This window comes from Nitrosococcus watsonii C-113, from assembly GCF_000143085.1.
In the GTDB taxonomy this organism is placed as follows: Bacteria; Pseudomonadota; Gammaproteobacteria; order Nitrosococcales; family Nitrosococcaceae; genus Nitrosococcus; species Nitrosococcus watsonii.
Window position 1 is genome coordinate 2,956,116 of sequence record NC_014315.1, and the last position, 57,671, is coordinate 3,013,786.

General features: G+C 51.0%; 49 protein-coding genes and 3 pseudogenes (2 of these 52 cut by a window edge). 31 read left to right on the forward strand and 21 right to left on the reverse strand.

The genetic code is table 11. The annotated features are described in order from the left end of the window. Positions 1 to 554, reverse strand: a pseudogene (locus NWAT_RS16370) (IS5 family transposase); it reaches 195 nt to the left of the window's first position. A gap of 331 nt (positions 555 to 885) precedes the next feature. On the opposite strand from NWAT_RS16370, the gene NWAT_RS13535 reads away from it, so the two are divergent. The 3 genes from NWAT_RS13535 to NWAT_RS13545 all read left to right on the forward strand — a co-directional run bounded on the left by NWAT_RS13535 (position 886) and on the right by NWAT_RS13545 (position 4,789). Further along, complete coding sequence (locus NWAT_RS13535) at positions 886 to 1,410, forward strand: cytochrome P460 family protein (RefSeq protein ID WP_013221609.1); 525 nt, start codon at positions 886 to 888, stop codon at positions 1,408 to 1,410. A 250-nt stretch (positions 1,411 to 1,660) separates the two neighbouring features. Then, positions 1,661 to 3,166 (forward strand): glycerol kinase GlpK, encoded by a 1,506-nt coding sequence (glpK, locus tag NWAT_RS13540; protein ID WP_013221610.1) that lies wholly within the window; start codon positions 1,661 to 1,663, stop codon positions 3,164 to 3,166. 18 nt (positions 3,167 to 3,184) lie between these two features. After that, positions 3,185 to 4,789 (forward strand): glycerol-3-phosphate dehydrogenase/oxidase, encoded by a 1,605-nt coding sequence (locus NWAT_RS13545; protein ID WP_013221611.1) that lies wholly within the window; start codon positions 3,185 to 3,187, stop codon positions 4,787 to 4,789. 205 nt (positions 4,790 to 4,994) lie between these two features. Here NWAT_RS13545 and NWAT_RS13550 read toward each other — a convergent pair whose 3' ends face one another. Then, complete coding sequence (locus tag NWAT_RS13550) at positions 4,995 to 5,504, reverse strand: hypothetical protein (RefSeq protein ID WP_013221612.1); 510 nt, start codon at positions 5,502 to 5,504, stop codon at positions 4,995 to 4,997. A gap of 249 nt (positions 5,505 to 5,753) precedes the next feature. Continuing rightward, positions 5,754 to 6,263, reverse strand: a complete 510-nt coding sequence (locus NWAT_RS13555; protein ID WP_013221613.1) for a hypothetical protein — start codon at positions 6,261 to 6,263, stop codon at positions 5,754 to 5,756. Between the two features lie 215 nt (positions 6,264 to 6,478). On the opposite strand from NWAT_RS13555, the gene NWAT_RS13560 reads away from it, so the two are divergent. Then, positions 6,479 to 7,324: a hypothetical protein gene (locus NWAT_RS13560; RefSeq protein ID WP_013221614.1), complete on the forward strand. Its 846-nt coding sequence runs from the start codon at positions 6,479 to 6,481 to the stop codon at positions 7,322 to 7,324. A gap of 39 nt (positions 7,325 to 7,363) precedes the next feature. Then, entirely contained in the window at positions 7,364 to 8,440 is a 1,077-nt protein-coding gene (gene metA, locus NWAT_RS13565; protein WP_013221615.1) for a homoserine O-succinyltransferase MetA, read from the forward strand. A gap of 8 nt (positions 8,441 to 8,448) precedes the next feature. Here the strand turns inward: metA and NWAT_RS13570 are convergent, their stop codons facing one another. Together NWAT_RS13570 and NWAT_RS13575 are read right to left on the reverse strand one after the other, a co-directional pair. Beyond that, positions 8,449 to 9,396 (reverse strand): MBL fold metallo-hydrolase, encoded by a 948-nt coding sequence (locus tag NWAT_RS13570; RefSeq protein ID WP_013221616.1) that lies wholly within the window; start codon positions 9,394 to 9,396, stop codon positions 8,449 to 8,451. Between the two features lie 65 nt (positions 9,397 to 9,461). Continuing rightward, positions 9,462 to 10,187, reverse strand: a complete 726-nt coding sequence (locus tag NWAT_RS13575; protein WP_013221617.1) for a tetratricopeptide repeat protein — start codon at positions 10,185 to 10,187, stop codon at positions 9,462 to 9,464. Between the two features lie 469 nt (positions 10,188 to 10,656). Between NWAT_RS13575 and NWAT_RS13580 the strand changes: the two genes are divergently transcribed. Continuing rightward, positions 10,657 to 10,899, forward strand: coding sequence for a hypothetical protein (locus NWAT_RS13580; RefSeq protein WP_041350777.1), 243 nt, complete (start codon positions 10,657 to 10,659; stop codon positions 10,897 to 10,899). Positions 10,900 to 11,158: 259 nt separating this feature from the next. Here the strand turns inward: NWAT_RS13580 and NWAT_RS13585 are convergent, their stop codons facing one another. The 3 genes from NWAT_RS13585 to NWAT_RS17150 form a co-directional block, all read right to left on the reverse strand. Next, positions 11,159 to 11,374: a hypothetical protein gene (locus tag NWAT_RS13585; protein WP_013221618.1), complete on the reverse strand. Its 216-nt coding sequence runs from the start codon at positions 11,372 to 11,374 to the stop codon at positions 11,159 to 11,161. Positions 11,375 to 11,506: 132 nt separating this feature from the next. Further along, the gene (locus NWAT_RS13590) at positions 11,507 to 13,696 is read right to left on the reverse strand and encodes a tRNA(Met) cytidine acetyltransferase TmcA (RefSeq protein ID WP_013221619.1); all 2,190 of its coding nucleotides are present in this window, start codon (positions 13,694 to 13,696) and stop codon (positions 11,507 to 11,509) included. 87 nt (positions 13,697 to 13,783) lie between these two features. Continuing rightward, positions 13,784 to 13,942 (reverse strand): hypothetical protein, encoded by a 159-nt coding sequence (locus NWAT_RS17150; RefSeq protein WP_013221620.1) that lies wholly within the window; start codon positions 13,940 to 13,942, stop codon positions 13,784 to 13,786. 101 nt (positions 13,943 to 14,043) lie between these two features. On the opposite strand from NWAT_RS17150, the gene NWAT_RS13595 reads away from it, so the two are divergent. The 3 genes from NWAT_RS13595 (at position 14,044) to NWAT_RS13605 (ending at position 20,139) form a co-directional block, all read left to right on the forward strand. After that, entirely contained in the window at positions 14,044 to 15,978 is a 1,935-nt protein-coding gene (locus NWAT_RS13595) for an aconitate hydratase (RefSeq protein WP_013221621.1), read from the forward strand. A 183-nt stretch (positions 15,979 to 16,161) separates the two neighbouring features. Then, positions 16,162 to 16,791: a hypothetical protein gene (locus NWAT_RS13600; RefSeq protein WP_013221622.1), complete on the forward strand. Its 630-nt coding sequence runs from the start codon at positions 16,162 to 16,164 to the stop codon at positions 16,789 to 16,791. A gap of 6 nt (positions 16,792 to 16,797) precedes the next feature. Next, entirely contained in the window at positions 16,798 to 20,139 is a 3,342-nt protein-coding gene (locus tag NWAT_RS13605) for an ATPase AAA (protein WP_013221623.1), read from the forward strand. A gap of 434 nt (positions 20,140 to 20,573) precedes the next feature. On the opposite strand, the gene NWAT_RS13610 is transcribed toward NWAT_RS13605, so the two are convergent. Together NWAT_RS13610 and NWAT_RS13615 are read right to left on the reverse strand one after the other, a co-directional pair. Next, positions 20,574 to 20,882, reverse strand: coding sequence for a TRL-like family protein (locus NWAT_RS13610; RefSeq protein ID WP_013221624.1), 309 nt, complete (start codon positions 20,880 to 20,882; stop codon positions 20,574 to 20,576). Between the two features lie 278 nt (positions 20,883 to 21,160). After that, the gene (locus tag NWAT_RS13615) at positions 21,161 to 22,531 is read right to left on the reverse strand and encodes an alanine/glycine:cation symporter family protein (protein WP_013221625.1); all 1,371 of its coding nucleotides are present in this window, start codon (positions 22,529 to 22,531) and stop codon (positions 21,161 to 21,163) included. A 51-nt stretch (positions 22,532 to 22,582) separates the two neighbouring features. Here NWAT_RS13615 and NWAT_RS13620 point away from each other — a divergent pair, with 51 nt between their 5' ends. Next, entirely contained in the window at positions 22,583 to 23,158 is a 576-nt protein-coding gene (locus NWAT_RS13620) for a gamma-glutamylcyclotransferase family protein (protein ID WP_232420144.1), read from the forward strand. Positions 23,159 to 23,379: 221 nt separating this feature from the next. Here the strand turns inward: NWAT_RS13620 and NWAT_RS13625 are convergent, their stop codons facing one another. Beyond that, positions 23,380 to 23,727, reverse strand: a complete 348-nt coding sequence (locus tag NWAT_RS13625; protein ID WP_013221627.1) for a hypothetical protein — start codon at positions 23,725 to 23,727, stop codon at positions 23,380 to 23,382. A 269-nt stretch (positions 23,728 to 23,996) separates the two neighbouring features. Between NWAT_RS13625 and NWAT_RS13630 the strand changes: the two are divergent. Both NWAT_RS13630 and NWAT_RS18130 read left to right on the forward strand, forming a co-directional pair. After that, positions 23,997 to 24,566 (forward strand): annotated as a pseudogene (locus NWAT_RS13630) (aminotransferase class I/II-fold pyridoxal phosphate-dependent enzyme); the annotation flags it as partial. Positions 24,567 to 24,574: 8 nt separating this feature from the next. Next, positions 24,575 to 24,724, forward strand: coding sequence for a hypothetical protein (locus tag NWAT_RS18130; protein ID WP_083781459.1), 150 nt, complete (start codon positions 24,575 to 24,577; stop codon positions 24,722 to 24,724). 36 nt (positions 24,725 to 24,760) lie between these two features. Here the strand turns inward: NWAT_RS18130 and NWAT_RS16820 are convergent, their stop codons facing one another. Next, positions 24,761 to 24,934 (reverse strand): hypothetical protein, encoded by a 174-nt coding sequence (locus tag NWAT_RS16820; protein WP_157679928.1) that lies wholly within the window; start codon positions 24,932 to 24,934, stop codon positions 24,761 to 24,763. Positions 24,935 to 25,469: 535 nt separating this feature from the next. Here NWAT_RS16820 and NWAT_RS13640 point away from each other — a divergent pair. Beyond that, positions 25,470 to 26,174: pseudogene (locus NWAT_RS13640) on the forward strand (PLP-dependent transferase); the annotation flags it as partial. A 108-nt stretch (positions 26,175 to 26,282) separates the two neighbouring features. Here NWAT_RS13640 and ypfJ read toward each other — a convergent pair. Then, positions 26,283 to 27,215: a KPN_02809 family neutral zinc metallopeptidase gene (ypfJ, locus tag NWAT_RS13645; protein ID WP_013221629.1), complete on the reverse strand. Its 933-nt coding sequence runs from the start codon at positions 27,213 to 27,215 to the stop codon at positions 26,283 to 26,285. A gap of 283 nt (positions 27,216 to 27,498) precedes the next feature. On the opposite strand from ypfJ, the gene NWAT_RS13650 reads away from it, so the two are divergent. Then, on the forward strand, positions 27,499 to 28,725 hold the full coding sequence (locus NWAT_RS13650; RefSeq protein ID WP_013221630.1) for an acetate/propionate family kinase: 1,227 nt from the start codon (positions 27,499 to 27,501) through the stop codon (positions 28,723 to 28,725). A gap of 39 nt (positions 28,726 to 28,764) precedes the next feature. Then, a complete protein-coding gene (locus NWAT_RS13655) occupies positions 28,765 to 31,182 on the forward strand; it encodes a phosphoketolase family protein (protein ID WP_013221631.1) in 2,418 nt (805 codons plus the stop codon). Between the two features lie 320 nt (positions 31,183 to 31,502). Here the strand turns inward: NWAT_RS13655 and NWAT_RS13660 are convergent, their stop codons facing one another. Together NWAT_RS13660 and NWAT_RS13665 are read right to left on the reverse strand one after the other, a co-directional pair. Beyond that, positions 31,503 to 32,618: a YcgL domain-containing protein gene (locus NWAT_RS13660; protein ID WP_013221632.1), complete on the reverse strand. Its 1,116-nt coding sequence runs from the start codon at positions 32,616 to 32,618 to the stop codon at positions 31,503 to 31,505. A gap of 13 nt (positions 32,619 to 32,631) precedes the next feature. Then, positions 32,632 to 33,516, reverse strand: coding sequence for a YihY/virulence factor BrkB family protein (locus NWAT_RS13665; RefSeq protein ID WP_013221633.1), 885 nt, complete (start codon positions 33,514 to 33,516; stop codon positions 32,632 to 32,634). A gap of 301 nt (positions 33,517 to 33,817) precedes the next feature. Between NWAT_RS13665 and NWAT_RS13670 the strand changes: the two genes are divergently transcribed. From NWAT_RS13670 to NWAT_RS13685, 4 genes are all read left to right on the forward strand, one after another. Then, positions 33,818 to 35,059 (forward strand): paraquat-inducible protein A, encoded by a 1,242-nt coding sequence (locus NWAT_RS13670; RefSeq protein WP_013221634.1) that lies wholly within the window; start codon positions 33,818 to 33,820, stop codon positions 35,057 to 35,059. Beyond that, a complete protein-coding gene (pqiB, locus tag NWAT_RS13675) occupies positions 35,056 to 36,708 on the forward strand; it encodes an intermembrane transport protein PqiB (protein ID WP_013221635.1) in 1,653 nt (550 codons plus the stop codon). The genes NWAT_RS13670 and pqiB overlap by 4 nt, the downstream gene beginning before the upstream one ends. Positions 36,709 to 36,743: 35 nt before the next feature. Further along, complete coding sequence (locus NWAT_RS13680) at positions 36,744 to 37,358, forward strand: PqiC family protein (RefSeq protein ID WP_232420276.1); 615 nt, start codon at positions 36,744 to 36,746, stop codon at positions 37,356 to 37,358. A gap of 114 nt (positions 37,359 to 37,472) precedes the next feature. Beyond that, the gene (locus NWAT_RS13685) at positions 37,473 to 37,904 is read left to right on the forward strand and encodes a hypothetical protein (RefSeq protein WP_013221637.1); all 432 of its coding nucleotides are present in this window, start codon (positions 37,473 to 37,475) and stop codon (positions 37,902 to 37,904) included. A gap of 211 nt (positions 37,905 to 38,115) precedes the next feature. Here the strand turns inward: NWAT_RS13685 and NWAT_RS13690 are convergent, their stop codons facing one another. Beyond that, a complete protein-coding gene (locus tag NWAT_RS13690) occupies positions 38,116 to 39,168 on the reverse strand; it encodes an FAD:protein FMN transferase (RefSeq protein ID WP_013221638.1) in 1,053 nt (350 codons plus the stop codon). Beyond that, positions 39,149 to 39,553 (reverse strand): peptide-methionine (R)-S-oxide reductase MsrB, encoded by a 405-nt coding sequence (gene msrB / locus NWAT_RS13695; protein ID WP_013221639.1) that lies wholly within the window; start codon positions 39,551 to 39,553, stop codon positions 39,149 to 39,151. The genes NWAT_RS13690 and msrB overlap by 20 nt, the downstream gene beginning before the upstream one ends. 514 nt (positions 39,554 to 40,067) lie before the next feature. Here msrB and NWAT_RS16825 point away from each other — a divergent pair. From NWAT_RS16825 to NWAT_RS13735, 9 genes are all read left to right on the forward strand, one after another. Continuing rightward, positions 40,068 to 40,421, forward strand: coding sequence for a hypothetical protein (locus NWAT_RS16825; protein WP_157679932.1), 354 nt, complete (start codon positions 40,068 to 40,070; stop codon positions 40,419 to 40,421). Positions 40,422 to 40,512: 91 nt separating this feature from the next. Beyond that, on the forward strand, positions 40,513 to 40,914 hold the full coding sequence (locus tag NWAT_RS13700; RefSeq protein WP_157679934.1) for a hypothetical protein: 402 nt from the start codon (positions 40,513 to 40,515) through the stop codon (positions 40,912 to 40,914). Between the two features lie 224 nt (positions 40,915 to 41,138). Continuing rightward, the gene (locus NWAT_RS13705; protein WP_013221640.1) at positions 41,139 to 42,764 is read left to right on the forward strand and encodes a DUF1214 domain-containing protein; all 1,626 of its coding nucleotides are present in this window, start codon (positions 41,139 to 41,141) and stop codon (positions 42,762 to 42,764) included. 66 nt (positions 42,765 to 42,830) lie between these two features. Continuing rightward, positions 42,831 to 44,480 carry an arylsulfatase gene (locus NWAT_RS13710; RefSeq protein ID WP_013221641.1) on the forward strand — a complete coding sequence of 550 codons (1,650 nt, stop codon included), beginning with the start codon at positions 42,831 to 42,833 and terminating at the stop codon, positions 44,478 to 44,480. Between the two features lie 98 nt (positions 44,481 to 44,578). Next, on the forward strand, positions 44,579 to 45,580 hold the full coding sequence (locus NWAT_RS13715) for an HAD family hydrolase (RefSeq protein ID WP_013221642.1): 1,002 nt from the start codon (positions 44,579 to 44,581) through the stop codon (positions 45,578 to 45,580). A gap of 90 nt (positions 45,581 to 45,670) precedes the next feature. Next, positions 45,671 to 47,953: a multiheme c-type cytochrome gene (locus tag NWAT_RS13720; protein WP_013221643.1), complete on the forward strand. Its 2,283-nt coding sequence runs from the start codon at positions 45,671 to 45,673 to the stop codon at positions 47,951 to 47,953. A gap of 56 nt (positions 47,954 to 48,009) precedes the next feature. Then, entirely contained in the window at positions 48,010 to 49,914 is a 1,905-nt protein-coding gene (locus NWAT_RS13725; protein WP_013221644.1) for an ATP-binding cassette domain-containing protein, read from the forward strand. A 114-nt stretch (positions 49,915 to 50,028) separates the two neighbouring features. Continuing rightward, entirely contained in the window at positions 50,029 to 50,475 is a 447-nt protein-coding gene (locus NWAT_RS13730; RefSeq protein ID WP_013221645.1) for an Hsp20/alpha crystallin family protein, read from the forward strand. 74 nt (positions 50,476 to 50,549) lie between these two features. Next, positions 50,550 to 51,050 (forward strand): Hsp20/alpha crystallin family protein, encoded by a 501-nt coding sequence (locus NWAT_RS13735; RefSeq protein ID WP_013221646.1) that lies wholly within the window; start codon positions 50,550 to 50,552, stop codon positions 51,048 to 51,050. 83 nt (positions 51,051 to 51,133) lie between these two features. Here the strand turns inward: NWAT_RS13735 and NWAT_RS16830 are convergent, their stop codons facing one another. Continuing rightward, positions 51,134 to 51,292 carry a LysM peptidoglycan-binding domain-containing protein gene (locus NWAT_RS16830; protein WP_157679938.1) on the reverse strand — a complete coding sequence of 53 codons (159 nt, stop codon included), beginning with the start codon at positions 51,290 to 51,292 and terminating at the stop codon, positions 51,134 to 51,136. A gap of 3 nt (positions 51,293 to 51,295) precedes the next feature. Here NWAT_RS16830 and NWAT_RS18135 point away from each other — a divergent pair, with 3 nt between their 5' ends. Together NWAT_RS18135 and NWAT_RS13740 are read left to right on the forward strand one after the other, a co-directional pair. Continuing rightward, positions 51,296 to 51,448, forward strand: a complete 153-nt coding sequence (locus tag NWAT_RS18135; protein WP_157679940.1) for a transposase — start codon at positions 51,296 to 51,298, stop codon at positions 51,446 to 51,448. Positions 51,449 to 52,288: 840 nt separating this feature from the next. Beyond that, complete coding sequence (locus NWAT_RS13740) at positions 52,289 to 53,224, forward strand: hypothetical protein (protein WP_013221647.1); 936 nt, start codon at positions 52,289 to 52,291, stop codon at positions 53,222 to 53,224. Positions 53,225 to 53,343: 119 nt separating this feature from the next. Here the strand turns inward: NWAT_RS13740 and NWAT_RS13745 are convergent, their stop codons facing one another. Beyond that, on the reverse strand, positions 53,344 to 55,275 hold the full coding sequence (locus NWAT_RS13745) for a DUF2334 domain-containing protein (RefSeq protein WP_013221648.1): 1,932 nt from the start codon (positions 55,273 to 55,275) through the stop codon (positions 53,344 to 53,346). 101 nt (positions 55,276 to 55,376) lie between these two features. After that, complete coding sequence (locus NWAT_RS13750) at positions 55,377 to 56,396, reverse strand: DUF4434 domain-containing protein (protein ID WP_013221649.1); 1,020 nt, start codon at positions 56,394 to 56,396, stop codon at positions 55,377 to 55,379. A gap of 758 nt (positions 56,397 to 57,154) precedes the next feature. Between NWAT_RS13750 and NWAT_RS16835 the strand changes: the two genes are divergently transcribed. Further along, positions 57,155 to 57,313, forward strand: a complete 159-nt coding sequence (locus NWAT_RS16835; protein WP_157679942.1) for a hypothetical protein — start codon at positions 57,155 to 57,157, stop codon at positions 57,311 to 57,313. A 221-nt stretch (positions 57,314 to 57,534) separates the two neighbouring features. Here NWAT_RS16835 and NWAT_RS17640 read toward each other — a convergent pair whose 3' ends face one another. Then, positions 57,535 to 57,671, reverse strand: partial view of a transposase gene (locus tag NWAT_RS17640; RefSeq protein WP_232420145.1) — the 3' end only. Its footprint extends 166 nt past the window's final position; the window shows 137 of its 303 coding nt (coding positions 167–303); its start codon lies beyond the right edge, outside the window; its stop codon occupies positions 57,535 to 57,537.

The following is a 57,671-nucleotide window of genomic DNA, read 5'->3' on the forward strand; positions in this document are numbered from 1 at the left end:
GACCGGCACCATCCCCTGCACTTTTGCCTGCTCGATAATGACCTCGCTATCCTATCCCCCATCGGCCAATCAATATCGTGCGCTTATTCCTGAGATGAGTTCGATAGCCTGCGTGCAATCGGCTGTGGTACCTCGTGTAATAACCACTCGGATCCACGGCCAGATGTAGTTTCGTGTTGAGCTCCTTTTTGTGCGGCTCATGTCCTGATTTCCCCCCTGGGCGCCTGCCCCATGAGGAGGCACCTTGAGGTAGGTGGCATCGAGCATCAGCCACTCAAAATCCGGATCATCGGCCAGCCTCTCCAGCAACGCCTTCCAGGTACCCGCATCACGCCAGCGGCAGAACCCCGGCGATGTGTGTTCTTCCAGTCCCCATCGTCAGGCGGTAGTTCGCCCCAGGGTGCACCCGTGCGTAAAATCCAAAAGACCGCATTGATAAATCTCCTGTTATCCTTGGCCCTGCCACCCCAAGCGCCCTTGCGCCCAGGCAGGTAAGGCTCCAGCAACGTCCAAACTTCACCTGAGATATCGTGGCAGCAATGGGCAGCAGTCATGGCTTATCCTTTTAGAAAGCCAAATCAATACCCCTAATTAATATCACAATTTATCTCGTGACGACTCTATCTAGTAAAATTCGCCAAGTGGGATTTATGATTGCCGACAAACAAGCAGGTGATTTTCAATTAGAGATTGAATCGATTAAAGCGTACTAATCGTGGATAATCCCTATCAAAAAATAGGGCAGAAATCCGCTTAATACGAATAAAAAATTGTATTTAAATATCTGGCACAATGGTATTTGGGTTTAACGGATAGCCATACTCTAAATAAGCTACTTTCTAAAAAACCCGATTAAGCGCAAAGTGCAACAAAAGGAGAAGAAATATGAAATATCGTTTGAAATTAGCTGCCATCATTTGTGTTTTATCTCCCCTTTACGTCTATGGGGGCGGGAATCCAGAATTCGTCAAATTTCCCGAAGGCTATGAGCAATCCTTTACTCGCTACGCCACCATAAACCGTGCGAACCAGAAACAGGTTGCCAAACTCTATGCCAATAAGACCGCCGTTTCCAGCTATCAGGGAGCGCAAACCGCAAAGCCGGGCTCCGTCATCGTCATGGAGGTATACAAACCCAAGACGGATGCCGAAGGTAAACCTATTCCTGGCAATAACGGCATCTTCAAAATCGATTCCCTCGCCGCGGTAGCCGTCATGGAGAAAGAGGATGATTGGGTGGATGAATATCCCCAGGAAAACCGGGCGGGTAATTGGGGGTTTGCACTCTATAACCCCGACGGCACTCCGAAGAGCAACGATTTACCATGTGCCCAGTGTCATACACCTCTGAAGGATCAAGATTATCTATTCACCTACGAGAAACTGCTTAACTACGTAAAGCAGCATTAAATACCAATGCTGAACTTTATTGCATAAAGCCCTAGATAGGAGAGGGGGAACCTGCGTAATTCCCCTTCTCTCTTTACCAGGTACTTTTTCTTTACCGGAAATTACTAGCACCAGACACCTCTTAATTATCCCCCAGAGCTTTCAACCCTCCTCCCTAGGAAGATGTCACGGCTGATGGCCTTTTAAGGGTATCTTCCCGGGAAGAAAAGGTATCTATTTCAGATAAGTAAGAGGGACTAAGAGGAGTGAAATGACAGCAAATTATATATTGTCCATTGATGCCGGCACTACCGGCATTACGGGTTTGATTTTTAACCGGGAAGGTCATATTCAGGGTCGGGCCTATTCAGAATTTACCCAGCATTACCCTCAGCCAGGATGGGTAGAACATGATCCCAACGAAATTTGGTCAATCACCCAAAAGGTAATTGCCACCGCCTTGCAGGAAGCTCATCTGGAAACACGCCATCTAGCGGCCATTGGCATTACAAACCAGCGGGAAACGGTGGTGATGTGGGAGCGAAGTACGGGAGAACCCGTAGCAAAAGCCATCGTCTGGCAAGATAGGCGTACCGCGCCGCTCTGCGAAGAACTCAAAGCGAGGGGTCTAGAAGAGACCTTTCGGCACAAAACAGGGCTTGTCATCGATCCCTATTTCTCCGGCACTAAAGTTAGATGGCTCCTCGACCGGGTAAAGGGACTTAGACAACAAGCAGAAGCCGGTAAAATCGCCTTTGGCACTCTTGATTCCTGGCTTGTCTGGAAGCTCACCGGGGGTAAAATTCATATTACCGATTACTCCAATGCCAGCCGGACACTGCTCTATAACATCCACGACCTGCAATGGGATGAGGAAATCTTGCACATACTCCATATCCCTCCCTCCCTCTTGCCTGAAGTTAAACCCTCTGCCCATATCTATGGAGAAACCACGCCCCGAGCCTTTCTCAGCACCGGCGGTATTCCTATTGCTGGAATCGCGGGAGATCAGCAAGCCGCTCTTTTCGGTCAGGCGTGCCACCAAAAAGGGCTAGCCAAAAATACCTATGGAACAGGCTCCTTCGTCCTGATGAATACAGGAAAGGAGCCTAACTTAAATCAGGAAAAGCTTCTGACCAGCATCGCCTGGGGGATCGGCAAAGAGCCTGTGGAATATGCCCTGGAAGGCGCTATTTTTATCACGGGAGCAGGCATTCAATGGTTGCGGGATGGCCTGGGGATCATTGATGATGCCACGGAAACAGAAGCCCTGGCCCGCTCCCTGAAATCCAACGAGGAAGTTTATTTTGTACCGGCCCTTGTGGGCTTGGGTGCTCCCCATTGGGACCCCTATGCCCGCGGCACCCTGCTGGGAATTACCCGTGGCACGACTAAAGCCCATCTGGTACGGGCCATGCTAGAAAGCATGGGCTACCAAACCCGGGATGTGGTCGAGGCCATGGAGCGGGATTCAGGCATTGCATTAAAAGTACTGCGCTGTGATGGGGGCGCCTCGATCAATTCCTTTTTGATGCAATTTCAGGCGGATATCCTCGGCGTGCCGGTAGAGGTACCGAAGATCACCGAAACCACTGCCTTGGGCGCAGCGTACTTGGCGGGACTGGCCACGGGTTTCTGGCGCAGCCGCAAGGAGTTGGCTTCCCAATGGCAACTTGCCCACCGCTATGAGCCAACCATGCCCGAATCTGAACACACCCGCTTATATCAGCAATGGCAAAGGGCCGTGGAGCGGGCTAAAGGTTGGAGCCAAGAATAAAGAGTAGCCTTGATACCCATGGAACTACGAGAACATCATCTAAAAAAACTATCCCAAACCACCTACGATGCCTTAATTATCGGCGGCGGAATTAATGGTGCAGTCTCCGCCGCTGCCCTCGCCGGCAGGGGGGCTAAAGTCGCCTTAATTGACAAGGGAGATTTTGCAGGCTTTACCAGCCAGCATTCTTCTAATCTCATTTGGGGTGGAATTAAATATTTAGAAACCTACGATTTCCGACTGGTATGGGAACTATGCCAGTCTCGAAATCAGTTAATGAAGTATTATCCTTCTACTGTTAAAGAAATTCGTTTCCTTACCACGATTCCTAAACACTTCCGCTATCCCCGTTTACTCCCGTGGCTAGGAGCCTGGCTTTATTGGTTCATGGGCAAGGGATTTACTCAACCACCCCGCCTCCTATCGCGGCAGGATATTAAAAAAGAAGAAAGCATTATCAACGGGGAAAATAGCCAGGGTGGATTTGAATATTCCGATGCTTACTTATATGACAACGATGCCCGCTTCGTCTTCAATTTCATCCGCTCCGCCGTAAATTGTGGCGGTATCGTGGCCAATTATGTGGAATCCCTCGGCGCTAAAAGAGACGCCAATAAGTGGAGAACTCGGGCTAGGGATCAAATTAGCGGTCAAGAATTCGACATCCAATCTAAAGCTCTGATCAACGCCACCGGACCCTTCGCGGATCAACATAATCGCCTGACTGGCCAAAAAACCCCTCACCAGCATGCCTTTTCCAAGGGAGTACACCTGATCGTCGATCAACTCACACCCCATCCTCGAGTGCTGGCTTTTTTTGCCAGTGACGGACGTTTGTTTTTTGCTATTCCCATGGGAGCAAGGACTTGTATCGGAACCACCGATACCCACGTAGAAGCGCCTACGACTACCGTCACAACAGAAGACCGCCAATTTATTCTGGATAATATCAATAGGCTACTCACCCTTAAAAAGCCCTTGCAAGCAGACAATATCATCGCCGAGCGCTGTGGAGTTAGGCCCCTTGTGGTTGAAACAGGTGACTCTGGAAAAAAGGATTGGCTGGAGCTTTCCCGAAAACATGAAATTGATGTTAATAGAGACACCGCCCATCTCAGCATCTTTGGAGGGAAGCTGACGGATTGCCTCAATGTGGGGGAGGAAGTTTGCGAGTTAGTGCAAACCCTAGGAATATCCCTCCCTCATCCTCAATACGCTTGTTTTGGCGAGCCGCCAGAAGCAGTAAAAAGAGCATTTTTGCAACAAGCCGAATCTATCGGCTTAGATAGCTATGCTTCACCAGATACGACAGAAAAACTGACCTGCCGCCTATGGCGAAGGTATGGCTCGGAAGCTATCCGCTTGTTAGCCACTATCCAAGCTGATCCCAAGCAGGCCGAAGTGCTCATTAAGGGAGCGGAATATCGTCGCTGTGAACTGCAACTAGCAGCGCAAAATGAAATGATTGTCAAACTAGACGATTTTCTGCGCCGGCGCTCCAAAATTGCATTGATGGTACGGCAGCAGGATCTTAAAAAATCAACGCAGCTGAAGGAAGCCTGTAAAATTCTGTTTGGCAAACAAGCCAAGGGAAAATTGGCTGAATATTTTCAGGAGAATTGAAGCGTGAGGTGGATGGATGGGATCTCTTGAAATCAAGAGCCTGCCTGCTTGAAGAAGGACCTCTTAAAGCTCACCCTTTCTCCCTCCCCCTGGTGTAAGCGATAAAGCCTTATCATCGCAGCTTTATCGCTTACACCCAAGGGTCGTTAATCACTCTTTCTCAGCAAGTACTCAAATTTGCAAATAATGCTTCCTTTAACTTTATTTAGGGAAATGCTGGGATAGTAGGCTCAGTCCCGCTAATTTCCGCTTCGGGGTAGTATTTTTTCACCAACTCATCAATCTCATCAACGCGATTCTTAGGAACATCCACCATCATCAACAGATCTCCCCGTTGGATGGCTTCTTCAAACTGCTCAATCTGGGAGTTGGGGGCATCCACGCCAATCATGGACGCAGCCCAGCCACCAATACCAGCCCCAGCAAGGGCGGTAGCCAAGATAGCCCCTCCCCCCAGCACTACGCCCGCTGGCGGAAAAGTAACCGCCGCTATTCCCGCTAAGGCGCCAGTAGCGCCTCCCACTGCAATTCCCCGTTCAAGGGATGGGATAAAATCGCTTCTTTGTGCCAATCCTGCCTCTGGCAGATCTCCCATGGGGGTTCCTTCCTTGGCCACGATATAGATATGCCGCGCTTCCACCCGAGCTAATAACAACCCCTTAACAATTTCTTCGGCACTTTTCACATCTGGTATTAAAAAATAAAGTCTTCTCATGTTCTTCTCCCCTCTTGCTATAGCCGCAATCAGTAGATGAAGTAATTCCTTCGCTTTAAAGAGTAAAAATCACTCTTAATTCCAAGCCTTATTTTCAGTTCCACCCAATCATCAACACTTTCTAAAACTCACTGAGTTTTACCTAATCGTAGGGAGGCTTTATATTTACCCTTGAAATTAGAGTATTAGTGGAGAAATACGTTCCCAACGCCGCACTTATCCCTTTCAGCAAAGTACAAAATATCTCCCCTAGGGAAACGGCGGAATAGTAGGCTCGGTTCCGCTAATGTCGGCTTCTGGATGGTATTTTTTCACCAGCTCATCAATCTCATCAACGCGATTCTTAGGAACATCCACCATCATCAGGAGTTCACCCCGTTGGATGGCTTCTTCAAACTGCTCAATCTGGGAGTTGGGGGCATCCACACCAATCATGGATGCAGCCCAGCCACCAATACCAGCCCCGGCAAGAGCGGTAGCCAAGATAGCCCCTCCCCCCAGCACTACGCCCGCTGGTGGAAAAGTAACCGCCGCTATTCCCGCCAAGGCGCCGGTAGCACCCCCTACCGCAATCCCTCGCTCAAGGGCGGGAATAAAATCGCCTTTTTGTGCCAGCCCAGCCTCTGGCAGATCTTCCATGGGAGTGCCTTCTTTCGCCACAATATTAATATGTCGCTCCTCTATCCGCGCCAATAATAACTCCTTGACAATGGCCTGAGCACTTTCAACGTCTGGTACCAGAAAATAAAGTCTTCTCATTTTTAATTTCCTCTCTATCTTGTCTTCGATACAAAAAATCCGACAACAGCCTCTTGGTAACCCGGCCCATTCATCGCTTGCCCTTGCTCGCTTCCTTCTACAGGAAACTTAGACTAATATCTGTTCTCTTTCCAATAGAAAGAGCTAGTTTTTATGTTAATGCCTTGTTTAGAGTACAATATCTAGGCTCAACCCATCACAAGCCCCAGTGCTCTATGAAACTTAGCGTTAAAGAATTTAAAGCCTGGAAAAACAGGCGCATTACCCTTCTAGGAATGTCCGGTGTAGGTAAAACGCGCCTAGCCTATATGCTACGTAAGCATCACTGGTTTCACTATTCTGGAGATTACCGGGTAGGCACCCGCTATTTGGATGAGGCCATCCTGGACAACATTAAGCAGAAGGTCATGGGAATTCCCTTTCTCAGGGATTTGCTCTATTCCGACTCCATCTACATTCGCAATAACATTAATGTCGATAATCTGAAACCCGTGTCCAGCTTCCTGGGTAAGCTCGGCAATCCTGAACAAGGAGGACTAGGCTTAACAGAATTCAAGCGCCGCCAGGAATTGCACCGACAAGCGGAAATTGCAGCCATGAAGGATGTGCCGGCATTTATTCGCAGGGCGCAAAAAATCTATGATTACTCCCATTTTGTCAACGATGCAGGCGGAAGTATTTCTGAGCTAGACGACCCAGGGGTGCTTCAAACCCTCGATCAGCACACGCTCATACTTTATATCAAGGCTACGGAGAGGGATGAATGGAAACTTATCCAGCGAGCAGAAGAAGAGCCAAAACCCCTCTATTATCGTGAATCTTTCCTAGACAAGCAACTTGCTATCTATAGGGAAAAACATAACTTACCCTATGTGGCTTTGATTGAACCGGATGAGTTCGTCCGATGGATATTCCCCCGTCTTTTTTACTCTCGGCTCCCCCGCTACCAAGCGATAGCTGATGAATATGGATACACAGTGTCCACCGATCAACTCGCCCAGGTTAAAGACGAATCGGGCTTTCTGGAATTACTAGAAACTGTAGTAGCAAAACAGCCTTAGATTTTTAATTATCACCTCACAACACGAAAACAATGATCCATGCCTTTAGTTGCTAATTCTGATTTACCCGCCTTTGAGCGGCTCAGGAAAGAGGGTGAAACCATCATTCCGAGGGATGTGGCACTGCACCAGGATATTCGCGAGATGCATATTGGTCTGCTTAATATGATGCCTGATGCTGCCCTGGCCGCAACCGAACGTCAGTTCTTTCGTCTCATTGGCGAAAGCAACCAGATTGCTCAATTTTACCTCCACCCCTTTACTCTGACGGAAATTCAGCGAAGCCTAGAAGCCAACCACTATGTGGAACGTTACTACCAAACCTTTGAGCAGATTCAGGCGGAGGGACTCGACGCCCTGATCATCACGGGTGCCAACATCACCCAACCCCAACTCTCGCTAGAGCCTTTCTGGGAACCACTCATTAAAGTCATTGGCTGGGCCTACGAAAACGTGACCTCTACCCTTTGTTCCTGTCTTGCCACCCATGCTGTGCTTGATTTCCGTTACGGCCAAAAACGGCGGCGATTATCCTCCAAGCGGTGGGGAGTATATTCCCATCGGGTAGTCGACCGCTCCCATCCCCTGGTACGGGGGGTGAATACTCGTTTTGATGTTCCCCACTCTCGTTTCAACGAAATCAGCCGCGACCAATTTGAAGCAGCAGGGCTTCATGTCCTGGCGGAAAGTGAAAAGGGCGGAGCCCACTTAGCCGTAAGCGAGGATCTGTTTCGGATCGTGTTCTGCCAAGGACACCCGGAATATGATAGTATCAGCCTGCTAAAAGAATATAAACGAGAAGTCCTGCGCTTTGCCGCTGGACAACGGGATCATTACCCTCCCTTTCCAGAGAATTATTTTTCCCCGAAAATCCAGGCTATATTAGAAGAGTACCAAGAACAGCTAATCATAGCTCAGGACAAGGATCTACCTCTCCCCCCATTACCAGAACATCTAATTGTCGACTACCTGGACAACACCTGGCACGATACTGCTGAAGCCATTATCAACAATTGGATGGGTAATGTTTATCAAATTACCCATAGTGACCGCAAGAAGCCCTTCATGGAAGATACCGATCCAAACGATCCCTTAGGATTGCGGCAGCCTGCTTAGGACAAAACTCAGCTTCCTTGCCGATCCAGCCAAACGGCCAGCCCCTGGGCATTTAGGTTGATATCCATTCCCAGTAGGGTGTCGCGACGGCGGTCATCCTGGGGAAATCCGTGGGCATCCAGGCGAGTCCATAGGTAAGCACGTAGCCTACGCTTAATGGCCTCTAACGGATCTTCCTCCCCTTTACAATCCTTCGCCAAAGCAACGAAAGCATCAAGATCCCGATGTAAATCTTTAGCTAGTCTCTGAAGATCGGTAACCTGACTGTAATGAGTCAAGTAAATCCCTTCTGGTTCATATCCCATGAGACGTTCAATAGAAGCATGGGCCGCGTCCGGGTCAAAATGAATGGGCGTAGTGGCGGGAAAAATAAACGCTCCCGCCAGCGTATCGAAATCCCGGTAGGAAATACCAAAGGTATCGCCAGCAAATATGCTCCGACTGTCCCGGTCAATAATACAGTAATGGTGCAAGGCATGCCCCGGGGTATGGATAAATTCCAAACGGCTTCCACCCAATTCTAGCCACGCTCCATCCTCCGGGGTAATAATGCGATCTGCCGGTATGGGAACCACCTCTCCATACAAACGCCTGAATATTTTGTCCCCATATACGGCTTTTGTTCCCGCAATGAGCTTCTGCGGATCGATAAGGTGGGGCGCCCCGCGTGGATGCACGACCACCTGTGCGCGGGGAAGCCGCCGCACTAACTCACCCGCGCCGCCAGCATGGTCCAAGTGAATATGAGTAAGCAATATGTAATCTATCTGTTGGGGGGTGATTTTCAGTGTTACCAGCGCGTCCATAAGCCGGGATACGGAAGGCGTGGGTCCAGTATCTATAAAGGCAGCCCGCCCCTGGTGAAGAACGAGATGGCTGGCATCCATTTTAGGACGCACAAAACCCGTATCAATGGCGGTAATGCCGCCAGGAAAGGAAATAATATTCTCTTTCACGGAGCTATTTCGGGAAGAGAAATAATGCCAAGCAAGAGATTATTCTCGCCAACATCCCACTATTGTTAATGCCCTGAGGCCAATTGCCATTCGTGGGTAAGCCTTATAGCCTCTGCCATTTGCGAGGTATTCATATCCTTAGCAAGGGTATCCCTGATTTTCGCTGCATTTTTATCTCCTTGTTTTGCCGCCACGTTAAACCAAAAGTAAGCTTGTACATAATCCTTTGCTATTCCCTGGCCTTCGCTATACATTACCCCCAGATTATTCTGCGCTTCCACAATTCCCTGATTAGCTGCTTCCCGGTACCATTTAAGCGCCTCCTCCCTGTCCTGGGGAATGTCATTCCCATTATCATAGATAAAACCCAAATTAAACTGGGCCTCGGCATCTCCCTCTGTCGCCGCTTTTTTAAACCAAGCAATAGCTTTTTCAATGTCTTGGGGTACCGACTTGCCTTGATAGTACATAATGCCCAGATTGAATTTGGCACTCACGTCAAGATGTTTACTAAACTTCTCAAACCATTTTTCAGCTGCTTCCGCATCCTTGGGTAAACCATAGCCATTGGCGTACATCAAACCCATATAGAACTGTGCATTTTCATCGCCTTGTTCAGCAAGGGGCATAAATTCCCTAAGCGCGAGTTCATAGTCTTGGTTCTTATAGGCTTCCCTTCCGGCATCCACATCTGCTTGGACGACTTGAAAGAAGCCCAAAAGCAATATCGCTCCTATGAAGAGCCATGGACCGGTTTTGACTTGGCAATAGATTCCAGGGGTTTTATCCATTAATGGTGACTCCGTGCATAACCGTAGAGGTCAATGATGATAATAGTTAGTAAAAATAACCAATGAGAGCATTAGTCGGTCATCGAGTTCCATCGAATTGCTAAAATTTTTCTCAAAGCCGCCAGCCCTATTCATGGAAATCCGTGGCGATAAGCTTGTTTCAACTCCAGCGTACAGTAATACCCTGCTACCCCATTAAATTCATCTTTAAGCTAGAGATCAAGCAAAAACAGACTAAAACCATACTACCAAGACCGGATTCGGCCCATGTTTACCTGCTGCTAGCAAGTTTGCTAAAAATTATCCGAAATAGGAGGGAATACCTATTATTAAGCGGAAATCCAAGGCAAGTATGAAAGAAAAAAGACTCTAGTATGGCTATCTTAAAGCGGGCCACAAAAGTACACCCATCGTATTTGATTCGGGACTTCCAACAGACAATGATGAGACAATTTATCTATTTAATCTTATGCGCGGAAAAATCCTAGAGTATCAGCGCCAGATTGTCGAGCCAAAATTGCAGGCATTAGACTCTAAACAGGCGACAATTACTCAGCAGCTTAAAGCGAGTTACCTCAAAGCCCGCCGTGATTTCAGGTCCAGGGGAAAGCGTATACTTTCCTTTCCTGCCCGTGATCTGCTAGGTGAAGAACAGGAAAGGAAAGAAGCGCCAGCAGAATTTACCGATCTTGTAGAAATTGAGAGGGAATAATAGTTCATCAGCAACAAAAATTGTCTCGGAAAGAAGCTATAACTCCTATGGGCTTGTTGCTGCCAGTGGAACTCCGCCATGGCTGATTTTTGACTTGTTCTTACAGCACTTCATCCACCTGGAGAACTCGCTTCTCTCAGCAAAACTGAAGCGGTTCTTGATAGCCAGCATTTCCGTGGAATCGACCGCCCGCCAAGAAACTACCACTGACAATCCTATCTCCCACGGCTAAGGTTGAAACTAACGGTCCATCCTTCTATCAAGTATAACCCAGCATAAATGCGCCCAAATATACTGTACTTGCTATGGTCAGCGTACCCCCCATAAATATGATCCAAGGAACTCGAGTACGAACCCCTAAGAAGCAGATTCCAATCCCCACCACAAGCGCATACACGGCCATGCCTACGATTACCCCTTCATCACCCGTCGGGGCACCTATATCTCCGGTTATAGCATCTTCGCGATAGCGCATGGAAAGCTCCTCCAAATTATTTAAAAAAGAGAAAACATGATATTGATATACATCTTTACGCATCCTAACCAATGGGAGTATCCAATTCAATAATATTATGCCATCTGATCATAATTTGCGGTAAGAAAGCAGCTAACACCCCCCTAACCGTTCAGCCTCACGACGTACAGTCTCATTGCCAAAGTGCAGCACTAGGGGGCGCAGGGCCCGGCGCAAGGCTTCAATCACCTGGGCTCGGCCTGAAAGCTCTAGGACTGCGGCCGCTTCTCCCCAACTCCTTTTCTGGAGTACTTTGACAATTAACGCATTCCTCTCCTCCTCCCCCAAAAGCCTTTCGCTCTCAGGGACCGCAAGTGCCCCGCAAACCAACTTCCAAATAGGCGCAATACACACCTCATACACACGCCAGCCAAAGGCAAAAGCCAGCACATCACACCAGTCCTGGCGATCCAAGGGTAGTGAACTGGTCCGGCCCCCGCAGCGCAGAAAGCAAGCCGCAAGGCGGGGTTCTAGCTCCCGGAGGGGATCTGAAAGCTGGTGGGGCAGATGCGCCTGGAAGCGATGATGGGCTACTTTCACTAACGCCTGACCCGAATTTAACAACGGATAAAGAACAAGAACGGAGTGGGCGCCACTGGTAGCACCCCGTTTTACACTGAGGCGTACTGGCAGAAAATCCAGCCGTTCCCAAAAACGCAGTAACTCCTCGGTAACGCCAAAACTACTTCCTAAATAATCGAGCTCTTTAGTTTTTAACTCCTTAATAAGCGCCCCCACCAGCTGGCTCCCTAAGCCTTGGCTTTGTACAGCGGGATGGACGGCAATACGCATTATCCGGGCACACCGCAACCTGGGCGCTTGCACTAATCCCATGTGGGCCGCCAAGGATTCCGGAAGCAAATGCCCATGGGGGCGGATACGCCCTTCCCATACCCCTCTTGCTGTTTCCTCATCAAATCCTCCCTCCAAAGCCAGCAGGGCCGTGGCCACTACATGTCCCCGATAGCGCATTGCGTACACCAGCAGATTAGGGCCATCAAGCAAATGGCGAAGGTCGTAAGGCCGGGTCTGATAATGGGCTAGCACCAGTAAACCGAAAAGTTGGGAAAGGGTAGCCTCATCCTTCACCAGGACTTCCCGGTCCAGTTGTTCCACCAAAGTATTTTCAGGACGCGCCAGCGCAACCGCCGCAGCAGGCGCGGCCTTGGCATTTAGCAGCAGCGCTTGAAAGACGAAATGCTCCAGGGGATCGCCGCTTCCCCAACGGATAGGAGTCTCTAACCGCAATGCCCTCCATCCGCGGGTCCGTTCGTCCAACACCTTATGGAAGCGAAGGGCAAATCCCCGCCCGGTCCCTTCATAACCATGCATAGTGGTGGCAAACGCAATACGCGGGTAATGCTGGAGCAACTGTTCCAGCAAGGGAGCGGAAAGAGCAGCCGCCTCATCCACCAACAATAGGTCCGCAGGCTGGGGAGCGCGAATAAGCGCATCGGGGGCGGCAAATTCCAGACGCGCCCCATGGAGAGTCAGCACCGTTCTGGAAACACTGGCTTGGGGCAATAGGCGTTGGGCATGCTGGAACAAGGACGTCACCGTATCCAGCCGCGGCCCTGTTACGATGATACGCTTGATTCCCCGCCGCAACAACCGCGCTGCTCCAATTCCCAAGGCCGCTGACTTGCCTCGGCCACGGTCCGAGGTTAACACCACGGGCCGCCGCCGCTGTCCCGTCATCACTTTTACGATAGCCTCCACTGCTCGGCGCTGATCCGCCGTGCGACATTCCCCATCCCCTCCTTTATCAGCCATGGATTTATCGTTAATTCCGGTATTAGCTGAAGTAACTTGCTGGACTTTAGGGAACGCTTTTGCTTGCTCTACAAGCACCATCCCTTCCGCTTTGCGGATGAGCCGTACCAGTCGTTCAATAAAACGGCCGGTAACATCGGTCATTCGATAGGGAAACGTCACAATACGGGCATGCTCGGGATCAGGAAAAGCGGGCCATGCCGCCAGGGGCGGAGTGAGCAAAAATAGGAGCCCGCCGCCCCGGATAGCGCCGGTGATAATGCCAAAGGCATCCAAATCAAAACCGCTGTGAGCATTAAATACGAGGGCATCCACTTCTTGCCCCAGAAACTGATGCGCTTTAGCTGCCTCCAACTTCCATGCGTTTTCAGGGGCAGAAGCAGAAATCCACGGAACCCGCTCCAACAAAGCACCTTCCAAACTTGCTTGGGCGGCTTGCAGGCACCAATTTTGATCTCCCGAAAACACTAAAGCCCGCCGCTGGTAACTCGCCTTAGCCGCAGCTACCAAAGCGGCGGTTATTTTTCTGAAATTATCCAAAATTTAAAAAGAGAAATAAGCCAGTATACGGCTAGTAACCAAATGGGATTAGAAGCCTTACAGCTGAGACGCCTGGGTCACCAAATAAATTACAAACACCACTACGACGAGCAGAATACCCCAGGTTAAGGACACAATAAACCGGCTCATTGGCTCTAATAATCGATCTGAGAGGGACTTTTTCTGCTTTTTATTTTCTTTCTTGGATTGAGCCATCTCGCTGGGTGATTCTCCTATGCCGTCGCCAAAACGTGTTTCTATGTCTTCTTATGCTAAGCTTTTTAAGAAGTCAAATAAAATTGAATAGGCTCACAAGCATGGCTCAAAACGTCACCCAAAAACTGATTACAGATCACCTAATTTCCGGTGAGATGGAAGCCGGTACGGAAATCGCTTTGCGTATCGATCAAACCTTAACTCAGGATGCCACTGGCACTCTCGTGATGCTGGAATTCGAGGCCATGGGAATTCCCCAGGTCAAAACCGAATGCTCTGTTCAATACGTTGACCATAACCTTATTCAGGAAGACTTTAAAAATCCGGATGACCATCTGTTCCTACGCAGCGCCTGCAAAAAATTCGGCCTCTGGTACAGTCGCCCAGGCAATGGGGTCAGCCATCCCGTGCATATGGAGCGCTTTGGCATTCCAGGCAAAACCTTGTTAGGCTCGGATAGCCATACGCCCGCTGCGGGCTCGCTAGGAATGCTGGCCATAGGCGCTGGCGGGTTGGAAGTAGCCATGGCCATGGCGGGCGAGCCACTTTACACTAAAATGCCCAAAGTGTGGGGTGTCAAACTGACAGGCCAACTTCCCCCTTGGGTGAGTGCCAAGGACGTTATTTTAGAGATGCTGCGCCGGCACGACGTGAATGGAGGCGTAGGCAAAATTATTGAATACTATGGACCGGGCCTGGCGAATCTGACCGCCATGGACCGACACGTTATCGCCAATATGGGGGCTGAACTGGGCGCGACGACCACCGTCTTTCCCGCCGATGGCGCAGTAAAAGCGTTTCTTGAGACTCAACAGCGGGGAGATGCCTGGAGAGAACTGCTGGCGGATCAGGACGCCAAATACGATGAGTATGAAGAAATCAACCTATCCGAACTGGAACCCCTCATTGCCCTTCCCAGCAGTCCGGGCAAGGTAGTGCCTGTACGGGAAGTGGCTGGCCGGGAAATTTACCAGACTTATATCGGCTCATCCGCTAATCCTGGCCTGCGGGACTTCGCCATAGGCGCATTGATCGTCGATGGCAAGCAAGTCCATGATCGGGTGTCCTTCGATATTAACCCTACCTCGCGGCAAATCCTGGAAAACTTGATCTCTCTAGGACTACTGGAAAAGCTCATCCGGGCCGGGGCGCGCCTGCATCAAGCCGGCTGCAATGGCTGTATTGGCATGGGGCAAGCGCCGGCCACCGGGCGCATCAGCCTGCGCACCGTCCCCCGAAATTTCCCAGGGCGCTCGGGCACCAAGGAAGACCAAGTCTATCTATGCAGCCCGGAGACGGCCGCAGCTTCGGCCTTAACCGGGAAAATTGCCGATCCGCGCACCCTAGACATGGACTATCCCCACTTCCAGGAACCGAAATCCATTCTCATCAACACCAGCATGCTTTCTCCCCCGGCTAAAAAGGAAGAAGAGATCGCACTGGAGAAAGGGCCTAACATCAAGCCTCTGCCCCCTTTCGAGCCGCTCCCCGATAATTTTGAGGGACCGGTGCTGTTAAAGGTGGGCGACGATATTTCCACGGATGGAATTATGCCCGCTGGGGCCAGGGTGCTGCCTTACCGCAGTAATATCCCGGAGATCAGCAAATTCGTCTTTGAGCCTATCGACGAAACTTACTACCAGCGAGCCATGGACCACCAACAACAAGGCTCCTTGATAGTAGGAGGAGAGAATTACGGTCAAGGATCAAGTCGGGAACATGCTGCCCTGGCCCCACGCTACCTGGGCCTAAAGGCGGTCCTTGCCAAAAGTTTTGCCCGGATTCACTGGCAGAATTTGGTCAACTTCGGTATCTTGCCCTTAACCTTTGTCAAGCTGGATGACTGGGAACGCATTGAGCAGGACGAGGTGCTCTACCTTGCCGATGTTCGCAACGCCATCCAAAAGGGAAAGAAACTCACGGTCCACAATAAAACCAAACAAGAGGATTACGAACTGGAACACTCGCTCAGTCCCCGGCAGGTGGAGATGATCCTAGAAGGCAGCCTTATTAATGTGATCCGCAAAAAGCAGTGAAGCAATCTTCAAAATGCTTTCCCCTAGAGCCTTCACGAATGGTACCCATGATTAAGTGACCTTACGCTAATACCCGCATAGCTTCGAAGATATACAAGAGGAATTCGCTTTGCTCGAAATAGCGCGCTCCCAGCAGAGGCGCTATACCTCCCTGTACGCCTTCCAAGGTCTAGGAAAAATTCCATGAACTTTCAACCCAGCCCTTTACAGGCACTAATCTTATGGCGGCTACTGACGAGCGAAGGGCAAGCCTACCTGGCCGATATCCGTCCCAAACCCAAGCGGCGCGATCGGAAAGCTCTGCTAGAGGCGAAATTTATCGAAGAACAATGGCGGCGCAAACCCCAAGGCAGCCGGGCGATCCATGTCCAACTTACCGATAGGGCCTGGGCTTGGGCCGGAGAGCATATGGATGCTAGAATCTCCCATCGCTCCCCGGCGGCAGGCCCTATCCTCCAGAGCTTGCTTGCCCGCTTGCAACCCGTCTTGAAAAGTCGGCACATCACCCTGGCGGAAATTTTTAGCTCAGCTCAACTAGCTCCCCCGGGTGAAAATTTGGAGCAACAGCTACGGCAAGCCTATTTTCATCTCTCCGGCCGCCAAGGGAACAGCCGGGTTCGGCTTGCCCAACTGCGGCGGCAGCTAGAAGCGATTCCTCGCTCTAGGCTGGATGAATTATTGCTGACATTACAGCGGGAAGGAAAACTAATACTGTCTCCCCTTGATGATTCCCGGGAAATTTCACCGGATGACCAAAAAGCAGCCCTAAGTGTCGCTGGATTTAAGCGGCATCTTGTGTACATGCAAAAGTAACCAACCATGGACGAATATAGAGTACTGAAAACCGTTAATTTTGACTGGACCATGCAATTACAAAGCGTGTGGCGCAACTCGCCGCTACACGTACCGGGACTCCATGAAAACGTGCGGGCTGAGCTTATGGAAACCTTGAAAGAAAGGATGGGAAACCAGGATCAAAATCCCCTCGGACAAATCATTACTGGCCCAGCAGGCGCTGGAAAAACTCATCTCCTTAGCGCTATGCGCCAGGAAGTTGCCGCCCTCCCAGCCTGGTTTGTATTGGTGGATATGACCGATATCAAGGATTTCTGGGAAACAGTGCTACTGGGTTATCTCAACTCCCTGCAACAGGCGGCTTTAGGCAAACAACCCCAGTTCCGCAGTCTTCTGAAACATCTCCTGAATCCAGATAGTAAGCCTCAAAATTCTTTTTCCACCTTTTATCGAACTCCGTCTCAGCCGAAAAAATCCCTGCTCCAATGGCTGATAGCGCCATTAGCAGGCAAAAAAACCCGGTGCCAGGAAGCTGCGCCTGCTACGCCCCGGCAAATAGCGGAATATGGGGACAAGGAACTCGTCCAAGTCATCAGGCAGACTATCAACCGCCTGAGCACGCAGTATCCGGAGGAGATTCGAGCCCATCAAGATGCTCTCCGCGCCTTGATATTGCTCAATTCCAACGATCTCGAGCGCGCCAACGTGGGTTACAGTTGGCTCCAAGGCATGCCTATTGATGAGACCGATCGGCATCTGTTTGGCTTTTTATGGCCCCAGCGGCAACCTTCTGAAATCGTAAAGTCCTTGTCTTGGCTAATGAGCCGCTATGCCCCTACCTTGCTGGCTTTTGATCAACTAGATGCCATTATGAGCCAATACCATATCACTGCCAGCGCTGGCGAGGGGGAGCAGATAACCGGGGAGCAGCGCGCTTCCCAAGCCATCATCGAAGGCGTTGCGGACGGCTTTATGGCTGTCCGGGATACGGTCTATCGCACCGCTACCGTTTTAGCCTGCCTGGAAGCAAGTTGGGAAATATTGCGAAAGGGAAGTCTGAGTTCGGCAACCGATCGGTTTGCTTCCCCTCAACCCTTGCCACCCATCAATAACGCCACGCTCGCAGAGGAGATCATCACCCTTCGCCTCGCTCATGCTTACCGTACCCATGGGTTTACGCCCCCCTATCCTAGCTGGCCTTTCCAACCAGAATTCTTTACTAGCGCGGCCACGCTCCTACCCCGGGAATTGTTAAAACGGTGCGAGGAACATCGGCTTCAATGTTTAAGCAAGGGCAAGGGCAAGGTCATGGAGCTAGCCTGCATCGAAGCGCCACCGGAATCCACCGAGACCTTAGCTACCGCCCGCCCAGACCCAGACCCAGACCCAGACCTCGAGCTTGACCAGTCTTACCAGGAATTCTGCCGCCAGGCCCCCATACAGGCACTGTTATCCGAGGAAGCAGAAGATGAAGTACTGGGAGCGCTGATACCCACTCTGTGCCGCTGCCTCCTGCGGGAAGCCCCACCGCCGGAAAACAGGCAGGGAGTGGTCGATACCGAATTCCCAGGCGACAAAAACTACCGCGCTCTTCATGCCCGGCTCCGGATCATCGACTCCAGCCAAGAGAATCGAGAGCAACATTACTGTTTTCGTGCTTTGCAAAAAACCCACGCTACCGCCTATCAAAACCGCCTTAATGGAGCCCTTACTGCTTCCGGGATTGATCCCAGGCTGCCTTTCAGAAGGCTTATCATCGTCCGCACCACCCCTCTGCCCTTGGGCAAGGTTACCCGGGAAATTACTGACAAATTTCTCCAGGCAAAGGGTAAATTCGCCGCGCCTAACGAACAAGATCTAAGAACCATGTGGGCGCTCCATAAACTTGAGCAACAAAACTTGCCTGGCTTTGAAGCATGGCTTCGCCAGCGCCGCCCCGCAACTCAACTCCAATGGCTCCAGGAAACAGAAATTACCGAATGCCTTGTTGCTGATGCATTCCCTCTGAAAAATAACCCGCCTTTAGACACCAAAGAGAGCACGGATATCTGGACCAATCTCCCGGCCCTAAAGCGGTACAATTACAAAACCACCGCGCCCTTGTACCCGTCGGCCCTGCCGGTGGGGCAAACGCTATCGAACCCTGCCGAAAAGATGACTATCCCCTTGCCCCTGCTCGCACAATATACTGGAGTATTGGCGGGGAGTGGCTCAGGCAAGACAGTGCTCTTGAAAAGGTGGGTAGAAGAAGCCGCGTTGCTAGGCATCCCCTCCATCGTAATAGACCGTACTCATACCCTAGCATCCCTAGGAAAACAGTGGCCCATCCCCCCCGCCATCTGGACTTCGGAGGATCAGGAAAAGGCGGAACGTTATCATGCCAACACCGAGGTGATTATCTGGACTCCTGGACAAACAGATGGTAACCCCTTGCCGTTGGAGCCATTACCCGATCTCGCTTCGCTCCTGGAGCAGTCGGAAAAATTCCAGCAAGCTCTTGAGATGGCCCAGTCCACCTTGAAAGAAATCGTAGCCCCCGGAAAATCCGCCCATTCAGAGTATAAAATGGACGTTCTCACTGCAGCGCTAAAACTCTTTGCTATCCAAAAGGGGAAAACCCTGCCGGATCTTATCGCCATTCTCTCCCACCTACCGGCGGAAATCAGTACCAGTATCTCCAGCGCCACTCGCCTGGGGAGCGAAATGGCCCAGCGTCTGCAAGCGGAGATACAAAACAATCGCTTGTTCTATCCGGAAACCCCTTTCCTCGATCCTGGCTGCCTCTTTAAAGGAACTTCAGCAAACAGGACCAGGATATCCATCATCAACCTGGCCGGTTTACCTGACCTTAAAACCCAGCAGCAGTTTCTTAATCAGTTAGCCATAACCCTGCTAGGCTGGATAAAACAGCATTCCGCCTCTCCTTCCATGCCAGTACAGGGTTTTTTGATACTGGACGAGGCCGAGGATTTTATCCCTGCCGATACCTCCACGCCCTGCAAAGACAACTTGCTAAAACTGGCGGACTACGCCCCTACCGGCGGTCTCGGCTTAGTTTTCTCTACCCAGAACCCTAAAAATATCGCTTCCCCTATCGTTTCTGACTGTTTCACTCAATTTTTTGGAAAAGCCAGCGCACCGGCTACCATCGAAGCCATACGGGAGCAATTCAAAATGCGTGGCGACAAGGAGGACGACATCCCTACCCTAGAAGCCGGTCATTTTTATCTCCATACAGAAGGAATGCCCGCCCCGGTAAAAGTGGCGGTACCCTGGTGCCTCTCTTATCACCCCCCTCACCCTCCGGGGAAGGACGAAGTCCTAAAACGGGCCGCCGCCTCCCGCCTCCACGCCAAAGACCCATAAGGAGATTCAGCTACATTTTTACCGAGGCGTTCTCTCTGAAGGCAGAGATTTTTGTGAATTTTCTCACCTTTCTAGAAACTTTCCCAAAAGCTTTACGGTTTTTTTGCAAATAAAACTTGCACAATAAATATATTTATTCTTTAATATGTAGTAAGAATGCTTTTTTATAGTAGCCATCTGGAGATAGCAAACGTTTTTTTCATGAGTGATTCCCTTCGATAGCATCAAGCTGGTCCAAAGAGTATTTTCTTTGGCCTTTAAGCCTCGCGATGATTTGCCGAGGCTTTTTTTTATGCAACACAACCAGCATCGGCATGGAATCATATCTAATCCGGGGACTTTCCTTTCCTGCCTCGCCAGCGAATGATTCCTCAAAAGAGGATAGGAGAACCTTTATAGGCTCTCCAAAGGAAAACGGCTGTATTAAATCAAATTTAGTTGCCGTACACCGTCAAGGTATAGTTGCCGATGATGCCGAGGATGTTGCGTGCATGCCAGTCAACATGGGTAACCTCTTTAATACCCCCATTGGCTTTAGCTGTTTCAATACTGCAATCGCCAGTCGCTACGAGTGACAGAACACTCTGACACTTGGCAGTACCCTTTTTAGTGGCAGTGACGTTGGAGGTGGCAGTTACGGGAAGATCCAATTCTGTGTACAGTCCACCGATTGGCCTAGAAGTTGCGCACCCACCAAGAACGATGGAAGCCGCAATAATTCCACTAGCAAATATTCTTTTCATGGTTAACCCATCCTTTCTAGATTTTTTAGATTTCCTCAAATGCAAGACCACTCATTCCCGCCAATCTTAGTATAGTGTATAGGAAAATAAATACTTCCTTCTTTTTTATAAGGGGATGAAATACGGGAAATTCCTTGGGCCATTAACCACCCCGACAAGTAATCAGAAATTGACAAAATGATGAAGGGGTTGAGTTAAGCCGAAGGTGAATGAAGGAGGCTGGAAATAGAGAAGAGTTGATGGGGCGGTATCAAGCAATGGTGTGTGCCACCTTTCCCTCAGTGCCGACCAGCGGAATAATCGTTAAAGTAACGCCGTGCCGCGGCGTTTACTTTTGGAGCCAGCAGCAGTGTGGCAGCCATGGTGGGAATAGCCATCATAGCGTACATGCCGTCGACCAAGCCGATGATGGTTTCCAGCGAGACCACAGATCCAGCTACAATAAGTACGCCGTAGATCCAGACATAATGGTGCTGATACTCGGCGCCAATGAGAAAGCCGAGGCACTTAGCACCGTAGTACCAAAAAGTAATGATAGTGCTCAAGCTGAGAAAGATAACCAGCAACGTCAGCAGGTAGCCCCCCGCACCGGGCAAAGCATCCTCAAAGGCTTCGGCAGTCAGCGTCACACCCGTGGTCTCGCCCTGCCAGACGCCTGTAATAAGGATCACCAGGGCAGTGCAAGTACATACCAGCAGGGTATCGATGACTGGACCGAGCATAGCCACCAGCCCCTCGCGCACTGGCTCGCTGGTTTTGGCCGCCCCGTGAGCCATGACCTCAGTACCGATACCCGCCTCGTTAGAAAAGGCACCACGGCGGACTCCCATGAGAATCACCGTGCCCAGGGCGCCGCCGGCAACAGCATGCCCGCTGAACGCATCCGAAAAAATTAGCGCTAAGGCACCGGGTATCTGCGCCCCGTGTTGCACAAGAATCACAAGGGTCAGTAGCAAATAGAATAGCACCATGCCCGGGACTAGGGCCGCAGTGACCTTGCCAATGCGCTGGATATTACCCAGGATAATGACCAGCGTTGCGGCAGCAAGAAGGACACCCGTGAGCACATCATAACCAAGGTGCTCATCGGCACGCGCCCAACCCAAAGGGATGGCGAAGAGGTCCCGGGTGATTTGCACAAGCTGGTTGGCTTGAAAGACAGGCAGTGTGCCCACCATCCCGGCAACCGCAAAGAGACCCGCGAGGGGTAGCCAGCGACGGCCCAGTCCTTCACGGATCACGTACATCGGGCCACCCTGCCATGCACCGCGGCTGTCACGGCCACGGTACATAATCGCTAGGGTGCAAGTATAAAATTTTGTGGCAACGCCGACTACCGCCGTCACCCACATCCAGAAGATAGCGCCAGGCCCTCCCATGGTAATGGCTACCGCCACACCCGCAAGGTTACCTAAACCGAGGGTGCCGGACAGTGCCGTTGTCAATGCCTGAAAGTGGGGGATCTCGCCGGTCTCATCCGGGTCGTCGTACCTGCCCAGAAGAATACCGATACTGTGGCGAAAATGCAGATAGGGCAGACAGCGCGAGTAGAAAACGAGAAAGGTACCCCCGCCAACCAGCAATAGGACCAGAGGCATGCCCCACATGAAGGCGGCGAAGGCAGTGAACCAGCATTCCAATTGTTGCATTGATCAAACTTTCTTTCTTTTTTAAAATTGGCATAGCCTGATTGTTTGCGGGTGGCACTGCAAACGGCCCGCTGGAGAAAGCGAATGCCGGAAAAAAAGACAGCCCTACTCTATTATTTTGCCTATGGCTCGAACATGGCCGTGGAGCGCCTGCAAGCACGAGTTCCCAGTGCCAAGCGGGTCGTTACGGCCCGTCTCACGGGCCATGCCTTACGTTTTCACAAAAAAGGCATGGATGGTTCCGGCAAATGTGATGTGGTGTCCACCGGCAATCCCGCCGATTGCGTACACGGCATAGTATTTGAAATCGCCACGGCTGAAAAGCCGGCATTGGATCGGGCGGAAGGCCCGCGCTATGTGCAGCAGCATGTGCAACTGGTACTGACTGACGGCAGCCCGGTCGATGCCTTTCTCTACGTGGTGGCGGACAAAGGGCGTTTCACGGATGCAGCTATAAAACCTTTCTGCTGGTACAAATATCATGTGTTATACGGTGCGCGCAGTAATGGACTGCCCGGTGACTACATCGCCCGTATAGAAGCCGAATTGGAACAGCCAGACCGTGATGAGCAGCGCCGGATACATGAAATGCGCGTCTACGTCAAAAACGCGGCCAGCGGGCCGTAAATGTCGCAGGTACGCCGATGATGTGCAGGTATCCCACAATTTCCACCGTGTAGCTATCATTGCGCCAATTGTCTAGGCGGCGCACAACAACCTCGGGATACCAGTAAAGCGCAAGGTTTTGGCGCAGGCGAAAAAAGCTGTTGGAAGTTCATAGTGCGAACCGCAACGGTGGGCGATGTGATGATCACTCGGCGGTAATACCGCGCCAACCCGCTCGGCAACTATCCCGGCTCGGACCAGAAAGCCACAGCACGACGTAGCTGCTCCGCATGAAACGCCCGGGCTTGCGGGCCGCTTGTGGCGCCATGATAAACTCCCACCGCGCGGGCTTTGGCAAAATAGCCTGGTGCTGGCAAGCCATCGCGTTGCCTACCAATCACCAGCGAGGCAATCAGCGGCACCCCGGCCGCTGCATCTTCCTCAATCAACTGCTCCAGCATCAGCGCCAGCTGGCGGATAGTCTGGGGCGGCTCCAGCGCCAACGCGCGCGCGGCATCACGATAGTACACCGGTACACCGCTGCCGGCAACTATTTTAAGATAGGCACGCAAGGCATCACTAGTCGTCACAAGCCGTGTATCCCAGGAATAAAAATTGAAGCATTATCACCTCCTGCCCCTATGGAGTGGTGTATAGAGAAGCCGATAGGGTTCCCGCCATGGGGATGAGGGCGTAGTATCACTCCACGCTGAGACCATTATGGAGGATGCTAGAGTAGCCTCTATCAAACTGATGTTGGATAGAAAGAGCTACAGCCCTGGGCTTTATTTGTCTGCGTGTATCCCCTAATCTTGTCCTGTATTTTTTGCATCCACTCATTCCACAGTAAGGAATCGGCATGAAACTTGAGACTATTGCGCTGCATGCGGGCTTTAGCGGTGATCCCACCACCAATGCTGCAACCACACCCATTTACCAAACGACCTCTTTTACCTTTGATGACACTCAGCACGGCGCTGATCTGTTCGATTTGAAGGTCCAGGGCAATATTTACTCGCGGATTATGAATCCCACCAACGAGGTACTCGAAGAACGCTTGGCCCAGCTCGAGGGCGGTGTTGGCGCGCTGGCGGTCGCCTCCGGGATGTCAGCCACCACCTATGCGCTCCAGACAATCTGCCGTACGGGTAATAATATTGTCAGCACCAGTCAGGTTTATGGCGGCACCTACAATCTGTTTGCCCACACCCTGCCAAACCAGGGCATTCATGTACGCTTTGCCAAACACGACGACTTGGAAACGGTTGAGGCGGCTATTGATGAGAACACCCGCGCCCTGTTTTGTGAGTCCATTGGTAACCCCGCGGGCAATGTGGTTGACATTCAACAATGGGCCCAGATCGCCCATGCCCATGGCCTGCCGCTGATTGTTGATAACACCGTGGCCACCTCTTTCCTGTGCCGCCCAACATTCGGATGCGGCGCCTTGCCAAGTCGAAAAGTTTAAAGCTGAATGAATACGGCTTGTTTTATGCTGACAATACTAAGTTGCCGGGAATAAATCAGGAGCAAGACATCTTTGCAGCCCTTGGTCAAAAATATGTGCAACCAGAGGCTAGAAGATAATAGAGTCTAATTGTAGGAGTACTCGATATGTCTCTATCAAGCGATGTACTTGACCTCATCAACGAGATGGCCTTCCCGAAAAGTATGGCGGAGGGTAGGGTAACTAATTTGGGTAACTCTATTATCGACCATCTCCTTAAGGTGCTTAAGTGGAAAGATCCACGAAACGAGAAAAAACATATTAATGATATCAATGGCTGGATTATTCAAGTGTACGCAATTACTCTCCGCAATAATCGGAAAATCAAGCAACGGGATTATTACCAATGGCTATATCACGAACACTTGACTGGTCGACTAACTCCGAAGAAGCACCTTGACACGCTCAAGCGTCGAGGTTACGACAAGTTACCATCTCTTCGATCAGACGAGGAGGTGCTTAGTATGTTAGATCAGATTTATCAACAATTATCGTACGACTTAACACTTGATACAGTCCCAGACATCAGAACTTACCTACCAGGAGTATCCAAGTCAAAATAATTCCCTACCTGAAATACCTGGTCCTGATCAATCCTGGTCAGGACCCATCCCAATAAGTCTTAATTGTGTTGTTCTGGTTGAAAATATTTTGTCGAATTTTCATCAACTTCGCGGGTCCAAAGCCTTCTAGGGTGTGTCGCGAATGCTTAGACGTCAACAGTCGTCAATATATTATACTAATACAATATCAATTCCATTGAGCACATACGGAATTGAATTGAAAATACTCAATTGAGAGGAGATTACGTAATGCAGTGGAGGCCCCTTTGATCATGGCGCGGACATCATCGTCCACGCCTTGACCAAGTACATGGGCGGCCACGGCACCACCATCGCCGGCGCGGTGGTGGACTCGGGCAAATTTGATTGGACGGCAAACGCTGACAAATTTCCCATGCTCAACGAGCCTGACCCCTCCTACCACGGTGTCGTCTATACGGAGGCTCTCGGTCCCGCCGCCTTTATCGGCCGCTGTCGTGTAGTGCCGTTGCGCAACACCGGCGCTGCGTTATCGCCTTTCAACGCTTTTTTGATTATGCAGGGCTTGGAAACCCTCGGCTTACGTATGGAGCGTCACTGCGAGAACAGCGAAAAGGTCGCCAACTACCTGCAGAATCATGACAAGGTCGCGTGGGTCAACTATGCCACATTGGATGACAGCCCCTACAAGGCCACCTGCGACAAAATTTGTGGCGGTCGCGCCTCGGGCATTCTCAGCTTCGGCATCAAAGGAGGCATTGAGGGCGGCACCCGCTTTATCGATGCTCTGCAGATGATTTACCGTTTGGTCAATATCGGCGATGCCAAGACATTGGCCTGCCACCCGGCTTCAACAACCCACCGCCAGCTCAGCGAAGAAGAGCTGGCCTCGGCGGGCGTGAGCAAGGATTTAGTGCGCTTGTCCATTGGCATCGAACACATCGATGACATCATTGCCGACCTCGAACAGGCACTGGCCCAGGTGTAAGCCCGGCTCACGCCGCTCTAACAAGGCCACCCGAGGGTGGCCTTTCAACTGACGCCACCTTCGCTTTATTGGACGCCAAAACAATTTTATCCTTCGCGGGTCAAGCGTTCACAGCCGGTTGGCGTCGAATGTATTACAAGACGACACATCACCAGACGCCAGGCCGGTCCGGAACCAATGCACTCTTTGCGCTGAGGTGCCGTGGGTAAAGGATTCCGGGATAATATAGCCTTGACTCTGCTGCTGCAGACGATCATCGCCAATCGCACTGGCGGCTTTTAATCCTTCTTCAATATCGCCCTTTTCCAGCAGCTGGCGATTACTGTCGGCATGGTGCCCCCAAATACCGGCAAAGCAATCAGCCTGTAATTCCTGCAGCACGGATAATTTATTGGCTTCCGCCTTGCTCCGGCCCTGTTTAGCCTTCATAACCCTAGCGGAGATGCCAAATAGAGTCTGCACATGGTGGCCGATCTCGTGTGCGATGACATAGGCTTGGGCAAAATCCCCAGGGACACCATAACGGGAGCGCAGCTCATCGAAAAAGCTGAGATCAAGATATACCTTGTGATCACCGGGGCAATAAAAAGGCCCCATCGCTGCCTGGCCCATGCCACAGGCCGAATTGATCATGCCACGATAGACCACTAGCCGTGGCTCCTTATAGGTCTTACCAGCTTGTGCCAACAGATTTTGCCAGGTGAGTTCGGTATCCGCCAGTACCACGGACACAAACTCCATAAGCTCCGCTTCCTCAGCCGACTGGCGTATCTCGCCGCCTTCCCCGGAAGAGCTTGTTGTCTCAATATGACTTACCGGGGTACCCCCTAACAGATCGCCCAGTTCACCTCCGCTGAAATAGAAATAGGCACCGACACCTAGCACCAGCAGCAAGGTTCCTTTAATACCGAAAAACCGGATAGCTAGCGGCAGCAGCCGTATCAACCCGCCGCCTCCCCGTCCACCGACTGCAAAACCACGTCCGGATGAACCCCGCCGGTCCTCAATGTTATCGCTCTGTCGTCTACCCTTCCAACGCATGGCTATTCTCCTCAGCGCACGGATATACAAGGATATTAGGAAGAATAAACACCCTTGTGAACTGAAACAAGTTCATCTTGCCACATGTAGCATCGCCCTAAGCAGGTGGACCAGATCTGTCCCCTTGTCTATATAGTAATGCAAACGGCTTTGCTTCTCAGATACGCCAAAAATACACCGCCATTCCTCCCTACTACCGTCCAAGCCAGGAGCATAAGCCCTCTGGCTTCATAGCCCACGACTATACTATTTAATACACTGAATTAATGGAGGTACTTTACCGGTGAATAGTGACGGCAACATCCTGGTATTCAACAGCGGTAGTTCCTCGCTGAAGTTCCAACTGTTTGACATGGATGCAACCATGCCGGCCAGCACGGTGCGGGGAACCGTTCGAAACCTTGGTGATGATGCAATCTGCGAATGGGCTTACGGTGGCAAGCGGGAACACAGCTCTGTTTCCGCCTGCGATCACGGTACTGCCGCTCGATATGTGCTCGAATTATTGGAACCTATCACCAATGCCGACCAATCACTGCTGCATACCATTACCGCCATGGGGCACCGCATCGTCCACGGCGGCGATACCTTTACCGCCCCGACACTGCTCACGAGCCGCGCATTGACAGCCCTCGATGCCTTAAGCCCCCTGGCCCCGCTGCATAATCCGCCAGCCCTAGCGGTGGTGCGAGCATGTCAGGAACGGCTACCGGATATCCCCATGGCAGCCGTGTTCGATACGGCATTTTTTCACGAGCTGCCTGATTACGCCCGCGCTTACGCGCTGCCCGCCAAATGGATAAAAGGCTCACAGCCGATCCGGCGTTACGGTTTTCATGGACTAGCACATCGATATATGGCTGAGTGTTTTTCCGCCATCCATCCTCCTGACACCCCCTCAAGCAGGCTCATCACGCTGCAACTGGGCCACGGGTGTTCAGCCGCCGCCCTACGCGATGGGCATCCGCTGGAAACCAGCATGGGTTTCACACCCCTAGAGGGTTTGATTATGGCCACGCGGCCTGGCGATGTTGACGCTGGTGTAGTGCTGCATCTGCTCGAAGACGGCGCTAGGACGGCGAGTAACTTAAGCGAGGACCTAAATCATCGCGCCGGCCTGCTCGGGTTATCCGGTGTCAGCGCGGACATGGGAGAACTGCTGGCGCTGGAAGCACAAGGGCATTGCGGCGCGCATCTCGCCATCGAGGCATTCTGCCACCGTGCCCGCAAATACCTGGGTGCCTATCAGGTCGTGCTCGGTGGCGCCGATGCGATCCTGTTCGGCGGCGGTATCGGCGAGCACGCACCTGAGATCCGTGCGCGGATCTGTGCCGGACTGAGCTGGTGTGGACTAGAGCTGGATATACAGGCCAACGAGGCGGCAACCCCAGGTACCGAGGAACGAATATCCACGACTGATTCCCGCTTGGCAGCCTATGTGATTCCAGTCAACGAGGAGGCGCTCATCGCCCAGGACACCCGGCGCTGCCTGAGCACGCTGCTGACCTGAAGTATTCACTTTTTCATCTCTAATAAAAAGGAGACCACCATGGCACAAAGACCGCAAACCGAGCACGCCAAGCGCAGGATCGAGGAGGCGAGTCCGCTGGCAGCGGACGAGCTGCGCAACATAGACGCCTACTGGCGGGCGGCTAACTATCTGTCAGTAGGTCAGATCTACCTGCAGGACAATCCGTTGCTTACCGAGCCGCTCACACTGGAACACGTTAAGGCACGGCTGCTCGGCCACTGGGGAACCACGCCGGGATTGAATTTTATCTACGCCCACTTGAACCGCGTGATCAAGGCCCACGATCTCAATATGATCTATGTGACGGGACCAGGCCACGGTGCTCCGGGGCTGGTCGCTAACACCTGGCTAGAGGGCAGTTACACTGAAGTCTATCCAAATGTTCCCCAGAACGCGGCGGGCATGCAGCGGCTATTCAAGCAGTTCTCCTTCCCGGGCGGCATACCAAGTCACGTCGCCCCGGAAACGCCAGGTTCAATTAACGAAGGCGGCGAACTCGGCTATGCCTTAGCCCATGCCTACGGCGCAGTGTTTGATAACCCGGACCTGATCGCCGCCTGTGTAGTGGGCGATGGCGAGGCCGAGACCGGCCCCCTCGCCACGGCCTGGCATTCCAACAAATTTCTCAACCCTGCGTGCGACGGCGCGGTACTGCCGATCCTCCATCTGAACGGCTACAAAATCGCCAACCCTACCGTGCTGGCGCGCATCAGCCGTGAGGATTTAAAAAACCTGCTTGTTGGCTACGGCTATCACCCCTATGTGGTGGAAGGTGATAAACCGGAGCAAATGCACCCGCTGATGGCGGCTACTCTCGACCAGGTAGTGGCCGAAATTCAAACGATTCAACACGCTGCGCGCAGCCAAGGCGCTACCCCCTGCACACGCTGGCCAATGATCGTTCTGCGGACCCCGAAGGGCTGGACCGGCCCCAAGGAAGTCGACGGTAAAAAAACCGAGGGCTACTGGCGCTCACACCAGGTACCGTTGGCCCAACTGGCTGACAAACCGGAACACCTGCGGCTACTAGAAGAATGGATGAAGAGCTACCGTCCCGAGGAATTGTTCGACGGACAAGGTACCCTGCGGCCAGAACTGGCGGCGCTAGCACCCCAGGGCGAGCGGCGCATGGGCGCCAACCCACACGCTAACGGCGGGCTGTTACTCAAGGATCTGCGGTTACCCGAGTTCCGCGATTATGCCATTAGCATAACCGGTCCCGGCGCGGAGCTGGCGGAGGCAACTCGAGTCATGGGCGGCTATTTACGCGACGTGATGAAGCTGAACATGGATAACCGAAATTTCCGCGTAATGGGACCGGACGAGACCAGTTCCAACCGCCTCGATGCCTTGTTCGAAGTGACTGATCGTACCTGGATGGCAAAAACACTGCCAGAGGACGAGCACCTTGCGCCGGATGGCCGAGTGATGGAGATCCTCTCCGAACACACCTGCCAGGGCTGGCTAGAAGGCTATCTGCTCACCGGCCGACACGGCCTATTTTCCTGCTACGAAGCCTTCATTCACATTGTCGATTCCATGTTCAACCAGCATGCCAAATGGCTTAAAGTCACCGGCAAGGAAATTCCTTGGCGCCGCCCCATCGCCTCGCTCAACTATCTCCTAACTTCCCATGTGTGGCGCCAAGACCACAACGGTTTTTCACATCAAGATCCCGGCTTCATCGATCACGTCGTGAACAAGAAGGCGGATGTGATCCGAGTTTATCTACCGCCGGACGCCAATACACTCCTATGCGTCACCGACCACTGCCTGCGTTCGCGCAACTTTATTAACGTCATCGTCGCCGGTAAGCAGTTCCAGCCCCAGTGGCTCGCCATGGATGCGGCCGTCAAGCACTGCGCCGCAGGCATCGGCATCTGGCGGTGGGCCAGCAATGACCAGGGCAGCGAACCAGACGTAGTGATGGCCTGTGCTGGTGACGTGCCAACCCTGGAGACCTTAGCGGCAGTGGATATTCTACGCCATCATCTGCCCGAACTTAAAGTGCGGGTTATCAACGTGGTGGATCTCATGACCCTGCAGGACAAAGAGGAGCATCCCCATGGGCTCTCGCACAAGGACTTCGATACGCTTTTTACTACCAATAAACCCATCATCTTTGCCTACCATGGTTATCCTTGGTTGATTCATCGCCTCACCTACCGGCGCACTAATCACAAGAATCTACACGTACGCGGTTACAAGGAAGAGGGAACGACCACCACCCCCTTTGACATGGTCGTCCTTAACGATATGGATCGGTTTGACCTGGTAGCGGATGTCATCGATCGCGTGCCTAAGCTAGGATCAACGGCAGCCTATCTCAAACAATGGCTCCGGGACAAACATATCGAACATAAGCAATACATCACCCAGCACGGGGTGGATATGCCAGAGGTGACGCAATGGCAATGGGGCAAGAGCGGCGGTTGAACCAGACATTGTTCGACGTTGGAATTAAACATGGATGTTGAATGACCCCCTAGCCGAGTTGCGAAGTGAAACGGCGCAAGAGGCGCGTGGAGGGTGGTACCCAACTGATAAGCCTTGCGCGCTAAGTCGTAGCCAGCTTATCGGCGCCCTGAGAAGCGCGAATTCTCCAGGCCGATGAGGTGTTGTAGGAACAAAATCGACATCAGTCATGGCGAAACTCCAAGGTGACATCCTTCCTGCCCTCAAGGACAGAGATTTCCACGGCGCTCAGGTGCGGCATTAAGCCGCCCTGAGCGCCGCTTCAGCGGATGCCGAAGGCCCTAGGATCGCCTGTACTCCCTTGATGGCAACTGTAAAAAATAGCCTTTCTCCCTGAGCATTTGCATCACCTCCCTGGTATTGGCTTGGGCCAGGGAGATCTCGGAGTGCAACTCTAGCCTCATCACAAACTCTAGTTCTCCGAGCATTTCCAATAGCTTTGCAGGTACGCGGGAAAAATTATCCTGGGCTTCCACATAGAGGTAGCTATCGTTTTTTTTACGACTTCGATAAATGGCGCAGGCTTGTGCCGTTTCTTCTCCCGCTGCTTGTTCTCTCCCTATTTCCATCCAGACCCGGGTTTCAGGAAAAAAATGGGCTAGACCCTCCAAAACCCCGGCGCTGTAATAACCATTAAGCCCCATAAAGCCACCCCGGGCAAGATAAAGCTGCTGTCTATGCTCTGGCGGAAGGCGGCGGAGGGCTTCCTGGCGCACTTCTTCCTGGGCATTACGGACCAGAATAGCTTGGAGACCACTGGTTAATACTTCCAGGTCGTTGCCACTATCCCCCGCAAAAACGGTATGCCTTTTATCGAAATGCCGACGCTCCATTAAAAAACGAATGGCATGGAGTTTGTTGGCCCGCTTTGGCAGTATATCGAGCAAGCCGATCCGGGCAGTTTCATCCACGCTCCAAATGAAAGAAGCCTGGATTTTCTGAGCTTGTAACCGCTGCTCCAATTGGGAGATCAGGTTCTTCCAATCTAGATCTGGCGAAGCATAATAGCTGAGCTTATAGCGGTTTTGCTTTTCCGGTTCTTGCAACCGCAGTGGGGTAATATCAGCAAAAATTTTTGCCAACTCAGTCTGGTTTATTTCTCGCCAATCCTGGCCAATCTCTTTGCTCCAATCTTCCCAAGGATGCCATTGGTTATCTGTAATTTGATAGATAGTCGTCCCTACATCACCAATGGCAAAGTCAGGAAGAGGAAGATCATATTCTCCAATGGCGCTTTGGATAAGCGCCTTATGACGGCCGCTGACATAGGTCAAGGTAATTTCAGGGCGCTGGGTCAAGCGTCGCAACCGAAGCCGCGCCTGGGGCGACTCCCCTTGCTGGCCGTTGGGAAGCAGGGTTCGATCCAGATCGGAGCACAGCAAAATTTCTTGTTTCACAGCAATTCCCGGATTAAGTCTGGAAACGTGAGGGACTCTTTCCTTGGGTATCCAGACGTTCATATTCTGCAATTACCTGAGCGCCAAACAGCACAATAATGGCTGCCGCTTCCAGGCTCAATAGAATCATCACCACTGCCGCAAATGAGCCATAGATGATATTAACAAAGGATAAGGTTGAAAAATACCATACCAGTCCCTGCCGGGTGAGTTCCCATAGCAGCGTGGCCACCATTCCACCAATCAAAGCATGACGGAATGCAATCCGGCCCACGGGCATGACCAGATAAAGGGAAGTCAACAGCAAGATTTCACCTAATAAACCCACGATATAAATCCCGATGGCGTAATAACTGCCAAAGATGCTACCTAACACAGGAACAGTGCGATCATCCAGGGTATGCAAGGCGCTACTTACTAGAGTCACGACGAACAATCCTAATCCCAGCAGGCATAAATAACAGAAGGGCAGAATTGCCGAGACCAAAAAATGGCGTCGATGAATCGCCACCCGATGAGAAAAGATAACCGATATGGCATTTTCCAGCACGGTAAACGCCATTGAACTAAAAAACAGCAGCACAAAGAAACCCACCACGCCGATTACTTTCCAATTTTCCACAAATTCCGCAATCTGCTGGGTCAGAACTTCCGCCTGCCCTGGCGCGATGAGTGCCAGATAATCATGGGTAGCTTCCAACAGCTGGTCCGAAGCAATCACCTGGGAAAGTCCCACCAAAATCAGGGCAAACATAGGAACCAACGATAACAAGGCGTAATAAGCGACAGCCCCTGCCAACAATAACCCTTGGTTGGCACGAAAACCGACGATAACCCGCACGAGGAAATACAGCGGCTGGGCGAGAATAAATTGGACTCGGCGTGAAAGATTCCTCATACCTTGTCAACCTGCAAAGCTATTGCAACGGTTCCCTTTCTTATGAAGCAGATGCTAAAGGCAGCGAAATTAAACAATACTTCATTCCCAACAATAATCCTATTTTTAAGGATAGAGGGCTATTCCCCCAATGTAAAAAACTGATATTTTTACATACTAATTTCTGTCCACTTTATTCGTTGTTGAAGCACGGGATAATTAAGGTCTTTGAGTACAAAAATTCCACCATCAGATGAGGATGACTTTATAAGGGGAGATGTAGATTGAGGACAAAATTTATAGGTACTGGGAGACCATGCCAATGGACTTCTCTACACAGGCCCCATTAGCTGTCTGCCATCACTGCGATTGGGTGATGACCTTGCCACGACTGCGGCCGGGCGAGACCGCTTGCTGCCCTCGATGCGGGCACAAATTACCTGGCCAACAGCACACCTCAATTCAGAACCAACTTGCCTGGGCTAGCGCGGCATTAATCATGTTGACAGCCGCCATCGCCTTTCCCTTTGTAAGCTTCGAGGTACAGGGGATTAAACACACCATTATCGTGGCGGATACCGCACTAGCCCTATTTGACTACGATTTTCCATTCTTGGGATTGATCGTGCTTACGACCACGATTTTGTTGCCAGCCACCTATCTACTGGTCCTCCTTTACCTTCATGGAGTGCTGGCTTCGGGCCGTCGCCCCAGGTGGGCGAAAACACTAGCACGGCTGCTGACAAGCATTAAGCCTTGGATGATGAGCGATGTGTTTGTAGCCGGAGTGCTGGTAAGTATGATCAAGGTGCTCTCCCTGGCGAATCTACAGTTTGGTCCCGCCTTTCCGGCTTTTTGCGCCTACGCCGTGCTGTTGCTAAAGTCCATCGCTACCTTCGATCCTTGGACCTTGTGGAAGATCATCGGCGACCCGGCTGACCCGCCGGTCGATCTCGCCCCCGGCAATACCGCGGCTACCCAAGGAGCCGCTGGTTGCGCCCGCTGCGGGGCCATCGTCAACACCACTAACCAGGCACGTTGCCCACGCTGTGGTCGCCGTTATATTGCACCCGACCCGCGCCAATTGCAGACCACCTGGGCATTGCTCATCGCAGCGGGCATCTTGTATATTCCGGCCATGGTCTATCCCATCATGATCACTACCGAGTTCGGTAGAGCCTCGCCACAGACTGTAGTGGGCGGTGCCCGACTTTTAGCGGAAACGGGTTCCTGGCCCATCGCTCTGGTCATCTTCATAGCCAGCATCGTCGTGCCTATCGGTAAGGTGCTCGCCCTTGGCTGGCTGTGTTTGCAGGCGCAAGCGGGTACCGGGCGCAACGCTTATGACAGACTCAGGCTGTACCGGATGGTCGAGATAATCGGCCGCTGGTCGTTCCTTGATGTATTCGTGGTCGCTCTGCTAACCGCTCTGATTCAAGCGGGTGAGTTAATGCGCGTTCAGCCTAGCCCCGGTGCGGTTATCTTTGCCATTGTAGTGATTCTCACCATGCTGGCGGCAATGGCCTTTGACCCCCGTTTGATCTGGTGGTCTCATGAAAAATGAGTGACACGCTGACCAAGGCCAAGATACGCTCACCGCGGCGGATGAATCTCTCACCGGTCTGGTTGGTCCCCCTCGTGGCCGCGCTGATAGGCGCCTGGCTACTGTACCGGAATATCGCATCCCAAGGCCCGGAGATCGTATTACGGCTTGATAACGCCGAAGGCGTGGAAGCTGGTAAAACGGTAGTCAAACTGCACAATGTGGATGTGGGATTGGTAGAGAAGGTGCGTCTATCCAAGGATTACACGGGGGCCGTCGCTGAAATCCGCATGAAGGCAGACATGGACCCCTTGTTGGTAAAGGACACTCAATTCTGGGTGGTCAAGCCCCGCGTGGGGCGGGAAGGCATTAGCGGCCTGAACACCATTCTCTCCGGTGCTTACATCCAGATGCGCCCAGGCAACGATCAAAGCTCGGCCCGCCACTTCAAAGCGCTTGATCAACCTCCCACAATCCGCACCGGCGCTGCGGGGCTGTCTCTGGAGCTGATCAGCACGGGCGATATTTCGTTAACCATCGGAGACCCCATTGTCTATCAAGGCCAGGAAGTTGGCCGAATTGATAGCGCGGAATTCAATGCCCAAACGCTAGAAATGCACTATGGTGTATTGATCCGTGCTCCCTTCGACAAGCTCATCACCCAAAATACCCAATTTTGGCCCCGCTTCGGCATTGCCTTTGAGATTACTTCCGAGGGAGTACGGGTACAAACAGGTACGCTTGAAGCAATGCTGGCGGGCGGCGTCACGTTTGGCGCCCCTCCAAAGTTAAAGGGCGGGAAAAAAGTCCAACAGGGTGCTAAATTTCGGCTGTATCCATCGCGCCAGATCGCCCAGCAGGACCGGTACGACCATCAATACAAGTACGTTATTCTATTCGACGACTCGGTGCGCGGTTTGTACCCAGGAGCCACTGTCGAATTTCGTGGCGTACGGGTAGGCACGGTGCTCAACGTCCCCTTCTTTGGCGGTGGCTTCGGTATGGAATATTCTAAGACCTTTCGCATCCCGGTATTGATCGCCTTCGAACCGCAGCGGCTGACAGGCACTACCTGGGCGCAGCTCGATCAAAAAGCCTGGCAGCAACAGCTCAGCCGTTTGTTCCCTAGAGGATTACGGGCCACTATAAAGACAGCTAATCTGTTCACCGGTGCAATGTTTGTGGATCTCGCTTTCACGGACCAGAAAAGCGCCCACGATGAAGCGGGGTTTCAAGGCCAGTACCCGTTGCTCCCCAGCCACAGCAGCGGGCTGGCCAATATCGAGGAGAAGGCCACCCGGCTATTGGGTAAACTCGATGCACTGGAACTTGCACCGGTGCTGACTAAGCTGCAACGCGCCCTAGAAAGCACCAGCGAAGTCATGAATAAATCCCAAATTACCATGGCTCGGCTGAATTCAATTCTTGGCGGCGAGGCCATGCGCGAGCTCCCCGCTGAGTTCAATGCAACCCTAGATGAATTACGGAAGACCCTACACAGTTATCAGCAAGGAGCGCCCGTCTACGATAAACTCAACCGCTCCCTTGGCCGACTGAATCAGGTGCTGGATGATCTCGCCCCCTTCGTGGAAACGCTGCATGATGCTCCTTCAGCACTCTTTTTCGGCGGTAATGCCCCTGAAGATCCTATTCCCCAAGCCGCCAAATGAAGCGCAGGCCCATAGCTCTAATGGCAGCGGTCTTCATGCTAGGCGCTTGTGCCACGACGCACCCTCAACCCTGGCTGTATTCGCTGACTACCGCTACAAGCCCAGCTCCATCCAACGAGACCCACGTTGCAAGAACAGCGTTAATCATGAACCCAATTCACGCTGCTGAATTTCTGCAACATGCTGGCATTGTCTATGAAACCGCACCCCACCGCTTGAACGTGGCCCGGCAACATCGCTGGGCCGATCCCCTAACCGTGCAACTACACCAGTATATTTATAATAGCCTCACCAGGCAGCTGCCTGCTGTAGCTGTTTATCCAAATACCGGCAACGCGCCGCTCAAGGCATGGCAGCTTACCGTTGAATTCAATAGCTTTCATGGACGCTTTGACGGCAAGGCGCTGGTGGCCGGTGGCTGGCGATTACGCAACGGAGATGGCGGCGTGGTAGCCCAAGGCTCATTCAATCAGGCCATCCCCCTTACAGAGGATGGTTACGAGGCACTTGTAGCCGCACTTTCCAAGGGTTTAGCTCGGATTGCGGATAGCATCGCCGGCGCGATTGAGAAACTATTGCCAAATCAAGCCGCTGCCCTCCAAGGCAGGTGCAAAAATGATTGTTTTTCGGCTTTTCCCTTGCGCCTTTGAAGCCACCAATACTGATAGATAACCTTGAGCCACGATCTTGTTGACTCTATACTTTTAAATTCAGGTAGGTTAACTTTATATTTCAAAAATAAATTATTGGGTGGATAGGCCATAATGAATAAAAAACTTTTTCGTAACGGTTCCCGGGTAGTTTTATTGTTCCTAATCGCAGCACTGACGAATGCAGCCTATGCCTACGGCGGGAGTAGTAGCCGCGCCCAATCAAGTAGCTGTAAAACCGTAAGAATTTCCGAAGAAAACCCAGCGCCCAAGGCAATTATTCCCGAGCTATCCAAGTTCTCCTTCGTGGCAAGTTCGGATGCGCGGGAGTCAAGTATTGCCGTCAAGATTCGCGGCCAAGAAGGCGAGCTAACGATCACCCAACAACCCAATAAGAGTTACCTGGTCAAAGGGCATTTTCCTGAACCTATTACTGAGGCGCAGTACGTCAGGATCGATATCCTGTCAGAATCCGTCCAAGGCTGCCCCAGCCATCATCATTACCTGGTACAAGTTGAACCCGAAGGCCAATCGGACGAAGAGTAATCTTTCCTCTTCTTTCTCGTTCAATATGCTTTCTTTTCCTGGACGCTGGCTCACGCTAGCGTCCTCACTCCAGCCGTTATTGATGGCTCGGCTATATCCCCTTAGCAATAAGGCAAATATAGCTGGAAATTGTCCCCTGGAATATCACTCGTTTCCTTGCCGGCAAACTTTAACCGTCCAGGGTAGAAACAACTTGAAATAGAATTTACGACTAGAAACTCTCCTTTTCCAGCAAATCCCAGGAACGAATTTTAGTAAAACTGCGAGTAGCTCTCTCTCTAAACCCCTCTGGCGTTTTAATTATAAACAGAGCGGCGATTTGCTCTTGCTCGGCCAATCGTAATCCTTGTTCCGGCCCAAGCACCAACAGCGCTGTAGCTAAAGCGTCCGCGCGCATAGCGGTGGCATTGACTACGGTTACCGAAGCAAGTTGATGAGTAATAGGCCAACCCGTTCGCGGATCGAGCGTATGCGAGTAACGCTTGCCATCCTGCTCAAAGTAATTGCGATAATTGCCTGAAGTAGCCACCGCGCCAGAATCTAGCTCTAGGATACGCTGCACCCGGCGTTCACCTGCTACCGGTCGCTCAATCGCAATTCGCCACGGGGTACCCTTCGGACCGTGTCCTTTGATTCGTTCTTCCCCACCAATATCCACCAGATAATTGTAAATGCCTTGGGCCTCCAAAAATTCCGCGATACGATCCACGCCATAGCCTTTAGCAATTGCCGAAAGATCTACATAAATATCTCCCCGCTTCTTCCTGACAGCAGGGGGTGAATGCCGTATCTGCAGCTGCTTAAAACCGACCCTTTCTTTCTCAGCCTCCATCTCCCGCCGCGAAGGGACTTCATTGGTATAGAATCCGGGACCAAACCCCCAGAGGTTAACCAGTGGCCCTACCGTCACATCCAAGGCGCCTTTACTTAACCGGCTAATGCCCTGAGCTTCTTCCAACACCTTGACGATCTCCGCGGAAACGCTGATCCAATCAGTACGCTTATTACGGTTAAAGCGGGATAGCTCGGAATCCGCTTGGTAAGTGGACATCAATCCATTAATTTCTTCGAGTAACCGGGCGATATTTCGATCCAATATTTTGGGGTCGATCCCGGCAGGCAGATCTGTGATCTTGACGGAATATCCCGTGCCCATGGTAGCGCCGCTCAACCAGGTCAGACGATCCTCTTCTGCCGACTCCGTGCAAGCAGTTACTACCAGGCAGAGCAGGATGCCTACCAGGCTAAATAGACGGAGAATCAATTTCAAAATCCAGGGCATCGGAATTAATACAATATCGCTGACCTGTGGGCGCGGGGCCATCACCAAAGACATGGCCCAGGTGGGCATCGCAACGGGCGCATCTAACCTCAATTCGACTCATGCCGTGGCTATCATCCGAATGCTTTTCCAGGGCCTGACTGTCGATGGGATTCCAAAAACTCGGCCAGCCGCTTCCGGATTCATATTTTTGTTCCGAGCTAAACAAAGGGCTGCCGCAACATACGCAGCAATAAGTTCCCTCTTCCTGATGGTGGTAGTATTTTCCGCTAAAAGCAGGCTCGGTCCCCGCTTCCCGGGTCACACGATACTGCTCTGGCGTAAGTTGCGCTTTCCACTCCGCTTCGGTTTTGTGGATCTTTCCCATTAGAACCTCCTTAATTAATTTCCTCGCGGCTCTGTCCTGACTTTTAGCCGCTTATTTGCCGACACGCTCTTCATCCTTCTTTAATTTAGTTTTTAAAAGGAAAATCCTTGAAGTGCTCCTGATACGCTCTTTTATCATACTTTTATTTTGCGCCGAGCTGTATAGGGCCATACGTGCCGGCCGGACAGCGGCGGTCACGATTGAGCAACTGTTCCACTTCAATAAAACATGCGCAAAACTGAAAATTAAAGGTTAAAATGCTTTTCGCAGGCACGCAGTATGTATTATAAGCACGCCCATAAAAAGCAGCTTTCTGCAAACCCGCTGGGAACGGGATCTCAGTTCTACCATAGGGTGTCAGTAGTGCGGCTGGTTGTTTGCTAGCGTTTCATAAATAAATGAACAAGAAGAATATGCTCTCTGATTCAGAAGTTCAAAACTCACGCGGCAACTTTCAAAGAATATCCACCAAAAGATATTGGATTGAAGCAGTAGCCGGTATATCCACGGGGTAATGAGACGTGCGCTAATCAGGCAGGTGAACTCATGGCCGCTTCCCGTTGTATTTGCGATCCTCTGTGCTCACTTGTCGCGGCTGCCGACGGTGACTGCCGGTACTGTCGATGAGTGGGTCCGTAGCTTTGCCGAGAGCGAGATCATTTTTCAGCGCTCGACCTCCAATGCCCCATTCTTGCCCCTAGCCTTCGCCAATACGAGCTTTTACAACGATGCCGAAGTCAGGCGCCCAAACGCCGAGCCCTTATCCTTCGATCAAACGGATGATCTCCCAGGGAGCCGTGCTGCCGTTCCTGGCAAGCTCCCGCGATGTCCTGTTCATTGGCGAATGGATCGGCTGGTCCCACTTTGATACGCAAGATTCAGATTTCAAATCATTCGGCCTTCTTTCAGTCGGTATCCCAATCGGCTGGCTGCGCCAGATAGACGATAGCTGGCAAACCATGGGCGGTGTCTTCGCGCGCTACGTGCAAAGCGACCGGCTATGTGGTGGGCCTTGGGCTTTTATCTGGACGTGGGGCCAGGTGAAGACCTACTTGCCCTATCTCGGAGCATCCTGGGAAATCAACAATCAGTGGACACTCAGCGCTATCCTGCCCTGGCCAGCGCTGCTGTATGCCCCGACCAAAGACACCCTATTCCGTTTTGGCGCGGCTCCATCCGGAGCCTCTTGGTCGCTACGTCCGGGCGATGAACGAGTCTCCTTCATCCTCGATAGTTGGGATTTGGGCTTGGCCGCCGAGCGCAAGGGTTCAGGGCAATTGCTGGCTCATGATCGAGGCGGGCGTCGGTGGCCTGCGCGGGCTGCGTATCACCGGAGGAGAATTACGCGATTCAGAGCTTGACATCGGCCGCAGCCCTTATGTCAGTATTGGGATCAATTAACGGCCAGCGTTGCTGAATTATTGAAGAAAATATATAAAGTATCCCGAGAACACAAGAGGGCACATGGGAAAACGCAACTTTTCAGATGCCCAGCCTAAAATAATGGATGATCCACTTCACCGCCAAATTTCTGTTTCCCTTCATAAAGTAAATAGCGCACATGAGATATCTAATAACTAAATTCATGCTCATCTTAGTCTCCAGCCTGGGGCTGGCCGCCGCTGTTGCAGGCAATCAATCCGGAGCAAGCGGACCGAACCCAGCGGCGGTGTTCTGCGCCTACCAGGGAGGCGAGTATCTACTTGCCAGCGGCGAGTGCAGGCTAAAGGATGGCGCTGTCGTGGATGCCTGGACCCATTACCGCGAACACCATCAGGACCAAACAGACTCCGTGCCCCTTGCAAACGCCACTCTGCAGGGTGACGAAGTAATTCAGACGCCCATTGGCAACATCGAACTCATTGACAGCTACTTCGACGACGATGCTTCCAGGCGCCTATTCGACCAGATGGACTACCAGCGTGCGGCGCAAAGCTATATCTGGAGCACACCACTGGTCAGCATTACGACCTGGCGCGATAACCAGGGAAAGGCATTCGGGGTGGAAAACGCCACCGATTTCGTGGTTCTTAAATCCCTGAAAGAAAAACGGGGCATCGTCACCGGCAACCTGACGACGCCGTATATTTTCAACTTCATTAGCCTCGAAGCCGGAGCGGTGCAGATCGAGTATCCAGCCGGCAAGACCGCGGGCGCCGTGCTGGATTTCTGGCAACGACCGGTGTTCGATCTGGGACTGACCGGCCCGGACAAAGGCAAAGGCGGTACCTATATCGTCGTCGGACCCGAAGATAATTTGGAGAAATACAAGCAAGACGGCGTGAACGTCTATCAAAGCGCCACTAACAACATCCTCATCGGCCTGCGTATCCTGGGGCAAGACCCTGGCTATTTCGGCAAATTCACGGCGGCGTATAAAATGGGGCGTGTCGGCGAAGATCTTGCGCCGAGCAATTTCATCACAGGCAAGGACGTTGAGTGGAGCGCCACGGCGCCCCGTGGGCTTGAATATTGGAAAAAGCTCTCGGCAATCATCAACGAGGAGCCGGTCCGCGAGATCGACAAACCCTGGATGGCAATGCTGAAGCCGCTCGGCATTGTGAAAGGCCAGGAGTTCAATCCGGACGAGCGCCAGCAGGCGATCCTGATGAACGCCGCAGCGATGGGCGAACTAATGACCCGCAACCTGCAAACCAACCCTCGCTACACCGAACCCTATTGGAAGGGAACCCACTGGTACAAGAGCTTCGACTTCCACCCCGAGCAGGAAACCGACACCATCCAGGAAATCGACCAACGCGGAACCTGGTTCTACGAAGCGGTCTCCAGCACCAAGGGCATGCTCGACCCGCAGCCGGGCAGCGGTCAAGTCTACATGACTGCCAAGCGTGACAGCGATGGCAATTTGCTACGCGCCGATAGAAACTACAAGTTGCATGTGCCAAAGGATGTACCGGTCAAGCAGTTCTGGTCACTCACCCTCTACAGCGAAAATACCCGCCGTCCCTATGACAATGGCGGGACCGAGATCTCCGACGTCAGCCTCGGCAGTCGGACGGAGGGCCTGAAAGTTAACGACGATGGTAGCATCGACCTGTTCGTTGGGCCGGAGACTCCCAAAGGGTTCGAAAGCAATCACCTCAAGACCGTCGATAATGACGGCTGGTTTGTCTACTTCCGCCTCTATGCACCGGAGCAGGCATTCTTCGACAAGACGTTCAAGCTCGGCGATTTCAAGATAGTCGAATGACTAGACGGGATCGGCGTCTCTTCCGTCTCTAGAGGACAGGGTAACCTAAAAAACAGGAAAAAAACAATGAAGATATTACTTAGTATCTTATCCGCAGTTCTATTGCTGGGAGCCCTACCCGCCTGGGCCCAGGAAGGCAAACCCAACATCATTTTGATTGTTGGCGATGATGTCGGCTATGGTGATCTCGGCGCCTACGGCGGCGGCAAAGGCCGGGGCATGCCAACGCCTAATCTCGACCAGCTCGCCGACGAGGGAATGACGTTTTTCTCATTTTACGCCCAGCCCAGCTGCACGCCGGGGCGGGCAGCCATGCAAACCGGACGGATACCCAACCGCAGTGGCATGACCACGGTAGCATTCCAAGGCCAGGGCGGCGGACTTCCAGCCGCGGAGTGGACCCTGGCTTCGGTTCTGAAGACGGCCGGCTACAATACATTTTTCACTGGCAAATGGCACCTGGGGGAAGCCGACTACGCCTTGCCCAACGCCCAGGGCTACGACGAAATGAAATACGTCGGTCTCTACCACCTGAACGCCTACACCTATGCTGATCCCACCTGGTTCCCGGATATGGGGCCCGAGCTGCGGGCCATGTTCAAAAAAGTGACCAAGGGCTCGCTGTCCGGCAAGGCTGGCGAGAAAGCGGTCGAGGATTTCAAGATTAACGGCCAGTATGTTAATAAACCCGACGCAAGCACGGAAGAGTACCCCGATGGCGTAGTCGGAATCCCCTACTTCGACGGCTATGTGGAAAAGGCGGCCCTCGAGTATCTCGACAAGGCAGCCAAGTCGGACACGCCTTTTTTCTTAAACGTTAACTTCATGAAGGTACACCAGCCAAATCTGCCCCACCCGGATTTTGAGCATAAGTCCCTGTCAAAGTCGAAGTATGCCGATTCGATCGTGGAAATGGATGCGCGTATCGGCGCCATCATGGACAAGGTCCGCGGGCTTGGACTTGACGATAATACGCTGGTCTTTTTCACCACCGACAATGGCGCCTGGCAGGACGTCTACCCGGATGCGGGCTACACGCCGTTCCGTGGCACCAAGGGCACCGTGCGCGAAGGCGGCAACCGCGTGCCGGCGATCGCCTGGATGCCGGGCAAAATCAAGGGCAATACCAAAAACCACGACATTCTCGGCGGTCTTGATTTAATGGCGACCTTTGCCACCATTGCGGGCGTGGATCTACCCCAGGAGGACCGCGAAAACAAGCCCATCATTTTCGATAGCTACGACATGTCGCCAGTGCTGTTTGGTACCGGCAAATCCGAACGGGATTCCTGGTTTTACTTCACCGAGGATGAGTTAACCCCAGGCGCGGTACGCGTCGATAACTACAAAGCCGTCTTCAACCTACGTGGAGACGACGGCCAGGCAACGGGGGGTCTCGCAGTCGACAGCAATCTCGGTTGGAAGGGCGCTGAAAAATACGTGGCTACGGTGCCCCAGATCTTTGATCTCTGGCAGGACCCGCAGGAGCGCTACGACATTTTCATGAACAATTACACGGAACGAACCTGGACTCTGGTAACTATCAACGCCGCCATCCAGGAGAAGATGAAAACCTATGTGAAGTATCCCCCACGGAAACTTCAGAGCGAGATCTACACGGGACCCATCACGCTCACCCAATACCAGCGGTTCAAGTATGTACGTGAGCAGCTTGAGAAAGAAGGGGTCAACCTCCCCCTGCCAACAGGGAACTGACGGGATAGTTTTTTCCAGGCTTTCAACAAGCTATCATGGCTATAAAATCGTGGTCCGCTCCGGAGCGGACCACGATTTTCCAGTGTAGGAACAAAACAATGAGATCAGTCATCAAACTTTCGCCCATGGGCATCGCATCTGTAGTGCTGACGCTCGCCATGACCGTTGCCCACGCCACCGACCCGCTGCCATCCTGGAACGACGGCGAAGCCAAGTCAGCCATTATCGAATTTGTTCAGCGCATCACCCGTAAGAATTCGCCGGATTTCGTGCCGGAACCAGAACGTATTGCAGTATTCGACAACGATGGCACCTTGTGGGCCGAACAGCCCCTGTATTTCCAACTCATCTTCGCGCTAGATCGCGTCAAGGCGCTGGCGCCAAAACATCCTGAATGGAAGAGCAAGGAACCCTTCGCTTCGCTGCTGAAGGGCGATGTGAAAACCGCGCTTGCGGGGGGCGAGCACGCAGCTCTCGAGATCATGAGGGCTACCCACGCGGGCACCACCGCGGCCCAGTTTGAAAAAATCGTGAAGACATGGATCGCCACCGCGCGGCATCCAACGGCCGGCCAGCCCTATACCAACATGGTCTATCAACCGATGCTGGAGGTACTGGGCCACCTCCGCGCCCATGGTTTCAAGACCTTCATTGTTTCCGGCGGCGGCGTCGAATTCATGCGCCCGTGGGTCAATGAAGTTTATGGCATACCACCGGAGCAGGTGATTGGAAGCAGTATTAAAACGAAGTTCGAAATGCAGAACGGCAACCCGGTATTGATCCGTCTGCCGGAAATCAACTTCATTGACGATAAGGCAGGCAAACCGGTAGCGATCAACCAGCATATCGGCCGCCGCCCTATCGCAGCGTTTGGGAATTCCGATGGGGACTTGCAAATGCTGCAGTGGACCACGGCCGGGGAGGGACCGCGATTGGCGCTCTACGTTCACCACACCGATGGCGAGCGCGAATGGGCCTATGATCGCAAATCCAAGATCGGCCGATTGGACAAGGGCCTCGACGAAGCACAGACGAAAGGTTGGACGGTTGTCGATATGAAAAAAGACTGGAAGGTCATCTACCAGAGCAAGGCCCAATAGAATTTGAGCTCGCCGCTGGGAAATAGCGCACCGGCGGGTGATAGACTTCGCTTCATGTAGTGAAATTATGAAATACGCCAGAGGCTGTCATTGAATTCAAATATTTGGAACCTTCTTGGGAATACGTCCCAAGCTACTTACCTGTTTCTCGCGCTAGCCATGGCGTGCCTGACCGCGTGCAATAACCCGGATGAAAACCTACAAAGTGAAAGTAAGCAGACAACAGTAACGCCGCAGCCTTTACCTAAACCTCACTATGTGGGCGGAAAGCATTGCCAGAGCTGTCATGGGAGCCAATATGCTGACTGGCAAGGCTCCCATCACGATCTCGCCATGCAGGAAATCAATGATGAATCCGTATTGGGGGATTTTAACCATGCCCAGTTTGAATACGCTGGCGTCACCACCGAATTCTTTCGAGAAAACGGCCAGTTTATGATTCGAACGGAGGGACCCAATGGAGCACTGAAGACCTATCCGGTTGCTTATACATTCGGTGTCTACCCGCTGCAACAATATTTACTGGCATTACCTGGCGGCCGGCTTCAAGCTTTTGGTATTGCCTGGGACTCAAGGCCAGAGGAGGAAGGAGGTCAGCGCTGGTTTCATCTTTATCCCAATGAGCAAGTATCCCCTCAAGACCCTTTGCATTGGACGAAGCATAGCCAGAATTGGAACTTTATGTGCGCCGAGTGCCATTCCACCCATCTGGAAAAAAATTACCGGCCCAGAGGGCGAACCTACAACACCCAATGGTCAGACATCGACGTATCCTGCGAAGCTTGCCACGGTCCCGCATCCAACCATTTATTATGGGCGAAGGAGGAACGCAGCCCAAAATACCGCTTTGATGGCAACAAAGGCTTAACGCACCTATTCAATGAACGGGAAGGCGTACACTGGAGTATTAATAAGGTCACGGGCCAACCGCAGCGCAGCCAAGCACGGCCAACAGCAACAGAAATCCAAGTATGCGCGGCTTGCCATTCACGCCGCAGTCAATTTTTTGAGGATGATCGACACGGCCAACCATTACTGGCAAGTTTTCTGCCGTCTACCTTGGAGTCGCAGTTGTACTACAGTGATGGCCAGATTCACGATGAGGTCTACGTCTATGGATCTTTTTTACAAAGCAAAATGTATCAGGCCGGCGTCACCTGTAGCGACTGCCATAATCCCCACGCCTTATCACTCAAAGCGCCAGGCGAGCAGGTCTGCTTACAGTGTCATACAGCAAAGTACGCATCGCAACAACATCACCACCATAAAGCCCATAAAAATAGCCCCCAGTGTGTAGATTGTCACATGCCCAGTAAATATTTTATGGTCATCGATGAACGCAGAGATCACAGTTTCCGCATCCCCCGGCCGGATCTTTCTGCCACCTTAGGCGTGCCCAATACCTGCAATAGCTGCCACTCCGAGCAATCCGCCCCATGGGCCGCGCAGCATCTCGAAGACTGGTATGGCCAACCTAATCCAGGCTCTCAACCATTTGCCGAGGTTTTCTCCGCGGCGCGAAACGGCCGTAGCGATGCCAAGCCATCTTTACAGGCGTTAGCCGTGGACACAACCCAGCCAGCCATTATTCGGGCCACGGCCGCTCGGTTGCTGGAATCTTACTTGGATCAAGACGTACTTAAAACATTGAGCGCCTGCCTGCAGGATTCCGATCCCCTCGTACGGGTATCCGCAACGCAGGCGCTCAGCGTCAACACACTGCCAGCAGAACTACGCTGGCAAATACTTAAACCGCTTTTATATGATTCCATAAAGATGGTCAGAGTCATGGTAGCGGAGCAACTTTCTGATATCCCTCGTGGCCATCTCTCACCGGATGATCAACACTTACTACAACAAGCCACCCAAGAATATCTCGCCTCCCAGGCGCATAATGCCGATAGTCCCCAATCTCAACTCAATAGGGGGCTTTTCTCCCTGCATCAAGGTAACGTTAACGAAGCGCTCAACCATTACCAGGAAGCTATCGCTTTAGACGATACTTGGCTGCCAGCCTACGTCAATCTGGCGGATTTATATCGTTTAATGGAACAAGACGATAAAGGCAAAGCAGTTTTGCAAGATGCCTTACAACGCTTTCCAGACTCTGCCGATGTACACTACAGTTTAGGATTGTTATTTGTTCGCCAACTGAACCAGCCGGAGGGGTTGAAGCACCTGAAAAAGGCTGCTCAATTAGCGCCACAAAATGCGAGATACCAATATGTCTATGCCGTGGGTTTACATAGCGCGGGCCAAATAAAAGAGGCGCTATGGGTAACACGAGCCGCGTTACAAAATCATCAGACCAATGATCTAATCAGACTAGAGCAACAACTGGACACTGAGCTGACCCACCATAACACTCAGTAACACGCCTGTAACGATGGCGGACGAAATAATCAGCATAGTGAGAAGCCCTGTTTTCAATGCTAAGTTTTACCAATATTTCCCTGCGGCGCGGCTCCCGCCTGCTCTTCGAGAGTTTTAATCTTGCCATTCATCCCGGGCAAAGGGTTGGCCTCACCGGCGCCAATGGCTGTGGCAAATCCAGTTTATTCGATTTGATTTTAGGTCGACTCCAACCGGACGCGGGAGAATTTGACCGGCCCTCTCAATGGGTACTTGCCCATGTGGCTCAGGAAACGCCAGCGGTAGACAGTTCCGCCCTTGACTACGTCCTGGACGGCGACCGGGAACTGCGCCTTCTCCAGTCCGATTTGGAAAGAGCCGAGCAGGCAGACGATGGCACCGTCCAGGGCATGCTTCATGCCCGCATTGAGGCCATCGGCGGCTATACGGCCCCGGTCCGGGCGGCAAAGCTCATGCACGGTTTAGGCTTTACTGCCGCGCAAGAGTCCCTGCCGGTACGGACCTTTTCCGGCGGCTGGCGGATGCGGCTCAATCTTGCTCAAGCCCTCATGTGCCGCTCTGACTTGCTGCTTTTGGACGAACCTACCAACCATCTGGATCTAGATGCCGTATTATGGCTAGAAGAGTGGCTGAGCACTTACCCTGGCACGCTCCTATTGATCTCCCATGACCGGGAACTGCTCGACCAGGTGGTGAGCCATATTGCCCATATCGAAAATAAAACCGTCAGCTACTACCGGGGTAATTACGCCGCCTTTGAACGGCAACGGGGCGAGCAATTGGCCCAACAGCAGGCTGCTTACCAAAAGCAGCAGCGGGAAATCGCTCATATCCAACACTTCGTTGACCGTTTTCGCGCCAAAGCAAGCAAAGCGCGCCAGGCCCAGAGCCGGCTAAAGGCTCTGCAACGAATGGCGCAGGTAGCGTCTGCTCATGTCGCTTCCCCCTTTTATTTTACCTTGCCACCTCCTGAAAAACTGCCCGCTGCACTACTATGCCTTCGACAGGTAGCCATGGGGTATGAACAACAAGCAGTGTTGTCCCAAGTTAACCTAGACTTGGCGCCAGGGGATCGGATTGGTTTGCTGGGGCCGAATGGAGCAGGCAAATCCACCTTCATTAAATCCCTTGCAGGGGAGTTGCCACCCCAAGCCGGGACCATAGAGAAAGCGCCCGATTTAGTCATCGGCTACTTCGCCCAGCATCAAGTAGAGCAACTCCGCGCCCAGGAAACCCCACTCCAGCACCTACAGGCATTGACACCCCCAGTCCCTGAAAAAAATCTACGGAATTTCCTTGGCGGTTTCAACTTCCAGGGGGAAGCCCTAGCGCCCGTGGGTTCCTTTTCCGGGGGAGAAAAAGCCCGCCTGGCCTTGGCTTTGCTAGTCTACCAGCGTCCTAACTTGCTGCTGCTGGATGAACCCACTAATCACCTTGACCTGGAAATGCGGTATGCCCTGACCTCTGCCTTGCAGGATTTTGAAGGCGCCATGATCCTGGTCTCCCACGACCGTCATCTCCTGCGCAGCACGGCGGACACCTTGTGGCTAGTCGCTCATCATACCGCCGCCCCCTTTGATGGAGATTTGGAAGACTATCAGCAATGGCTTCAACAGCGCCGTAGCGATATTGGGGAAAACACCCACGGCAAGCCAACCGAATTCCAACCTACCACCGGCCGCAAGGAACGCCGGCGACGAGAGGCGGAACAGCGGCGCCTGTTGCAGCCTTTGCGAAAAAAGCTTAAGGAGATTGAAAAGACACTGGAAAAATTACAAGCTACAAAAGTGGCTCTCGACCAACAGCTCGCCATTACTGATTTATACCAAGATCCCCAGCAAAAAGAACGGCTCAAGGCTCTTCTTATGGAGCAGGCCCGTCTTCGGGATGCTCTCCTTGAGGCGGAAGAAAAATGGCTACTAGCCACTGAGGATCTGGAAGCCGCCGAACAAGGAGGCTAAAACCCAATACCCCTTGAAAGCGGGCAAATCATCCCCATTTCTTCTCTTAAGTGGAAGCCGGTAACCGCGCTTCCGAGCGGATTAGAAAACTTTATCGCAGGAGAAAAATAGAAAATGGCCATTAGACATTATGAGTCCTTTGACCTACTCAACCAATTGCAAAGAGAAGTCAATCGTCTCTTTGAGGGAAACACCCCCCAACATCCTCAAACTGAAGGAGAGCTTGCCACGAGCGATTGGGCCCCCGCTGTGGATATCAAGGAAGAAGCGGACCGATTCGTTATTTATGCCGACGTGCCTGGTGTCGAGTCCAAGGATATCGAGGTGACTTTGGACAATGGCACCCTCACCCTCAAGGGCCATCGTCAATCCAGCAAAAACCAGGAGCAACGGGGCTATAAGCGGGTGGAGCGGGTCAGCGGCAGCTTTTTACGGCGCTTTGCCCTGCCCAATACGGTGGATGCCGCCAAAGTCAGCGCCCGTTCTCAAAACGGCGTCCTTGAGCTGGTGATCCCCAAAAGCCAACAGGCCCAGAGCCGCAAGATTACCGTGGAAGGATAAAACCAGGAAACCAATACCAAGGGACCGTTACTATGACGGCAATGATAGTCTCTAAACATTAAGGAGTGATGACGATGTCCCCCCTAGAACAGCTCCATAAGGGTGCCTCCCGCGCTTGGGATTACCTTACCGAGGGTTGGCATCACCTGCGGGAAAGAGCGAACCAGGCTCTTACCCGGTTTACACCGGCAACCCAAGGAGGGCGCCTGGAAACAGTGGAAGACCAGGTCATGGAAAACGCTTCCCGCTGGGGGCTCTTGGCGGCCGAAATCAAGGAGGATGATAAGGCCGTGACCGTTCGCTTAGAAGCCCCTGGCATGGAAGTTGGCGATTTTGATATCGAGGTAATGGATAATGCCCTGGTGGTCCGGGGAGAAAAACGGGTAGAACGGGAGCAAAGCGATGGCCGCTACTATGTGATGGAGCGGGCCTATGGACGTTTTGAGCGAGTCCTGCCACTGCCCGCTGAAGTCACGGAAAGCGAAGCACACGCCAAGTACCGTCGGGGCGTGCTTTGGATTTCCCTGCCAAAAACACGGCAAATAAAACACCGTGTCGAAGTAAAAACTGGCTAAATCATGGCACGCGCTTAGCCTTAGTCCGGCAATAATATAAACGGCGCCTCTAGCAGAAGGGGGCGCCGTTCAAATACCTGCACTCACCTTCCATCGTTCGTCTCCTCAATGCTTGAAGGTAATTGAATAACCTGGCCTACCAGTATTTGGTCGGGATTCTGAATAGCTGGGTTTGCCTGCAATACCGCAACGAATAACTTCCAGTTCACGGTGCCATATTCCACAAACGCAATGATACGCAAACTTTGATCTACAAAGCTGGGCGCACACTCAAATATTTACCCGCTTATTCACCCGTTCTTAACCCAATCGAACAAAAATGGGCACACGCCAAAACTATAAGACAACGAATACAAGTTACGATCGATAACCTGTTTAAATTGAAGCAATTTATATGACGGAGGCTATATTTACCGAATAGCTGCCACCGCTTCTGTTCTGGAAGCTAGGGCGTACACTGGTCGAAGCCGATACCGCCATGGAATTACCCGTCCAATCGTTTCGTGATTATCGTTGCTAGTCAACTGCATCTTAAGCGCGATCAGGCGGTTGAAAAATCCGTGGATACACCATGCTTAAGATAGATTATTAAGCGCTATTTCTCGCGTATCCGGATTGATAAACTGTTTTTGAAGTCGATAACTGGTGTGGTTTTTTTAACGCTTCATGGCCTCTCAGTTGTGAGCCTAGCGATGAGAAGCGTTTCTTATGAGTCGTTCGACAACACGTTTAACAATGTGAATGCTGACGCAAATATGGATAGTCATGTGTGCCTACTTGCTGCTGGACTAGATCAAAGAGACCGCAGCCTTCAGCAAATAACCCGCCTGTTAAAGCTTAATTCGTTTAAGCGTCGCAATCCCCCCTCACCGCTGAAAAGCAATCTATTGCAATCATCGGGATAGATCCCCTCAAGCGCAACCCCTGTTTCTATCAAAATTTATGGGACAGCAGTATTTTTTGGCATTAAAGAATACCCGTTAAAGTAGAAATTTAAAAAATTGCTATTCTTTCAAAATAACCTATTCCCTAGAAGGCATATAGCTTTTCGCGAACGGCCTATTAATAAAGACTTTGATTAAGGGTGGATCGCCTTGATATTTGATGAGATGAATTGGGTTCCCGCACCATCAAACTATCGTCAAAAAACAGTGAATAAATAATTCGAAAACTTTAAGAAATGAGGGCTATAACCGATAAGCTAATTTCAAAAGCTAAATACTTAATAAGGTTTAATTATGAGTTTGGTTAAAATCCCATTTATAAGTATATATTATGTATCGATTTATGTGTTACTAAATCTTTCGCTTTCTGCCGGAGCGGCAACTCTAGATGAACAGATTTGCTCTAATGAGAAAATTCAGAAATTGGATCTTACTTCAGCTGAGCCGCAGCTCCTATTACGGGAGCCGCTATACGGTGTAACAGTGGATTCAGTCGATCATCTAAATTACATTGTCCGTTCATTACGATCTCTGCCGCGTATGCCTACTACCCGTATAGTATTTGATGAATTTGTTCCAGCAAAAAATTATAAAAAGGCTGTTAACGAAATTAGTCGGGCTAGCTACGTTATGGGAGAGATTTTAGATTCTTCTGCGATGAGCCAATATAGTTGGCAAGAATATAGAGATCGGGTTATTGAGTATTTAGAAGTCCTTGGCCCAAAGGTCCATATTTGGGAGATTGGCAATGAGGTTAATGGAGAGTGGCTTGGTGATCCAAGTCACGTAGTGAAAAAAGTACAGACTGCTTATGATCTTGTTAAGAGTTATAAGGGTAAGACTGCGTTGACATTGTATTATAACGAGAATTGCTGGATGTATCCTTGGGAAGAAATGTTCCAGTGGGCGGAAAGCAAGATACCTAGTTACATGAAGCAAGGATTAGATTATGTGCTAGTTAGCTATTATGAGAGTGATTGCAATAATCTGAAGCCAGACTGGAAAAATGTCTTTGATCGCCTTGGCCAGGTATTTCCAAACTCTAAGCTTGGTTTTGGCGAAGTGGGTACCGCAATAAAATCCCAGAAAGCAGATTATCTTAGACGTTATTACACGCTTCCTATCAATCATCCTCGCTATATTGGCGGACATTTTTGGTGGTATTTCAAGCAGGATATGGTGCCGAAAAAGAAACCATTATGGAGCGTACTAAAAGAGGTAATGGAATAATATGTTTAAAAAATAGGGCTGAGAGTCGCCTACTTCTCAGCCCTATTTCTTTTTGCTTAAATGTGAATTCTTTCTAGATGAAAATTTAAGTGATTATAACTCGCACTGTATAGTCGCACCTAAAGCTCACTTGCATCTACCCACTGGTAGCCTAATGCAGTAATCCCTTCCACGACAGTTTTAAAGTCGGATAATCCGGGAACATGTAAGTTTTTTTCTAGCCAGAAGGGGTGAAAAAAGAAAGATGCAAATCCATCACGCACAGTTAAAGCATAGCTAGCATTTAATAAGATATCCTCTGCAGTGTAAACGGATTCTGGAGGCCCAAATCCAGGATATTCAATATTCCCCAGATTCTCTGGAAGAACTCTTTGTCCATAGTAATCTTCATGTATGATGTAGGGAAAGAACTGCCCAACAGCATAATCCCGGTTGGGATCACTAGGATTAAGATTTGGATTATCAGACGTGTAATAAACTGCTCTCTGGTAAGTCGTATCAAACCTTTGTGGAAAAGCTCGATATGCAGTGGGTGATGCATGGTAATGGGGGGTTTCCCAGGCAAAGGGAGTATAACCAAGGCTTTGAAGCTCAGCCAATCCAGCATCTAGTCTTGCTAACACCCAAGCTGTGGAATCCTCAGCTACTGGCTCCTGATTGACGATGTCCCAAAACTCAAAATCATCCCCGCTAACTCCAGAATCAGCATTAAGTCGATCATCGTATTGGTGGGTATATCCATGCATCAGTATTTTCCCCCCTCGGGTGAGAGCATGGTCCAAGGATTGAAGCAAATCAGTGGCATCTGCCAAATGAATTTCTTCAGGAACACCACCCGTGTAAAATCCTAGTGGATCACGATAAAATGGGATAACCGCAATAGAAAAAGGTACTTCCTTTGAGGATAAATAATTGGATAATTTTTTCATGCTCTGTTGTGTTACTTTTGCAGCAACATCCTCAAGACGGATCAAAGCCTTATGTATCTCAGGTACGTTTGTGCCCAAGATGTCGTGTAATAAATCAGCGAATACTAGGTAGCGATCACGCGGATTAATATAGGAGAATGGAATATCCGCGATGTACCAAAAATTTCCCGAACGTACGACATAGGGGATTTCGGCTTCCGAAACACTATTTTTTATCGTGATCAGTCGCTGCGCCTTTGCTGGATCCGTAATTTGGGTAACGCCTACGTCTGGATCAGCAAAGACATTATTCATTGCTGCATCATAGAAGTAGTATTTGATGAACGATTGATTTTTATAAAGCACAGTATCATAGAAGCCTGGATCAGGGTTGGCGGGTGTGGGAGGAACATTCAGCCCGGCCAGACTATTGAATGCAAAGCCATAGGTGGCTTCAAAATTAGCAGCGGGATCCCATGCCAGCTGCCATAGGTTGTATTTAAACCAAACGACTGTTTTATTAGTATTCAATACATCCTGCAAGAAGTCAGTGGGCAATTGGTTATCATAATATGAGCCCAAATAAAAGATATAATCATAGTTTTCTAGATTCCCAGTCTGATAGTGATCAATAGGTAATAGATCTACTGTAGATGAAAAATGACCCAATAGATTGCGTAACATGATTCCATAAGCTGGGCCAAGCCTTCCATATTCAGCCGAAGGTTGATCATAGGTAACTAAAACTCGATTTGACGTTGTATCTGAAGTAATCCGTGCTAAAGTTCCTGTGTTTTCCAAAGCATTGGTTGTTGCTGAAAGCACTCTGGATTTGACTGCCACTGAAAATAATTTCTTCTTTCCCTTTGTTTTAACATTCTTAATTTTGTCTATCAGCTTCTCCTTCTTCTTCTGTATTCGTTCTTTCGCTCTTTTACTGAGTTTTAGGTTTTTTTTACCTCCTAGCGTGGTTATGGAGGCAGGATCTCCTGGTTCTATGATTGTATTAACACTGGTTTTCCTAGGTGATTTAATCGGTGCTTTTCCTAGGTTACTAGCAGCACTGGCAGTTGTTATCCAGATCAGTGAAAATATGAAAAAAAATATTAATAGGTTAATGCAAATTAAATGAAACCGTTTCACTTTAGGCTCCTTAATAGCAGGTGTAAATAGTTGGTATACTCGTTTTATTTTTATCAAAACTTATTGACAAGCTAGTCGAGTATTTACTAGCATATTTGCTTCTATTTCTTTGTATTATTTACATAGTTGATGTATTTTTCAAATAACCTCCTTGCTTTGGTGCCAGTCTCTGGAATCATATAATCAGGTATGCTGAAAGCAATAATATTTTGGCTGTACCTAGAAGCAATCTCTAGCTGTCCTTCGATACGGTTAAAATCAGCGGGAACTGCCTGAAATGGAGAAAAATTATTATCTGGATCTGATATTGTCTGGAATATTTCGGTAATTATATATAGTTCACGAGAACTGATTTCAGTGGCTTCTTGTATAGCTTCAAGATAAAGTGGTAGGCTAGAAAAATCTAATTTTTTAGCCCCAATACCGTCTTGGAAGAGAACCATATCAATGGATGTTGGTTGTAATAGAGATTCCCAAAATTCTTTAAAAGTATCAGGATCAATAGCAGCATTAGTAAAACATGATATTGCTACTTTTTTATTAGGTGTAATCGTATGCAGGTATGTGCTTAATCTATCTAAATAATTAATGATTAACTGTCGTGCCATTTGGCCACGCCAGTTAATATCATCGATTTCTTCTGTAATATACCACCCTCCAAAGGATGTATGCTTAACTAGAAGTGGTGTAAGTTCTTCCGCCACAGACGAAGATCTTGACAGGAGCTTCCTAAGATAAACTTCAACCCATGCTGGATCATGGTCAATATTATCCCAATATCCTGAATCATGGGCAAGGCCCACGAGCACCTTAATGCCGGCAGCATCGGCTAATTCCATAATAGTATTTAATGGAGAGTTTTTAATTTCTTGGTAATTGTCTATTGCATAAAATGGAACATCATCATACAAAGACCATTGTATAATAAGTTTAGAGATTTCTAATTTCTTAAGGTTAGAAATTAACTCAGCCCACTCTTGGATCTGCCAATCTTCCTGGTTAATTCTAAGTTGCAAGAAAGTGCCGGTAAATTTAATCGGTAGATTTTTTTCTGCAATAACAAAAGGGGATGTACCTAGTAGCAGAGCAAAAAACAAAGCCACAAGTGTGGAATTCTTCATGAATTTTAGCCTATTCAATATAAAAAATTACCTGAAATCATTGCCATTTTATATTACATCGCACGATATATCCGCACTCTTTTTTAAAAAATCTCCATCGCTTCAACCTTGCTTCCGCTATCTCTTTCGTACAAAGAGACCACCGCTTCTCTCATGTCTAAAGAATAAGTACACAAACATATATGCCTATTTTTGTCACCTTCACTGACGACAAGACCCTCATGTCGCCATTAAGCGTAGCCTAAGCTTATCACAGCCTTAAAACCAGCAATCACTACCTCTGTAATGACCCAGTAATCTCCTGCCCAGATGATACATCGAGGAGAAGATACCGATGATCAACATAATAGACCATCACATCTGGCGGTTGCTAGGCTGAGCATATCCCGCGCAGTGCCAAGTCCCAGAATGCAGAGACCACCTCTGGAGCAAGCGCTGATTAGTCAGCTCGGATGCTGGGGGCAAGTGCGAGAGTTACTCCTGCTTCGCTCGGACAATAAGTTAGTATTCATCAGTTACCGCCTTGGTGTGCAGCTACGTCCTGAGAAATGGCCGAGCGGCTGATACGTGCCCTTAAGGAGCAATCCGCCCGCCTGCCGATGTTGCTTTAGAAACTCAGTACGCGTGATGGGTGGCTTCTATACTGATAGAGGCCGCGCAATCGGGTTCAGGTAAAAGCAAAGATGGAAAACTAACGCGTGATCCTGAAACGGGTTGGCACGTTAAGAACGATAGTCGAGACAACAAGAAGTCCACCTATGGTTTTTCTTTATTATACGAATATCGAGGAAGATGGTTTTATTCACGATCAAAGCGCGACACCGGACCATATTCATGGTTCTCAGGGGCGAGACACCGCGCTACTCGGAGATGAAACGGCACTCTACCGCTTACAGTTCAAAGAAAACCAGAGATAAATTGGCGCAGCTGGGCATTAACGATCAAGTCCAACACAAAGGCTACCGAACTAGCCTCCTATCGGAGGCAGATCGCATTCGTAACCAGGAATCGCGGTAAAGCGAGCTAGTGGTGAACGACTTTTTGCTACCTGCAAATGGCATTATAGTCTCGTCCGAACTCGGTTCATGTTATGGGTCTTGCCAAAAATGCGATGGTTTACGCACTATAGACATTTGCGTTAAGAATAAGACAATATGAGTTGATCGATGGTTGTTTCTGGTAGCATGGATGGTCGTTTTCGTTTCATGCTTCCAAATGTTTGCTCAATAGGATTGAAGTCAGGTGAGTATGGCGGCAATGGGATCAGATAATGAT

Excerpts from the sequence above, each read along its gene's own strand:
- NWAT_RS13535 (WP_013221609.1), top strand. The coding sequence starts at position 886 with ATGAAATATCGTTTGAAATTAGCTGCCATCATTTGTGTTTTATCTCCC.
- glpK (WP_013221610.1), top strand. The coding sequence starts at position 1,661 with ATGACAGCAAATTATATATTGTCCATTGATGCCGGCACTACCGGCATT.
- NWAT_RS13545 (WP_013221611.1), top strand. The coding sequence starts at position 3,185 with ATGGAACTACGAGAACATCATCTAAAAAAACTATCCCAAACCACCTAC.
- NWAT_RS13550 (WP_013221612.1), bottom strand. The coding sequence starts at position 5,504 with ATGAGAAGACTTTATTTTTTAATACCAGATGTGAAAAGTGCCGAAGAA.
- NWAT_RS13555 (WP_013221613.1), bottom strand. The coding sequence starts at position 6,263 with ATGAGAAGACTTTATTTTCTGGTACCAGACGTTGAAAGTGCTCAGGCC.
- NWAT_RS13560 (WP_013221614.1), top strand. The coding sequence starts at position 6,479 with ATGAAACTTAGCGTTAAAGAATTTAAAGCCTGGAAAAACAGGCGCATT.
- metA (WP_013221615.1), top strand. The coding sequence starts at position 7,364 with ATGCCTTTAGTTGCTAATTCTGATTTACCCGCCTTTGAGCGGCTCAGG.
- NWAT_RS13575 (WP_013221617.1), bottom strand. The coding sequence starts at position 10,187 with ATGGATAAAACCCCTGGAATCTATTGCCAAGTCAAAACCGGTCCATGG.
- NWAT_RS13580 (WP_041350777.1), top strand. The coding sequence starts at position 10,657 with ATGCGCGGAAAAATCCTAGAGTATCAGCGCCAGATTGTCGAGCCAAAA.
- NWAT_RS13585 (WP_013221618.1), bottom strand. The coding sequence starts at position 11,374 with ATGCGCTATCGCGAAGATGCTATAACCGGAGATATAGGTGCCCCGACG.
- NWAT_RS17150 (WP_013221620.1), bottom strand. The coding sequence starts at position 13,942 with ATGGCTCAATCCAAGAAAGAAAATAAAAAGCAGAAAAAGTCCCTCTCA.
- NWAT_RS13595 (WP_013221621.1), top strand. The coding sequence starts at position 14,044 with ATGGCTCAAAACGTCACCCAAAAACTGATTACAGATCACCTAATTTCC.
- NWAT_RS13600 (WP_013221622.1), top strand. The coding sequence starts at position 16,162 with ATGAACTTTCAACCCAGCCCTTTACAGGCACTAATCTTATGGCGGCTA.
- NWAT_RS13605 (WP_013221623.1), top strand. The coding sequence starts at position 16,798 with ATGGACGAATATAGAGTACTGAAAACCGTTAATTTTGACTGGACCATG.
- NWAT_RS13610 (WP_013221624.1), bottom strand. The coding sequence starts at position 20,882 with ATGAAAAGAATATTTGCTAGTGGAATTATTGCGGCTTCCATCGTTCTT.
- NWAT_RS13615 (WP_013221625.1), bottom strand. The coding sequence starts at position 22,531 with ATGCAACAATTGGAATGCTGGTTCACTGCCTTCGCCGCCTTCATGTGG.
- NWAT_RS18130 (WP_083781459.1), top strand. The coding sequence starts at position 24,575 with ATGCGGCGCCTTGCCAAGTCGAAAAGTTTAAAGCTGAATGAATACGGC.
- ypfJ (WP_013221629.1), bottom strand. The coding sequence starts at position 27,215 with ATGCGTTGGAAGGGTAGACGACAGAGCGATAACATTGAGGACCGGCGG.
- NWAT_RS13655 (WP_013221631.1), top strand. The coding sequence starts at position 28,765 with ATGGCACAAAGACCGCAAACCGAGCACGCCAAGCGCAGGATCGAGGAG.
- NWAT_RS13665 (WP_013221633.1), bottom strand. The coding sequence starts at position 33,516 with ATGAGGAATCTTTCACGCCGAGTCCAATTTATTCTCGCCCAGCCGCTG.
- NWAT_RS13670 (WP_013221634.1), top strand. The coding sequence starts at position 33,818 with ATGGACTTCTCTACACAGGCCCCATTAGCTGTCTGCCATCACTGCGAT.
- pqiB (WP_013221635.1), top strand. The coding sequence starts at position 35,056 with ATGAGTGACACGCTGACCAAGGCCAAGATACGCTCACCGCGGCGGATG.
- NWAT_RS13680 (WP_232420276.1), top strand. The coding sequence starts at position 36,744 with ATGCTAGGCGCTTGTGCCACGACGCACCCTCAACCCTGGCTGTATTCG.
- NWAT_RS13685 (WP_013221637.1), top strand. The coding sequence starts at position 37,473 with ATGAATAAAAAACTTTTTCGTAACGGTTCCCGGGTAGTTTTATTGTTC.
- msrB (WP_013221639.1), bottom strand. The coding sequence starts at position 39,553 with ATGGGAAAGATCCACAAAACCGAAGCGGAGTGGAAAGCGCAACTTACG.
- NWAT_RS16825 (WP_157679932.1), top strand. The coding sequence starts at position 40,068 with ATGAGACGTGCGCTAATCAGGCAGGTGAACTCATGGCCGCTTCCCGTT.
- NWAT_RS13700 (WP_157679934.1), top strand. The coding sequence starts at position 40,513 with ATGGGCGGTGTCTTCGCGCGCTACGTGCAAAGCGACCGGCTATGTGGT.
- NWAT_RS13705 (WP_013221640.1), top strand. The coding sequence starts at position 41,139 with ATGCTCATCTTAGTCTCCAGCCTGGGGCTGGCCGCCGCTGTTGCAGGC.
- NWAT_RS13710 (WP_013221641.1), top strand. The coding sequence starts at position 42,831 with ATGAAGATATTACTTAGTATCTTATCCGCAGTTCTATTGCTGGGAGCC.
- NWAT_RS13715 (WP_013221642.1), top strand. The coding sequence starts at position 44,579 with ATGAGATCAGTCATCAAACTTTCGCCCATGGGCATCGCATCTGTAGTG.
- NWAT_RS13725 (WP_013221644.1), top strand. The coding sequence starts at position 48,010 with ATGCTAAGTTTTACCAATATTTCCCTGCGGCGCGGCTCCCGCCTGCTC.
- NWAT_RS13730 (WP_013221645.1), top strand. The coding sequence starts at position 50,029 with ATGGCCATTAGACATTATGAGTCCTTTGACCTACTCAACCAATTGCAA.
- NWAT_RS13735 (WP_013221646.1), top strand. The coding sequence starts at position 50,550 with ATGTCCCCCCTAGAACAGCTCCATAAGGGTGCCTCCCGCGCTTGGGAT.
- NWAT_RS13740 (WP_013221647.1), top strand. The coding sequence starts at position 52,289 with ATGAGTTTGGTTAAAATCCCATTTATAAGTATATATTATGTATCGATT.
- NWAT_RS13750 (WP_013221649.1), bottom strand. The coding sequence starts at position 56,396 with ATGAAGAATTCCACACTTGTGGCTTTGTTTTTTGCTCTGCTACTAGGT.
- NWAT_RS16835 (WP_157679942.1), top strand. The coding sequence starts at position 57,155 with ATGGTTTTTCTTTATTATACGAATATCGAGGAAGATGGTTTTATTCAC.